This is a genomic window from Actinophytocola sp. (genome assembly GCF_050699915.1).
In the GTDB taxonomy this organism is placed as follows: Bacteria; Actinomycetota; Actinomycetes; order Mycobacteriales; family Pseudonocardiaceae; genus Actinophytocola.
In genome coordinates, this window is the sequence record NZ_JBOHGA010000032.1 from 1 (window position 1) to 41,905 (window position 41,905).

Annotated in this window: 44 protein-coding genes and 1 pseudogene; 16 read left to right on the forward strand and 29 right to left on the reverse strand. The window is 71.3% G+C overall.

Annotated features, from left to right (window positions below; translation table 11 throughout):
- On the reverse strand, positions 1 to 194 hold a 194-nt coding region (locus ACRDSK_RS08790; protein ID WP_431439487.1), incomplete at its 3' end, for a hypothetical protein.
- 32 nt (positions 195 to 226) lie between these two features.
- Positions 227 to 1,381: a hypothetical protein gene (locus ACRDSK_RS08795; protein WP_431439488.1), complete on the reverse strand. Its 1,155-nt coding sequence runs from the start codon at positions 1,379 to 1,381 to the stop codon at positions 227 to 229.
- A gap of 108 nt (positions 1,382 to 1,489) precedes the next feature.
- On the opposite strand from ACRDSK_RS08795, the gene ACRDSK_RS08800 reads away from it, so the two are divergent.
- Both ACRDSK_RS08800 and ACRDSK_RS08805 read left to right on the forward strand, forming a co-directional pair.
- Positions 1,490 to 2,167: a metallophosphoesterase family protein gene (locus tag ACRDSK_RS08800; RefSeq protein ID WP_431439489.1), complete on the forward strand. Its 678-nt coding sequence runs from the start codon at positions 1,490 to 1,492 to the stop codon at positions 2,165 to 2,167.
- Positions 2,157 to 3,014, forward strand: a complete 858-nt coding sequence (locus ACRDSK_RS08805) for a chromosome partitioning protein ParB (RefSeq protein WP_431439490.1) — start codon at positions 2,157 to 2,159, stop codon at positions 3,012 to 3,014. Before ACRDSK_RS08800 ends, ACRDSK_RS08805 begins: the two co-directional genes overlap by 11 nt.
- A gap of 247 nt (positions 3,015 to 3,261) precedes the next feature.
- Here the strand turns inward: ACRDSK_RS08805 and ACRDSK_RS08810 are convergent.
- Positions 3,262 to 3,528, reverse strand: a pseudogene (locus ACRDSK_RS08810) (nitrilase-related carbon-nitrogen hydrolase); the annotation flags it as partial.
- Positions 3,529 to 3,879: 351 nt separating this feature from the next.
- On the opposite strand from ACRDSK_RS08810, the gene ACRDSK_RS08815 reads away from it, so the two are divergent.
- The 3 genes from ACRDSK_RS08815 (at position 3,880) to ACRDSK_RS08825 (ending at position 6,531) form a co-directional block, all read left to right on the forward strand.
- Complete coding sequence (locus tag ACRDSK_RS08815) at positions 3,880 to 4,251, forward strand: peptidase inhibitor family I36 protein (protein WP_431439491.1); 372 nt, start codon at positions 3,880 to 3,882, stop codon at positions 4,249 to 4,251.
- Positions 4,252 to 4,921: 670 nt separating this feature from the next.
- Positions 4,922 to 5,629 carry a DUF998 domain-containing protein gene (locus tag ACRDSK_RS08820; RefSeq protein WP_431439493.1) on the forward strand — a complete coding sequence of 236 codons (708 nt, stop codon included), beginning with the start codon at positions 4,922 to 4,924 and terminating at the stop codon, positions 5,627 to 5,629.
- Positions 5,626 to 6,531, forward strand: coding sequence for a DMT family transporter (locus ACRDSK_RS08825; protein ID WP_431439495.1), 906 nt, complete (start codon positions 5,626 to 5,628; stop codon positions 6,529 to 6,531). Before ACRDSK_RS08820 ends, ACRDSK_RS08825 begins: the two co-directional genes overlap by 4 nt.
- 55 nt (positions 6,532 to 6,586) lie before the next feature.
- Here the strand turns inward: ACRDSK_RS08825 and ACRDSK_RS08830 are convergent, their stop codons facing one another.
- The 11 genes from ACRDSK_RS08830 to ACRDSK_RS08880 all read right to left on the reverse strand — a co-directional run bounded on the left by ACRDSK_RS08830 (position 6,587) and on the right by ACRDSK_RS08880 (position 16,999).
- Entirely contained in the window at positions 6,587 to 7,087 is a 501-nt protein-coding gene (locus ACRDSK_RS08830) for a hypothetical protein (protein WP_431439496.1), read from the reverse strand.
- 259 nt (positions 7,088 to 7,346) lie between these two features.
- The gene (locus tag ACRDSK_RS08835; protein ID WP_431439497.1) at positions 7,347 to 8,528 is read right to left on the reverse strand and encodes an ABC transporter ATP-binding protein; all 1,182 of its coding nucleotides are present in this window, start codon (positions 8,526 to 8,528) and stop codon (positions 7,347 to 7,349) included.
- Between the two features lie 7 nt (positions 8,529 to 8,535).
- Positions 8,536 to 9,378, reverse strand: coding sequence for a carbohydrate ABC transporter permease (locus tag ACRDSK_RS08840; protein ID WP_431439498.1), 843 nt, complete (start codon positions 9,376 to 9,378; stop codon positions 8,536 to 8,538).
- Positions 9,378 to 10,322 carry a carbohydrate ABC transporter permease gene (locus ACRDSK_RS08845; protein ID WP_431439499.1) on the reverse strand — a complete coding sequence of 315 codons (945 nt, stop codon included), beginning with the start codon at positions 10,320 to 10,322 and terminating at the stop codon, positions 9,378 to 9,380. Before ACRDSK_RS08845 ends, ACRDSK_RS08840 begins: the two co-directional genes overlap by 1 nt.
- The gene (locus ACRDSK_RS08850) at positions 10,319 to 11,641 is read right to left on the reverse strand and encodes an ABC transporter substrate-binding protein (RefSeq protein WP_431439500.1); all 1,323 of its coding nucleotides are present in this window, start codon (positions 11,639 to 11,641) and stop codon (positions 10,319 to 10,321) included. Before ACRDSK_RS08850 ends, ACRDSK_RS08845 begins: the two co-directional genes overlap by 4 nt.
- Before the next feature lie 192 nt (positions 11,642 to 11,833).
- On the reverse strand, positions 11,834 to 12,355 hold the full coding sequence (locus tag ACRDSK_RS08855; protein WP_431439501.1) for a general stress protein: 522 nt from the start codon (positions 12,353 to 12,355) through the stop codon (positions 11,834 to 11,836).
- A 193-nt stretch (positions 12,356 to 12,548) separates the two neighbouring features.
- Complete coding sequence (locus ACRDSK_RS08860; protein ID WP_431439502.1) at positions 12,549 to 13,757, reverse strand: acyl-CoA dehydrogenase family protein; 1,209 nt, start codon at positions 13,755 to 13,757, stop codon at positions 12,549 to 12,551.
- Positions 13,758 to 13,924: 167 nt separating this feature from the next.
- Positions 13,925 to 14,104: a hypothetical protein gene (locus tag ACRDSK_RS08865; RefSeq protein WP_431439503.1), complete on the reverse strand. Its 180-nt coding sequence runs from the start codon at positions 14,102 to 14,104 to the stop codon at positions 13,925 to 13,927.
- A 117-nt stretch (positions 14,105 to 14,221) separates the two neighbouring features.
- The gene (locus ACRDSK_RS08870; RefSeq protein WP_431439532.1) at positions 14,222 to 15,034 is read right to left on the reverse strand and encodes a slipin family protein; all 813 of its coding nucleotides are present in this window, start codon (positions 15,032 to 15,034) and stop codon (positions 14,222 to 14,224) included.
- A gap of 46 nt (positions 15,035 to 15,080) precedes the next feature.
- Positions 15,081 to 15,920: an HpcH/HpaI aldolase/citrate lyase family protein gene (locus ACRDSK_RS08875; RefSeq protein WP_431439504.1), complete on the reverse strand. Its 840-nt coding sequence runs from the start codon at positions 15,918 to 15,920 to the stop codon at positions 15,081 to 15,083.
- Positions 15,917 to 16,999, reverse strand: coding sequence for an HpcH/HpaI aldolase/citrate lyase family protein (locus ACRDSK_RS08880; RefSeq protein WP_431439505.1), 1,083 nt, complete (start codon positions 16,997 to 16,999; stop codon positions 15,917 to 15,919). Before ACRDSK_RS08880 ends, ACRDSK_RS08875 begins: the two co-directional genes overlap by 4 nt.
- Before the next feature lie 132 nt (positions 17,000 to 17,131).
- On the opposite strand from ACRDSK_RS08880, the gene ACRDSK_RS08885 reads away from it, so the two are divergent.
- Together ACRDSK_RS08885 and ACRDSK_RS08890 are read left to right on the forward strand one after the other, a co-directional pair.
- Complete coding sequence (locus ACRDSK_RS08885) at positions 17,132 to 18,418, forward strand: magnesium transporter MgtE N-terminal domain-containing protein (RefSeq protein ID WP_431439506.1); 1,287 nt, start codon at positions 17,132 to 17,134, stop codon at positions 18,416 to 18,418.
- Positions 18,411 to 18,932: a DUF1003 domain-containing protein gene (locus ACRDSK_RS08890; protein ID WP_431439507.1), complete on the forward strand. Its 522-nt coding sequence runs from the start codon at positions 18,411 to 18,413 to the stop codon at positions 18,930 to 18,932. Before ACRDSK_RS08885 ends, ACRDSK_RS08890 begins: the two co-directional genes overlap by 8 nt.
- Positions 18,933 to 18,953: 21 nt before the next feature.
- On the opposite strand, the gene ACRDSK_RS08895 is transcribed toward ACRDSK_RS08890, so the two are convergent.
- Positions 18,954 to 19,391, reverse strand: coding sequence for a MarR family winged helix-turn-helix transcriptional regulator (locus tag ACRDSK_RS08895; protein WP_431439508.1), 438 nt, complete (start codon positions 19,389 to 19,391; stop codon positions 18,954 to 18,956).
- 155 nt (positions 19,392 to 19,546) lie between these two features.
- Between ACRDSK_RS08895 and ACRDSK_RS08900 the strand changes: the two genes are divergently transcribed.
- Positions 19,547 to 20,692: an Mrp/NBP35 family ATP-binding protein gene (locus tag ACRDSK_RS08900; RefSeq protein WP_431439509.1), complete on the forward strand. Its 1,146-nt coding sequence runs from the start codon at positions 19,547 to 19,549 to the stop codon at positions 20,690 to 20,692.
- Here the strand turns inward: ACRDSK_RS08900 and tatB are convergent, their stop codons facing one another.
- From tatB to sigE, 4 genes are read right to left on the reverse strand one after another with little or no spacing between them, the layout of a single operon-like run.
- On the reverse strand, positions 20,693 to 21,079 hold the full coding sequence (tatB, locus tag ACRDSK_RS08905) for a Sec-independent protein translocase protein TatB (protein ID WP_431439510.1): 387 nt from the start codon (positions 21,077 to 21,079) through the stop codon (positions 20,693 to 20,695).
- A gap of 47 nt (positions 21,080 to 21,126) precedes the next feature.
- The gene (locus ACRDSK_RS08910; protein WP_431439511.1) at positions 21,127 to 22,656 is read right to left on the reverse strand and encodes a trypsin-like peptidase domain-containing protein; all 1,530 of its coding nucleotides are present in this window, start codon (positions 22,654 to 22,656) and stop codon (positions 21,127 to 21,129) included.
- Positions 22,657 to 22,704: 48 nt separating this feature from the next.
- Complete coding sequence (locus tag ACRDSK_RS08915; RefSeq protein WP_431439512.1) at positions 22,705 to 23,286, reverse strand: zf-HC2 domain-containing protein; 582 nt, start codon at positions 23,284 to 23,286, stop codon at positions 22,705 to 22,707.
- Positions 23,283 to 23,870, reverse strand: a complete 588-nt coding sequence (gene sigE, locus ACRDSK_RS08920; RefSeq protein WP_431439513.1) for an RNA polymerase sigma factor SigE — start codon at positions 23,868 to 23,870, stop codon at positions 23,283 to 23,285. The genes ACRDSK_RS08915 and sigE overlap by 4 nt, the downstream gene beginning before the upstream one ends.
- A 258-nt stretch (positions 23,871 to 24,128) precedes the next feature.
- On the opposite strand from sigE, the gene ACRDSK_RS08925 reads away from it, so the two are divergent.
- Positions 24,129 to 24,779 carry an O-methyltransferase gene (locus ACRDSK_RS08925; RefSeq protein WP_431439514.1) on the forward strand — a complete coding sequence of 217 codons (651 nt, stop codon included), beginning with the start codon at positions 24,129 to 24,131 and terminating at the stop codon, positions 24,777 to 24,779.
- A 5-nt stretch (positions 24,780 to 24,784) separates the two neighbouring features.
- On the opposite strand, the gene ACRDSK_RS08930 is transcribed toward ACRDSK_RS08925, so the two are convergent.
- A complete protein-coding gene (locus ACRDSK_RS08930; protein ID WP_431439515.1) occupies positions 24,785 to 25,066 on the reverse strand; it encodes a hypothetical protein in 282 nt (93 codons plus the stop codon).
- 44 nt (positions 25,067 to 25,110) lie between these two features.
- Positions 25,111 to 26,328, reverse strand: coding sequence for a glucose-1-phosphate adenylyltransferase (gene glgC, locus ACRDSK_RS08935; RefSeq protein WP_431439516.1), 1,218 nt, complete (start codon positions 26,326 to 26,328; stop codon positions 25,111 to 25,113).
- A gap of 46 nt (positions 26,329 to 26,374) precedes the next feature.
- On the opposite strand from glgC, the gene glgA reads away from it, so the two are divergent.
- Complete coding sequence (gene glgA / locus ACRDSK_RS08940; RefSeq protein ID WP_431439518.1) at positions 26,375 to 27,535, forward strand: glycogen synthase; 1,161 nt, start codon at positions 26,375 to 26,377, stop codon at positions 27,533 to 27,535.
- Positions 27,536 to 27,615: 80 nt separating this feature from the next.
- Entirely contained in the window at positions 27,616 to 28,185 is a 570-nt protein-coding gene (locus ACRDSK_RS08945; RefSeq protein WP_431439519.1) for a GtrA family protein, read from the forward strand.
- Here the strand turns inward: ACRDSK_RS08945 and ACRDSK_RS08950 are convergent.
- Both ACRDSK_RS08950 and ACRDSK_RS08955 read right to left on the reverse strand, forming a co-directional pair.
- Complete coding sequence (locus tag ACRDSK_RS08950) at positions 28,092 to 29,603, reverse strand: leucyl aminopeptidase family protein (RefSeq protein WP_431439520.1); 1,512 nt, start codon at positions 29,601 to 29,603, stop codon at positions 28,092 to 28,094. The two genes, ACRDSK_RS08945 and ACRDSK_RS08950, sit on opposite strands and share 94 nt — an antisense overlap.
- A 59-nt stretch (positions 29,604 to 29,662) precedes the next feature.
- Entirely contained in the window at positions 29,663 to 29,830 is a 168-nt protein-coding gene (locus tag ACRDSK_RS08955; protein WP_075136168.1) for a DUF3117 domain-containing protein, read from the reverse strand.
- 183 nt (positions 29,831 to 30,013) lie between these two features.
- On the opposite strand from ACRDSK_RS08955, the gene ACRDSK_RS08960 reads away from it, so the two are divergent.
- Together ACRDSK_RS08960 and ACRDSK_RS08965 are read left to right on the forward strand one after the other, a co-directional pair.
- Complete coding sequence (locus ACRDSK_RS08960; RefSeq protein WP_431439521.1) at positions 30,014 to 30,814, forward strand: PaaX family transcriptional regulator; 801 nt, start codon at positions 30,014 to 30,016, stop codon at positions 30,812 to 30,814.
- A 21-nt stretch (positions 30,815 to 30,835) separates the two neighbouring features.
- Positions 30,836 to 31,621 (forward strand): enoyl-CoA hydratase-related protein, encoded by a 786-nt coding sequence (locus ACRDSK_RS08965; protein WP_431439522.1) that lies wholly within the window; start codon positions 30,836 to 30,838, stop codon positions 31,619 to 31,621.
- A gap of 186 nt (positions 31,622 to 31,807) precedes the next feature.
- Here the strand turns inward: ACRDSK_RS08965 and ACRDSK_RS08970 are convergent, their stop codons facing one another.
- The 4 genes from ACRDSK_RS08970 to ACRDSK_RS08985 are packed head-to-tail and all read right to left on the reverse strand — an operon-like array spanning position 31,808 to position 34,304.
- The gene (locus ACRDSK_RS08970; RefSeq protein WP_431439523.1) at positions 31,808 to 32,017 is read right to left on the reverse strand and encodes an exodeoxyribonuclease VII small subunit; all 210 of its coding nucleotides are present in this window, start codon (positions 32,015 to 32,017) and stop codon (positions 31,808 to 31,810) included.
- The gene (locus ACRDSK_RS08975; protein ID WP_431439524.1) at positions 32,014 to 32,451 is read right to left on the reverse strand and encodes a sugar ABC transporter substrate-binding protein; all 438 of its coding nucleotides are present in this window, start codon (positions 32,449 to 32,451) and stop codon (positions 32,014 to 32,016) included. The genes ACRDSK_RS08970 and ACRDSK_RS08975 overlap by 4 nt, the downstream gene beginning before the upstream one ends.
- On the reverse strand, positions 32,432 to 33,691 hold the full coding sequence (xseA, locus tag ACRDSK_RS08980; protein ID WP_431439525.1) for an exodeoxyribonuclease VII large subunit: 1,260 nt from the start codon (positions 33,689 to 33,691) through the stop codon (positions 32,432 to 32,434). The genes ACRDSK_RS08975 and xseA overlap by 20 nt, the downstream gene beginning before the upstream one ends.
- Positions 33,684 to 34,304 (reverse strand): lipid droplet-associated protein, encoded by a 621-nt coding sequence (locus tag ACRDSK_RS08985; RefSeq protein ID WP_431439526.1) that lies wholly within the window; start codon positions 34,302 to 34,304, stop codon positions 33,684 to 33,686. The genes xseA and ACRDSK_RS08985 overlap by 8 nt, the downstream gene beginning before the upstream one ends.
- Positions 34,305 to 34,370: 66 nt before the next feature.
- Between ACRDSK_RS08985 and ACRDSK_RS08990 the strand changes: the two genes are divergently transcribed.
- Entirely contained in the window at positions 34,371 to 35,324 is a 954-nt protein-coding gene (locus ACRDSK_RS08990) for a 4-hydroxy-3-methylbut-2-enyl diphosphate reductase (RefSeq protein ID WP_431439527.1), read from the forward strand.
- Between the two features lie 465 nt (positions 35,325 to 35,789).
- Here the strand turns inward: ACRDSK_RS08990 and ACRDSK_RS08995 are convergent, their stop codons facing one another.
- Positions 35,790 to 36,800: a DUF6542 domain-containing protein gene (locus ACRDSK_RS08995; protein ID WP_431439528.1), complete on the reverse strand. Its 1,011-nt coding sequence runs from the start codon at positions 36,798 to 36,800 to the stop codon at positions 35,790 to 35,792.
- Between the two features lie 369 nt (positions 36,801 to 37,169).
- Entirely contained in the window at positions 37,170 to 38,153 is a 984-nt protein-coding gene (gene rmuC, locus ACRDSK_RS09000) for a DNA recombination protein RmuC (RefSeq protein ID WP_431439529.1), read from the reverse strand.
- Between the two features lie 142 nt (positions 38,154 to 38,295).
- Here rmuC and ACRDSK_RS09005 point away from each other — a divergent pair, with 142 nt between their 5' ends.
- Positions 38,296 to 39,474: an exonuclease SbcCD subunit D gene (locus ACRDSK_RS09005; RefSeq protein WP_431439530.1), complete on the forward strand. Its 1,179-nt coding sequence runs from the start codon at positions 38,296 to 38,298 to the stop codon at positions 39,472 to 39,474.
- Between the two features lie 121 nt (positions 39,475 to 39,595).
- On the forward strand, positions 39,596 to 41,905 hold a 2,310-nt coding region (locus tag ACRDSK_RS09010), incomplete at its 3' end, for an AAA family ATPase (RefSeq protein WP_431439531.1).

A 41,905-nucleotide genomic window follows, 5' to 3' on the forward strand; every position in this document is an offset into this window, starting at 1 on the left:
GGCACGGACACGGGCATCGCGGGCGGCGGAGCCGGCGTCGGAGCCGCGAGGTCGCCGGTCAGCACGGCAGGCTGACCGGCGAAGAACGCCTGGTCGGCGGCGGCCTGGTCGGCGAACACGGCCTGGTCGGCCGCGGCCGCCTGGTCCACCGGAACTGGCTGCGGCTGCGCCGCGAAGAAGTTGTCTGCTGCCATGGCGCTGATCCCCTAGCTGGGCGTGCTGCGGCTCAGAGGCCGATGACCGGTGGCGAGGCCTTCTGACCCGTGTCGAACGGGTCGTCGGCGTCGTACGGAACCCTTCGGCGGTGCGCCTGCGCGGCCGCGCTCATGCCGCCCATGCCGGCACCCATCGGCGCCGCACCCATCGCGCCACCGTGCGCGGCGTTCGCCCCGCCGATGACCGCACCCGCCGGCGACGTCGGCACGCCACCACGCGCCGGCACGGCGCCGCCGACCGAGTCGGGGCTGGCGCCGCCGATGCCGCCGAGGGACGACGAACCGCCGGAGATCGGACCCAGGTTCATCCCGCCGGAACCGCCGCCGATGCCGCCGACGCCGGTGAAGCTGCCGCTGATCAGGCCCATGTTGCTGCCGGCGAGGTCACCGGCCGCGCGAGCGGCGGACGTGGCGTCGAGGGGCAGCCTGGTGAGCAGGTCCCAACGCATGTCGACGCCGGTGACCGTGGTGACTTCCTTGACCCACTCGCCGGACTCCGGGTCGAGGATCAGGCCGTCCTCGCGCGGCACCAGCTCGTCGTTCTGCCCGAGGAACACCGGGGTGGACCGGTCGATGCCGATCGTGGCGCGCTCGAACCGCTGCATGGTCTCCACCGCGACCCGCTTGGACTCGGCCTGCTCGGCCTGCGCCGCGAACGCGCTGCGCGATCCGGCCGCGGTGGCGCCCAGCGCGGCGCCCATCGGGCTGCCGGTGAGTGCGGCGGCCTGCTCCGCGTTGATCGGCGCCGAGCCCGGCTGGGCGACCGCCGCGGTCGACGGGAGCATGGGCATGGCCTCCTGTGCGGCCTTGAGCGCGCCCGCCGCCTCGTCGATCGGGGCGCCCATGTTCCGGGCGGTGCTACCCAGGTCCGACACCCACTGCGCGTTGAGGGCCACGGTCGTCCTGGCCTTCTCCGCGGACGCGCCCGACCAGTAGTTCATCAGGTCGTCGAGCGCGTCGGCGAGGTAGTCGGCGGTGTCCGCGATGCCGTCGCCGGCGTCGCGCCAGTCCAGCGCCAGGCGCTCCAGCTGCGGCACGCTCGCCTGCTGGGCGACCATGGCCACGAGCTCTTCCAGAGTGAACCCCGGCCAGTTCACCCCACCACTGACGTAGAAGTCAGATGAGCCGGCGTTCGCACCGGTCCCCGCGTTCGGCTGGTCCACCATCCGTGTCAGCTCCCTGCAAGTTCCCCGACATTCGTGTCTGAGGGTAATGGGTTGCACGCAGTGACGGCACTAGCCTGACCGGACGCGTGCGTCCGTACGCTCGGTGGCGTGCCGAAAGTACTGTGCGTCTCCGACGAGGTCGTCGAGCCGCTCTGGACCGACTGGGTCCGCAAGCGTGCCGGAGACGTCGCGCTGGTGATCGGCGCTGGTGACCTGCCGTTCGACTATCTCGAGTACCTGTCGAACGAGCTGGACAGGCCCTGTGTGTACGTGCCCGGCAACCACGACGCGGACCTGTCCGGCCACGAGCGCCGCGGGCTGTGGATCCGCGACGGGCTCCCCGTGGAGTGGCCAGGGCCGACCGGCGGGGTGAACGCGGACGCGCAGGTCGTCGACGTCGCCGGCCTGCGGATCGCCGGGCTCGGCGGGTCGATCCGCTACAACAACGGTCCCAACCAGTGGACCGAGCGCCAGCAGGCGCGCCGGGCGGCGAAGGTGGTGCGGACGGCGGCTCGCCTGGAGCGCCGGGACGGGCGCCCGGTGGACGTGCTGCTCACCCATTCCCCGCCCAAGGACTGCGGTGACCGGGACGACCCGCCGCACCGCGGTTTCGCCTGCCTGCACACGGTCGTCGAGCGCCTGCGACCCAACCTCATGCTGCACGGACACATTCACCCGCACGGGCAGCCGGTGCCGGACCGGGAGATAGGAAAAACACGTATCGTCAACACGGTCGGCTACCGCATCCTGGACGTACCCGATGCGGGGGGTAGTGATGAATCGTGACACGGGCTTCCCGGCGGCGGACGCCGAGAACGACTTTCTCCGGGTGCGCCGGCGACAGGTGATGTCGCGGCTGGCCCAGTGGCTGCGCCGCTCGCCGGACGACGTGAACATCATGCTGCCGTTCGACGAGGTCGTGGCCGCGCTCGGCCGCACCGGCGAGCGGCGGCTGGGCCTGCAGGTGATCACGCTGGACTCGATCGTGGGCACCGTCGACCGGTCCCGCGAGTTCGACCGCCGGTTCCGCCCGACGAGCGGGCAGGTGCGGGAGCGCTGGCAGCGGCTGGCGCTGGCGCAGCGGCGAGGCGAGTCGGTGCCGCCGATCGAGGTGTACCGGGTCGGCGACATGCACTTCGTGGAGGACGGCCACCATCGCGTGTCGGTGGCGCACGCGCTCGGCCTGAAGACAATCGACGCGTATGTCACCGAGGTGACGACGCGGCTCTCGCCGGAGGGTGTGCGGTACCGCGGCGACCTGCTGGTGAAGGACTACCGGCGGATCTTCCTGGACCGGGTGCCGCTGACCGGCGAGGCACGCGGGGCGATCGAGCTGGTCGATCCGTGGGACTACGCGGAGCTGGCCGAGGCCATCGAGGCGTGGGGCTTCCGGCTGATGCAGGACGAGGGCCGGTTCCTCGACCGTTCGGATGTCGCCCGACGCTGGCACGACGACGAGTTCGTGCCGGTGGTGCGCATGCTGCGGCAGGCGGGGATGATCGAGACGCAGACCGAGGCCGAGGCGTACATGTGGGTCGCGTGCGAGCGGTACAAGCTGATGCGCACGCACCGCTGGGACGACGACGTGATCGAAGCGGTCCGCGACAACCGGCGCGGCGCCGCCAGAGCGTGACCTTCGCGACGGCGATTCCGAGGTCTGCTCGGGTGCCGGCGAGGAGTGTCCCGTCCGGGTGTCTGACCGGGCTATGGCCGCTGCCTTCGTTTGGCCCGGTAGGGCCCGCAGTGGTCGGCGAGGGCGACGTACATGCCGTTGTCCCGCGCCCTGTGGGGGGAGATGTCGTCGGGGTCTTCGTCGCGGTCGTAGAAACCGCGGCGCGTTCCTTCTCGGTGACGTGCTGATTGTCGTACCGGGCGGTGGCCGGCCGTCCCCGGCCGAGGACGAGGGCGGAGATGCGGACGTCGTCACCGTGCCGAGTGGGCGCCCCGGCGACGACGGCGGTGCGAGTGTCGGCGCAGGCCCGAGCGAGCATCTCGAGCCGAGGGTCGCCGAATTCGACGGCGTTCTGCCCGACATCTCCGACGATTTCGGAAAGCTCGTAACCCGTTAGAAACAATTCCGGCAGCACAACGACATCAGCCCCGTGACCGGCCGCGGTCCGCACGTTGGCGGAGACATCCAACGGCACACGCGGTCTGCCCGACCGCCACGGTGATCGTCCCAACCGGACCGTCCGCTACACCCAGCTCCGCCCCACAAAAGAACTTCCGCCCGCACCCAACCACACCACGCCACGCCCCGCGCGCCCCGCCCGTCCACGCATGCACGCACGCACATGCGGCCGACAGCCCCCACCCTCTCCGGGGGCACCCCGTGACTCCATTCTATCGGGTGGGGGTGACGGAAATGGGGTGTGCGACGTCGGCTGTGGATAACTCGGTGCCTGTGGATAGCCGTTTTGCCATTCGTTCCTTCCCGGGCATTCTCGACTCATCGCGGTCAGTTCGGCCGCGGCGGGATCGCAGGGAAAGGAATGACGATGAGGAACACGATCGGACGCGTCATCACCGTCGTGGCGGCAGCGGGTGCCGCGGTGGCTACAGGCGCCGGCGTCGCCGGCGCCACCGAGCCGACCGTGTGTGAGCGGGGCGAGTTCTGCATCTGGCCGAACGAGGACTACGGAGGCGCGATCGTCCGGGTGGCGCTCGAGAACACCAACCCCGGCGAGTGCGTACCGCTGCCCGAGGGCGCGGACGGGCGCTCGTTCGCCAACCGCACCACGCGGCCGGTCACCGTCTACCAGGGGCGCGAGTGCGATACCGAAGGCGAGTTCGACACCTACCCGGGCGGCGGCACGTACGTGCCGGAGGCGCCATACCTGGTCCGCGGGGTGCAGATCTGGGACAGCTGACACACGCCGCCGGCAGGCCGGGACCGTCACCCGACCGGGTACATGATCAGCTGAGCTGAGGGCGCTCTCAGTTCACATACGGGAATCTTGAGGGGGAACCATGCGTTGATCACAAGTGAACACAGATGGCGTGGGGAGAGCCATGGACGTGTCCTCCAGATCAGCGGGGAGAACCGACAACTCCACGGGACTAACCGACGGCACACGGGCGACGACCGGGGGATCGCGGGGGCGAGCCAACGGATCGGCGAAGCGAGCCAACCGACCCGCGGCGCGAGCCAACGAACCTGCGGAGCGAGCCGGCGGGCCAGCGGAGCGAGCCGACGGAACGCCGGGCCGGGCCAACGGGCTCTCGGAGCGGGCCAACGAACCTCCGGCACGAGCCGACTTGCCAGTGGAGCCAGTGGACGGACCGCCGGCACGAGCCGACGGGCCCGCTCGAACCAATGGACCGGTGGTGCGAGCCGGCGGACTCTCGAAGCGAGCCAACCGAGCTGCGGCACCAGTCGACGGCCCAGCGGAGCGAATCGACGGGCCGGAGGAGCTAGCCGACGGGCCAACGGAGCGAACCGGCGGAACGCTGGACCGAGCCGACGGACTCTCGATGCGAGCCGGCGGGCTGGAGCGAGCTGGCGGGGCGGTGGAGCGAGGGGCGAGGCGGGGGCCGTGGTTGAGCGGGTTCCTGTTCCTGTCCGCCTGCTTGTCGCTGCTCTCGCTCATCGCGCTGGTGCGGTCGCTGGCGATGATGACCTACCTCAACATCCACTTCGCCCACGAGGTCGATCCGTTCTCCCGGGCGGTCAGCTACTACGTCTTCTACGGCGACGGCCGTGAGGAGTTCGCCACCTCGGCGACGGTGCTGGCCCTCGGCACGGTGCTGATGCTCACCGGCATGTGGGTGCAGGGCATCCGGCTGGGCGGCGCGTCGACGGCGTTCTTCGGGATCTGGTGCGCCAGCCTCACCCTGTGCGCGATCTTCCCGACGGACAACAGCAAGTCGATCGTGAGCACGTCCGGGCTGATCCACCAGGTCGCCGGCGCGTCTCTGTTCGTCAGCCTCCCGCTGGCCGGGCTGAGCCTCGCGCGGCGGCTGGCCACCGACGATCGGTGGGCGCGCACGGCACGGGTGGTGCGGCGGATGGCGATGGTCGCGATGGGCCTCGCGGCCGCTTACCTCGCGACACGCCTGCCGGACATCTTCCCCAGCCTGGCGATTCCTGGTGTGCTGGACGGACGAGGTTTCTCCGGTCTCGTACAGCGAGCGCTGTTCGGGCTTGAGATGCTGATGTTGATGGCACTCGCGGTGCGCCTGTTGCGTGTCGTTGTCAGTTCCGCCCGCGAGCGCAGGGAGCCAGCGAGAGTCGAGGTCGCCGGATGATTCCGCTCGCCATAGCGTTCGCCGTGCTCGGCGCGCTGTGCAGCGCGATCGGTGCCCAGCTGCAGCACCGAGGCGTCCGCAACGAGACCCAGGACAAGGGCCTCGGCCTGCGGGGGATCGCCCGGCTCGTGCACAACCGCTCGTGGCTGCTCGGCGTCGCGGTGCTGACCGCGTGCGCGATGCTGCAGATCCTGGCCCTGGCGCTCGCGCCGGTCACGATCGTCGCGCCGATCGTGGTGCTCGCGTTGCCCGCGGTCGCGGTCCTCAACGCCCGCGCGTCCGGCGAGCGGCTCGACGCGACGGCGATCGTGGCGGTCATCGCGAGCACGCTCGGCGTCGCGGTCTTCGTCGCGCTGGCGTCCGGGCACGCGAGCCCGGTGGTGTTCCCCGAGCCGGCGGTGCTGATGGCGTGCCAGATCATCGCGGGCGTGGTGCTGCTGTTCGGCGGGATCGGCGCGCTGCGCGACGGCATCGTGCGGTGCGTGCTGCTCGCGACGGGCGCCGGCGCGGCGTACGGGCTGGTGTCGGTGCTGGTGCGGGACGTGACGTACACGTTCCAGACGAACGGGTTCGCCGGTGTGTCGCCGCTGTCGGCCACGGCGCTGGTGGCCTCGTTCGCGATCGGCTCCTGGTTCATCCAGCTCGCCTACGCCAGCGGGCCGCCGGACGTCGTCGTCGGCTGCCAGACGGTGCTGAGCCCGCTCGTCGCCGCGGCGATCGCGATGGGGCTGCTCGACGAGACCGCCGACGCGGGCGGGGTCACCGGCCTGGGGATGGCGGCCGGGGCACTGATCGCCATGTTCGGCGTCGTGCTGCTGGCCCGCCACCACCCGGAGGCGACCTCGCGGGCCACTCCCCACTCGGCCGAGCACCGCCTCTTCCGCGCGCTCACCCGGCGCTGATGCGCCGCAGCCGGCCCGATCCACGTTCGAGGCCGGCCGCGGCGGGAAGGACGGGTCAGCTCTCGCAGCCGACACCGTCGTTGTCGTTGCCGTCGAAGCCGTGCGGGTCCGGTGCACGCACCGGGAACCTCTTGTGCGGGATGTCGCCGCAGTCGAGGTCCGGCGGGGCCGACGGGATGCAGACGGTCGGGTAGGACGGGTCGCAGTCGCGCGGTGCGGGCTCCGGCGCGGGCGGCTTGGGCGCCGGCTTCGGCTTCGGGTTGGGTTCGGGAGCCGGCTTCGGTTTGGGTGCCGGCGGCGGGGCGGGGACCGACGTCTCGACCGGGACGGTGGTCGTCGTGGTCGGTGGAGTGGTCGGCAGAGTGGTCGGCGGAGTGGTCGGCGGGGTGGTGGCCGTCGAGTCGGGGACCGCGGTCTCGACGTTCACCGGCTCCTGGGGCGAGGTGTCCGGCGGGCTGCCACAGCCGGCCGCGACCAAGGTCATCACCGCGGCGAGCGCCAGCGTCGAACGGCGTACCGGCCCCACCACGCGCGCGAACAAGAATTCCGCTCGCATTCCGACCTCGGCTCTTTCCGGCATGTTTCCTCGCAATCCAGAAGCCCGAATAGTTTAAAGACGAACTCCACATCGCGACCGCCTGACAAGGCGTTACATCGCGGGAATTCTGGAAGACGGAAACCGGAAACGATCAATGCCGGTTAGCTACCGACGCGCGACATTCGCCGGCGACGTCCGCAGGAGATTTCGGGAGCTGAAATGAAACGGCGCAGCTGCCCGATGGCCGGACAGCTGCGCCGCTTTGGTCTTGCCGGACTTACTCCGAATACGTCAGGTTCTTGCCCGACGACGGGTCGAAAAGCTGGATCTGGTCGTTGTCGAACCAGACGTCGACCTTCTCGCCCTCCTTGGCCACCGACGTCGCCGACAGCCGGGTGACCAGCTGCTGGCCGCTGGCCGGCACGTCGGCCGCGCCGGCGTCCCGGGCCAGCTCCTCGAGCTCCGCGGAGGTAGCCGCCTCACCCTCCACGGTGAAGTAGGCGTACTTGTCCGAGCCCATGGACTCCAGCACGTCGACGGTGCCCTCGAACGTGGTGCCCGCCGACTTCGCGGTGGCGTCCAGCAGGCGCGCGTCCTCGAAGTGCTCCGGCCGGATGCCGGCGATCAAGTCCCGAGGCGCGTCCGCCGCCTCCGCCAGCCGCCGGATCCGGTCGGACAGCGCCACCGAGCCCAGGCCGGTGGAGAGCTGGCCGTTCTCCAGCGTGCCGGGCATGAAGTTCATCGCCGGGGAGCCGATGAACCCGGCGACGAACAGGTTCGCTGGGTTCTCGTAGAGGAACTGCGGCGAGCCGACCTGCTGCACCAGACCGCTGCGCAGCACCACGACGCGGTCCCCGAGGGTCATCGCCTCGGTCTGGTCGTGGGTGACGTACACCGTGGTCGTCGCGAGCTGCTTCTGCAGCTTGGACACCGAGGTGCGCATCTGCACGCGCAGCTTGGCGTCCAGGTTGGACAGCGGCTCGTCCATCAGGAACGCCTTGGGGCTACGCACGATCGCCCGCCCCATCGCGACCCGCTGGCGCTGTCCGCCGGACAGGTTCGCCGGCTTGCGCTCCAGGTGCTGGGTCAGGTCGAGGATCTTCGCCGCCTCGTCCACCTTCGCGTTCACCGTCGCGTCGTCCACCTTCGCCAGCCGCAGGGGGAAGGCCATGTTCTCCCGCACGCTCATGTGCGGGTAGAGCGCGTAGGACTGGAACACCATCGCGATGTCCCGGTCCTTCGGCGCCTTCTCGTTGACCCGCTGCCCGTCGATGCGCAGCTCGCCGGAGCTGATGTCCTCCAGCCCGGCGATCATGTTCAGCATCGTCGACTTCCCACACCCGGAGGGGCCGACCAGGATGATGAACTCGCCGTCGGCGATCTCGATGTCCACCTCGGACACCGCAAGCGCCCCGTCCGGGTAACGCTTGGTCAGCTTGTCCAGCACGATCTCAGCCATAGTTGCCTCAGCCCTTCACGGCACCCGACGTCAGCCCCGCGACGATGCGGCGCTGGAAGAACAACACGAAAAAGATGATCGGGATGGTGATCACCACGGCGGCCGCGGAGATCGTCCCGGTTGGCGCTTCGAACTGCGAGGCGCCGGTGAAGAACGACAACGCCGCCGGCACCGTCCGCGACGACTCCGTCGAGGTCAGCGAGATGGCGAACAGGAAGTCGTTCCAGCAGAAGATGAACACGAGGATCGCGGTGGTGAACACCCCGGGCGCCGCCAGCGGAGCGATCACTCGCCGGAACGCCTGCGCCGGGGTCGCCCCGTCCATCTTCGCCGCCTTCTCCAGCTCCCACGGGATCTCCCGGAAGAACGCGGAGAGGGTGTAGATCGCGAGCGGCAGCGCGAAGGTGATGTAGGGCAGGATCAGCCCGCCCCAGGTGTCGAACAGCCCGAGCTGACGCTCCATCTCGAACAGCGGCGACACCAGCGACACCTGCGGGAACATCGCGATCAACAGCGACACGCCCACCAACGCCTGCTTGCCAGGGAAGTCCAGCCGGGCGATCGCGTACGCGGCCATGGTGCCCAGCACCACCGCGATCAGCGTCGCGATCAGCGCGATGCCGATCGAGTTGACCAACGCGCGGACGAACTCGTTGGTGGTGAAGATGTCCCGGTAGTTCTGGAACGTCCACTCGGACGGGAAGAACTTCTTGTCGGTCTGCGTCTCCACGGTCTTGAACGACAGCGAGAGCGTCCACAGCACCGGGATGAGCGCGTAGACGACGACCACGATGTCCACGATGGCCCATTTGGTCTTGCGGCCGGCGGTGCTTCCTCCGATGACGGCCATCAGCGCTTCCCTCCCGGGTCGTTTCCGGGCGCCGAGGCGCCGAACAGCTTGATGAAGATGAACGCGATGATCGCCACCGCGATGAAGATCAGCACCGACATCGTCGAGCCGATCCCGAGGTTCAGACCCTTGATCAGGTTGTTGTAGGTCTGCATGGACACCGACGAAGTGTCGTTGGCGCCCTTGGTGAGCACGAAGATGTTGTCGAAGATCCGGAACGCGTCCAGCGTGCGGAACAGCAACGCCACCAGGATCGCCGGCTTCATCACCGGCACGATCACCTTGGTGAACCGCTGCCACGCCGACGCACCGTCCATCGACGCCGCCTTCAACAGGTCGTCGGGCACCAGCGCGAGGCCGGCCATCAGCAGCAACGCCATGAACGGCGTGGTCTTCCACACCTCGGCGAGGATGACGATCAGCAGCGACGGGATCTGTTGCGTCAACGGCGCTTCCGCACCGAGCATGTTCGACAGGTACCCCGTGTCGGTGTTCCACGCGTAGAACCACGAGAACGCCGCCACGACGGTCACGATCCCGTACGGGATGAGGGAAACCGTGCGGACGAGCCCGCGGCCCACCAGCGTCCGGTGCATCACCAGCGCCAGCACCATGCCCAACACCAGCTCGATCACCACCGACACCACGGTGAGCAGCGTCGTGATCCCGAACGCCGTCCACCAGTAGCCGTCGGAGAGCACCGCGATGTAGTTGTCCAGCCCCACGAACTCCCGCTGGTCCGGGAACCGCAGGTCGTAGCGCTGCAGCGACAGCCACACCGAGTAGATGATCGGCCAACCGGTCACCGCGACCATCACGAGCGCCGCCGGCGCGCAGAGGAGCCAGCCGAGGCGTCGCTCCGCCCGCTTACCCTCACTCAGCGCCGGCTTCTTCCCCTTCGCCGGCTCTGCCTGCGCTGGCGCCGTGTCGACGGTCTGGCTCATGGCAGAACTCCCTTCGACTCCAACGCCTTCTGCAAGCCGTCACGCAGCTCGGCCGCTGTCGCTTGTGGATCGATGTCCGCCGGTGGCGAGAGCACCTTCGACGTGATCGTGGACAGGTTCTGGTAGACCACGGTCAGCGGCCGGACCGACGGGTCCTGGAGCTCCTCCAGGATCGTGTCCCGCATCGGGTACGCGGTCACCATGCTCGGGTTGTTCGCCGCGTCCTCCGGACTGCCCGGGTCGAGCGGCCGCTCGTCGGTGTAGACCGACTCGATGGTCGGCGGCACGCCGTCCTTGATGGCCGAGAACTTCTGGCTGCTCGGGCTGCGCAGGCACAGCGCCGCCTCGAACGCCTCCGGCTTGTGTTGCGAGTACGAGCTGACCGCGAGGTTGTACCCGCCGACGGTGACCTTGCTCGGCCCGTCGACGCCCGGGTACCGGGCCCACTCGAGGTTCTTCGCGCGGTCCGGGTTCGTCTCCTGGATGGCCGCGTAGACATACGGCCAGTTCAGCTCGAACGCCGAGTTGCTGTCCGGCGCCTCGAACGCCTGCTGGACCTGCTGCTCCTGGGCGTTGGTCAGCGACGGGTCAGTGATGCCGGCGCTCGCGACCTCCTTGAGGATCTCGAGTGCCTCGATCGCGCCCTCGTCCATGACGACCTTCGTGCCGTCCTCGTTGAGGATCTGCCCGCCGGCCGAGGCGACCAGCGTGTTGTACGTGACCACGAGGCCCTCGTACTGCGCACCGGTGAACAGGACCTCGTAGGGCTCACCCTTGGCCTTGAGGTCCTTGGCCATGTCGATCATCTCTTGCCACGTCTCCGGCGGCTGCGGGGTGACCCGCTTGTCGTACCAGAGCAGCTGCACGTTGGTGTTCTTCGTGGCGGCGTAGAGCCTGTCCTTCCACATGGCGGTCGTGAGCGGACCTTCCAGCACGCCCGCCTCGGCGTCCGCCTTGTTCTCGCCGGTCCACTCCTCGAGCCACTGCGCCTCGGCGAACTCCGGGACCCAGGTGACGTCCAGACCCAGGATGTCCAGGTCGGTGTCACCGGCCGCCAGCCGCCGCACCATCTGCTCGCGTTGGCCGTCCGCGTCGCGCGGCAGCTTGCGGTAGACGAGCTCGTAGCGACCGTTTGCCTGCTCGTTGCACGTGTCTATGACGCTCTGGAAGTTCTCCTCCGGCGCGTAGTAGACGTTGATCTGTGTGCCGCCTTCGGACCCGCAGGCCGCGATCGTCGGCGCTGCGACGAGCGCGGCGCAGGCCGCGGCGACGGTACGCGCCCGGGCCACACCCCGGCCGCCCGTCCGGGTACTGCCCATCAAAAACCCTGCCTTCCCTTCCCCGGCACGGGAGGTCCCGGCGGCGAACGAGCCGGCAGCAGCACCTCGACGTGCCTTGAAACGCGTTGTCAGGCCACACCTGATGCGTTGGTGCACTGAACCTAGGCCCGATGATCACGGGCCGCAAGCTACTTGAACAACGATTCCGACAAGGCGTGTAACGCGGTCCGGTCAGTCCGTTCGGGGTCGCATCGCGAGCTTGGCCAACAAGTCGCGGCCCTTCTCGGCGTTGCGCGGCTGGGCGAGCACGTCGTACCGGCCGGCCACGAGCTGGCTGGCGGAGGCGATCTCGCGACCGCTGCTTCGGGTCGTCGCGTAGCCGACGGCGGCGAAGACCAGTCCGAACACGACACCGGCGGACAGTCCCACCAGGATCGGTGCGAAGGACATCGTCTGCGAGCTGAACAGTCCGAGCAGCAGGCCGACGAACAGGCCGAACCAGGCGCCGGACAGGGCACCAGTGCCGAGCACCTTGGGCCAGCTGAGCCGGCCGATGACCCGCTCGACCAACATCAGGTCGACCCCGACGATCGTGACCTCCTGGACCGGGAACTCGTTGCCGGCCAGGTACTCGACCGCCTGATGGGCCTCCTTGTAGGTGTCATAGGACCCGATCGGCCAGCCCGACGGGGGCGTCGGGACCTTGGGAAGACCCTGATTCCCTCGTCCCGAGCCGGAGAACGCACCGGTCACCGTTGCTCACCTCGTTCAGCTGTTGAACACCATCCTGCCAACAAGGGGCATTTGGTGCTAACCCCGCGGGTGCTTCGTGGTGCAAACAGCAGTGCAAATGGCAGCGAAGCGCGCCCGTGTCCACAGGCCGACAGCGTGACCAGCCGGTTTCGTCGGTACCGCTCGCTACGCTGGATTTCGGGGGCCGGAGGCGTCAGCCCCGGCTGCGGTACTCGCGCAGCAGGCCGCGGCTGATGATCGTCTTCTGGATCTCGCTCGTGCCCTCGCCGATCAACAGGAACGGCGCCTCCCGCATCAGGCGCTCGATCTCGTACTCCTTCGAGTACCCGTAGCCGCCATGGATGCGGAAGCTCTCCTGGGTCACCTCGGCGCAGTACTCCGACGCCAGCAGCTTCGCCATCCCCGCCTCGACGTCGTTGCGCTCGCCCGAGTCCTTCAGCCGTGCCGCGTTCACCATCATCAGATGCGCGGCCTCGACCTTCGTGGCCATCTCCGCCAGCTTGAACGCGATCGCCTGGTGCTCGGCGATCGGCTTGCCGAACGTCTGGCGCTGCTGCGCGTAGTCCACGGCCAGCTCGAACGCCCGGATCGCGATGCCGCACGCCCGGGCGGCCACGTTGACCCGGCCCACCTCGACGCCGTCCATCATCTGCGCGAAGCCCCGACCCGGAGCCTCGCCGAGGATCGCCGACGCGGGGATCCGGTAGCCGGAGAACACGGCCTCGGTCGTGTCGACGCCCTTGTAGCCCATCTTGTCGATCTTGCCGGGGATGGTCAGGCCCGGAGCCACCTCACCGAAGCCGGTCGGCTTCTCCACCAGGAACGCGGTCAGGTTCTGGTGCGCCTTCGCGGCACCCTCGTCGGTCTTCACCAGCAGCGCGATCAGGTTCGAGCTGCCGCCGTTGGTGAGCCACATCTTCGCGCCGTCGATGACGTAGTCGGCGCCGTCACCGGAGCCGTCGCGCTTCGCCCGGGTCTTGATCGCCGCCACGTCGGAGCCGAGGTCCGGCTCGGACATCGAGAAGCTGCCGCGCACCTCGCCGGCCGCCATCCGCGGCAGCAGGCTCCGCTTCTGCTCCTCGGTGCCGTGGTGGCGGACCATGTGCGCCACGATGAAGTGAGTGTTGATCACGCCCGACACGCTCATCCAGCCGCGGGCGATCTGCTCCACCACCAGCGCGTAGGTGAGCAGCGACTCGCCGAGTCCGCCGTACTCCTCGGGGATGGTGAGGCCGAACAGCCCCATCTCCTTCATCCCGTCGACGATGTCCTGCGGGTAGGCGTCGTCGTGCTCGAGCTGCTGCGCGTTCGGGATGATCTCCTTGTCCACGAAGTCCCGGACCGTCGCCAGGATCTCCTGCTGCACGTCGGTGAGTCCGGCGGTCTGGGCAAGGCGGGCCATGACGGGCTCCCTCCGGGCGACACTGGGAATTACCGGTCAGTATCGCCCGGTTAACGCTCGTATGCGTCCCGAAGGTGCGCAGGGCCACTCGAACACAGATCAAACTGGTCCGCGGCGTGCCTCTGGCTGCTGAGCAGGAGTGTTTTGATCTGTGTTCGCCTCACGGATCAGAACAGGCGACCGGCGAACTCCAGGCTGGCGCCACAGTCGCGGCAGTCGTCGGCGAGCACGTAGACGTCCTGGCCACAGCGGCGGCAGGAGCGGAAGCTCCGCTCGAACAGGTCGTCGCGGGCGCGGCCCCCGAAGAGCCGACTTCGCCCCTCCTTGCTGACACGGTGCTTTCCCATGGGCACACCCTCACCCGTTGGGGTGGGGTGCGGGCAAGACCTGACCGTGATCTGTGCGTTATCTCACCGCAACCTTCGACGATCCGTCACGGCCGAATTGCCCGCTGTACTGGGACGTTACTTCTCGTCACCGTTATCTTTCGGAGAGTCAACGGCTGGCGGCTTCACCGATTCAGGTGTCCCACGGGCGTGCTCGAGGAAGCGGAGCAGCTCCACCGGGAACGGCAGCACGAGCGTCGAGTTCTTCTCGGCGGCGACCGCGACGACGGTCTCCAGCAGGCGCAGCTGCAGGGCGGCCGGGGTGTCGGCCATGACCCGCGCGGCGTCGGACAGCTTCTGGGAGGCCTGGAACTCGCCGTCGGCGGAGATGATCCGCGCGCGGCGGTCCCGCTCCGCCTCGGCCTGCCGCGACATCGAGCGTTTCATCGCCTCCGGCAGCGCCACGTCCTTGATCTCCACCCGGTCGATGCTGATGCCCCAGTCCAGTGCGGGAGTGTCGATCATCAGCTCGAGGCCCTGGTTGAGCCGCTCGCGGTTGGACAGCAGGTCGTCGAGGTCGCTCTTGCCGATGATCGAACGCAGCGAGGACTGCGCGACCTGGCCGATCGCGAACCGGTAGTCCTCGACGTTGACGATGGCCAGCGTCGGGTCGATGACCTTGAAGTAGACGACCGCGTCGACGCGCACCGTCACGTTGTCCCGGGTGATGCCGTCCTGTGCCGGCACCGGCATCGTGACGACCTGCATGTTGACCTTCTGCAGCTTGTCCGCGAACGGCGCGATCACCGTCAGCCCGGGCCCGCGGATGGCGGGTTGCACGCGCCCCCAACGGAAGACGAGCCCGCGCTCGAACTGCTTGATCACGCGAAGGGAGCTGCTCGCGAAGATCGCGCCGACCAGGAGGACCAGGACGAGGATGTAGAGAACCACGACCATGACGAGCCTCCGATCCCTCGATTCCGATGCTACGCCGGGCTCACTCCCTTACGGCGTCGGCGAGATCGAGGATTCGGCGGGCGTTGTCCACGTGCAGGTTCTCGATCATCCGGCCGTCGACGGTGACCACGCCGCGGCCCTCGCGGCGCGCGGTCTCGAAGGCGTCGATGATCCGGCGCGACAGCTCGACGTCGTCCGCCGACGGGGCGAAGACCCGGTTGCACGGCTCGAGCTGGCTCGGGTGGATCAGCGTCTTGCCGTCGAAGCCGAACTCGCGCCCCTGCCGGCATTCCACCTCGAAGCCCTCGGCGTCGCGAACGTCGTTGTAGACGCCGTCGAGCACGACCTTGCCCGCGGCGCGCGCGGCGAGCACGCACGTCGACAGCGCGGCGAGCAGCGGGCCGCGGCCGGGCACCTGCTCGGCGTGCAGCTCCTTGGCGAGGTCGTTGGTGCCGAGCACGAGGGCGGTGAGCCGGTCGCTCGCGGCGGCGATCTCAGCGCAGCGCAGCACCGCGACCGGTGTCTCGATCATCGCCCAGAGCTCGACCGGTTCGGGCAGCGCCGCGGCGATCGCGCGGACCTGTTCGGCCGAGTCGACCTTGGGCACGACGACGGCGACCGGCCCGGCCTTGCCGGCGGCCGCCAGGTCCTCGGCGTGCCAAGGCGTGTCGACGGCGTTGACCCGGATCGTCACCTCGCGCCGGCCGTACGCGCCGGACGCGGCCGCGGCGCACACCCGCTCGCGGGCGGCGACCTTCGCGTCCGGCGCCACGGCGTCCTCGAGGTCGAGGATCAGCGCGTCGGCCGGCAGGGACTTGGCCTTCTCCAGCGCACGCTCGTTGGCGCCGGGCATGTAGAGGACGGACCGGCGGGGCCTCACGCGAGCGCCTCCTTCGTGGCCTGCTCGTAGGAGGCGGCGAGCTCCGGGTCGCGCCCGGCGAGCTCGTCGGCGAGATCCGCGACCACCTGGCACTGCTTGACCGTCGCGTCGTCCTGCATCTTCCCGTCGAGCATGACCGCACCGGTGCCTGCGTCGCCTGCACTGCCCATCGCCGCGATGACCCGGCGAGCCCAGGCGACCTCGGCGGGCTCGGGCGAGAACACCTTCTTGGCGATCGCGATCTGCGCCGGGTGCAGGCTCCACGCGCCGACGCAGCCGAGCAGGTACGCGTTGCGGAACTGGTCCTCGCAGGCGACCGTGTCGCGGATGTCGCCGAAGGGCCCGTAGTAGGGCAGGATCCCGGCGGCCACGCAGGCGTCGACCATGCGCGCCACCGTGTAGTGCCACAGGTCCTGCTGGTAGGTCGCGCGCCCCTGCACGAGGTCGTCCCCCGTCGGGTCGCTGCGCACGAGGTAGCCGGGGTGTCCGCCGCCGACGCGGGTCGTCTTCATCCGCCGGCTCGCCGCGAGGTCGGCCGGCCCGAGCGAGATGCCCTGCATGCGTGGGCTGGCGGCGGCGATCTCCTCGACGCGGGCGACGCCGCTCGCGGTCTCGAGGATCGCGTGCACGAGCAGCGGCCGGTCGAGCCCGGCGCGGGCCTCGAGCTGGGCGAGGAGTCGGTCGACGTAGTGGATGTCCTCGGGGCCCTCGACCTTCGGGATCATGATCACGTCGAGCCTGTCGCCGATCTCGGTGACCAGGGTGAGCAGGTCGTCCAGCACCCACGGCGAGTCGAGGCTGTTGACCCGCGTCCAGAGCTGCGTGTCGGCGAAGTCGGTCTCCTTCGCGATGCGCACCAGTCCGGCGCGCGCGATCTCCTTGCGGTCCGCGGCGACGGCGTCCTCGAGGTTGCCGAGCAGCACGTCGGTCCTGGGCACCATGTCGGGGACCTTGGCGACCATCTTCTCGTTGCCCGGGTCGAAGAAGTGGATCATCCGCGAGGGACGGAACGGGATCTGCCGCACCGGTTCCGGCGCGCCGACCGCGAGGGGGCGGAAGAAGTCCTTCGGTGAGCGCATTCGTTGCCTCCAGCCCTGTGCACTGCGGCTGACCCTAGGGCGCGACCAGAGCCGGCGCCGCGCACATGTCGCGGACGCCACGGCGGGCGAACCGTCAGGTGGTTCCCGTGCCCAGCGGCTAGCCTGATCACCGTGGGCTCCGTGAGCAGGGTGTTCGTCGCGCAGCTCGCCGGCCTGCCGGTGTTCGGGCCCGACGGCGAGTCCATCGGCAAGATCCGGGACGTGGTGGCCGCTCTGCGGACCGACCACCAGCCGCCGCGCGTGCTCGGCACGGTGGTCGAGCTGGCGACCCGGCGCCGCATCTTCGTGCCGATGCTGCGGGTGACCTCGATCGACGCCAACGCGGTCACGCTCGCCACCGGCTCGGTCAACCTGCGCCGCTTCCACCAGCGTCCCAACGAGGTCCTCGTCGTCGGCCAGCTGCTCGACGCGCGCGTGCTGATCGCCGATACCGAGGCCGTCGCGGTCGTGGTCGACGCCGCGATGGAGCCGACCCGGACCCGCGACTGGGTGCTCGGCCGGGTCGCGATCCAGCAGCGCACCAGCCGGCTCCGCCGCCGCGGGCCGGTCCAGGTGCTGCGCTGGGAGGAGGTCCGCGGGCCGGGCGTCACCGAGCTTTCGTCGATCCCGCAGGGCACCGACAAGCTGCTCGCCGTCTTCGACACGATGCGCGCCGCCGACGTCGCCGCCGCGCTGCACGACCTGCCGGCCAAGCGCCGCTACGAGGTGGCCGACGGGCTGGACGACGAACGGCTCGCGGACGTCTTCGAGGAGCTGTCCGAGAACGACCAGAAGGACCTGCTCGCCCACCTCGACGAGGAGCGCGCGGCCGACATCCTCGAGGTGATGGACCCCGACGACGCCGCCGACCTGCTCGCCGAGCTGCCCGCGACCGACCAGAACCGGCTGCTCGAGCTGATGGAGTCCGAGGAGTCCGACCCCGTCCGCCGACTGCTCGCCTACTCCGCCGACACCGCGGGCGGACTGATGACGCCGGAGCCGATCGTGCTCAGCCCGGACGCCACGATCGCCGAGGCACTCGCCCTGGTGCGCAACCCCGACATCACTCCGGCCTTGGCCAGCATGGTGTTCGTGTGCCGGCCGCCGTCGGCCACGCCCACCGGCCGCTACCTCGGCTGCGTGCACATGCAGCGGCTGCTCCGCGAACCGCCGTACGAGCTGGTCGCCGGCGCCCTGGACACCGAGCTGGCCCGGCTGCCGCCGGACGCCACGCTCACCGACGTCACCCGGTACTTCGCCGCGTACGACCTGGTGTGCGGCCCGGTCGTCGACGACACCGACCACCTCGTCGGCGCGGTAACCGTCGACGACGTGCTGGACCACCTGCTGCCGGAGGACTGGCGCGAGGGCGGCCCGTGGGCACCGGTGGAGTCGGAAGGGGAGACAGCCGATGCCTGAACGGATCGCCCGCCGCCGGCTCGACCAGCCCCGCTCCCGGCGGCGGCTGCGGTTCTCGTTCGACCCGGAGGCGTTCGGCCGGCTCTCCGAGCGGCTCGCCCGGTTCCTCGGCACGGGCAAGTTCCTGTTCTGGCAGACGATGCTCGTGATCACCTGGATCACGCTGAACCTGGTGGCGGTGAGCCTGCGCTGGGACCCGTACCCGTTCATCCTGCTCAACCTGGCCTTCTCGACCCAGGCCGCCTACGCCGCGCCGCTGATCCTGCTCGCCCAGAACCGGCAGGACGACCGGGACCGCATCTCGCTGGAGGAGGACCGGACGCGCGCCGCGCAGACCAAGGAGGACACCGAGTACCTGGCCCGCGAGCTGGCCGCCCTGCGGCTCGCGGTCGGCGAGGTGGCGACCCGCGACTACCTGCGCGGCGAGCTGGAGCGGCTGCGCAAGGACCTCCAGCCGCGCCGGCGCCCGACCGCCGACTCGGTCCGCGAGGACGCCCGCTGGGCCGACGGCTGAGCTACTCGGCGCTACTCGGCGCTACTCGGCCAGCCGGGCGCACATGGCGCCGAACCCGGGCAGCTCCTCGGGGTCGAACTGCTCGACGAAGTGCCGCATCACGCCGGCCAGGTGCGTCCGGGCCGCCTCCCGCAGCGTGTCGAGGCCCTTGGTGGTCAGCACCGCGACGACACCGCGGCCGTCGCTCGCGAAGCGCTCGCGGGTGACCATGCCGGCCACCTCCAGCCGGTCGACCAGCCGGGTCACGCCCGACCGGGACAGCAGCACGGCGTCGGCGAGCTCGGCCATCCGCAGCCGCCGGTCCGGCGCCTCGGCCAGCTGGACCAAGACGTCGTAGCCGCCGAGGGAGACGGGGTGCTTGGCGACCAGCTCGGCCTCCAGCACGCGCACCAACCGCGCGTGGGCTCGCAGAAACGAGCGCCACGCGTCGAGCTCATTGCCCGTCAAACGCCGGGTCACGGCCGCCTCCGCCACGGTCGCGATGTTACGTAACGCGCGCACGCAAGCGCATGCCGGCGGACGCGGAGGTCGTGGCGGAGGTCGTGGCAGAGGTCGTGGCGGAGGTCTCGGCGGCGGCCCGATCGGCGAGGTGAGTGTGCCCGTAGCATGGCTGTGTGACGACCAGCGAGCCAACTCAGGTTCCCGACGTCGAGGCCGTGCGTGCGGCGCTGTCCCGCGTCGAGGACCCGGAGATCCACAAGCCGATCACCGACCTCGGCATGGTCAAGGACGTGACCATCGGTGAGGCCGGCACCGTCCACGTGGAGATCTATCTGACGGTCTCCGGCTGTCCGCTGCGCGACAAGATCACCCGCGACGTGACCGCGGCCGTGTCCGAGGTCGACGGGGTCCGCCACGTCACGGTCGAGCTGGACGTGATGAGCGACCAGCAGCGCACCGACCTGCGCCGCAAGCTCCGCGGCGACGCAGAGGAGCCGCGCATCCCGTTCGCCGAGCCGGGTTCGCTGACCAGGGTGTACTGCGTCGCGTCCGGCAAGGGCGGGGTGGGCAAGTCGAGCCTCACGGTCAACCTCGCGGTCGCGATGGCCGAGCGCGGGCTGTCGGTGGGCGTCGTGGACGCCGACATCTACGGCCACTCCGTGCCGCGCATGCTCGGCGCCGACGGCCGCCCGACCCGGGTGGAGAAGATGATCCTCCCGCCCGAGGCGAACGGCGTGAAGGTCATCTCGATCGCCATGTTCACGCAGGGCAACACGCCGGTCGTGTGGCGCGGCCCGATGCTGCACCGGGCGCTGCAGCAGTTCCTGGCCGACGTGTTCTGGGGCGACCTCGACGTGCTGCTGCTCGACCTCCCGCCGGGCACCGGCGACATCGCGATCTCGGTGGCGCAGCTGATCCCGAACGCGGAGATCCTCGTGGTCACCACCCCGCAGCAGGCCGCGGCCGAGGTGGCCGAGCGCGCCGGCGCGATCGCCATGCAGACCCGTCAGCGGCTGGCCGGCGTGATCGAGAACATGTCGTGGCTGGAGCTGCCCGACGGGTCCCGGATGGAGCTCTTCGGCTCCGGCGGCGGCGCGGTCGTGGCCGAGTCGCTGTCGAAGATGACCGGCTCTGAGGTGCCGCTGCTCGGCAAGGTGCCGCTGGACCCCCGCCTGCGCGAGGCGGGCGACAACGGCAACCCGATGGTCACGTCCGCGCCGGACGCCGAGGCGTCGAAGGTGCTGACGGACATCGCGACCCGGCTGTCGACCCGCGCCCGCGGCCTGTCCGGCCGGATGCTGTCGGTCTCGCCGGCCTGATCAGGTCGCGTCGGGGTCGAACGGGGCCTTCTCACCCGGCGGCGGGGCGGGCTCGCTCTTCGCCGAGGCCGGAGCCGGCGGCGTGTGACCGTTGGCCTTCGTGTGGCCGTTGGGCGTGTCGACGTCGTCGAACAGGTGCTTCGTCACGGCCCGGCGGGGGTCGAAGTTGCGCAGCTGCTGGAGGTCCTCCAGCGGCTTGCGGAGGTCCTCGAAGTCGTCGCCCATCTCCGTGCGCAGCTGCTCACGAGCTCCCGTCGCGTAGTCGCGGACCTTGCGTACGCTGCGCCCGAGCCACGCCGCCGCCTCGGGCAGCCGCTCCGGCCCGAGGATGAACAGCCCCGCGACGACGATGACGAGGATCTCGGCCCAGCCGATGCTGTCGAACACTTGGCCTACCTCCGCCGCGCGAACATCTCTGTTTCCAGAGTAGCCAATCAGTCGGACTGCAGGGTGGCCCGAACCGTCAGCTCACGCCCGTCCCGCGCCAGCACCACCGACACCTGCTCGCCGACCGAGTGCGTACGCACGGCGACGAACAGCTCCGCGACGTCGCCGATGGTCTTGTCGTCGACCTTGGTGATCACGTCGCCCTGCCGGATGCCCGCCTTCTCGGCGGCGCTGCCGTCCTTCACGTTCTGCACCCGGGCGCCGTCGGAGGTCTCCGCGGAGACCGACGCGGCGTTCACCCCGAGGTCGGCGTGGCGCACCTGGCCGTTGCGGATCAGCGTCTCGATGATCGGGCGCGCGTAGTCGATGGAGATCGCGTAGCCGAGGCCGATGTTGCCGGTGCCGCCGTCCGCGCCCTGGAGGTTCGTGTTGATGCCGACCAGCGCGCCGGTGGAGTCGACCAGCGGGCCACCCGAGTTGCCGCGGTTGATCGCCGCATCGGTCTGGATGCCGTCGTAGATCGCGGGTTCGCCGTCGCCGCCGGGCGAGACCACGGCCCGGTGCAGGGCGCTGACGATGCCCTGGGTGACCGTGTCGGCGAAGCCGAGCGGGGAGCCGATCGCGATCACGGTGTCGCCGACGGCCAGATCCTCGGACCGGCCGAGCTGCAGCACCGTCGGGTTGGGCACGTCGATCTTGAGCACGGCCAGGTCGGTCTTCGGGTCGCGGCCGACGATCGCCGCCTTCACGCGGGTGCCGTCGTTGAACACCACGGCGATGTCCTGGCCCTCCTCGACCGAGCCGCCGAGCGTGACGACGTGGTTGTTGGTGAGGATGTAGCCGCCGCTGTCGATCACCGCGCCGGAGCCGGAGCCGCCCGAGTCGCCGACCTTGACCTCGATCGAGACGACCCCGGGGCGCACCCGGTCGGAGATGTCGGCGACCGAGCCGGCCACACGCTCCTTGCCCGGGCTGACGTCCGCCAGCGTGACGTCGCTGTGCAGCGAGTCGCCGCTGCGCGCGAGGTACCAGCCGGCCACCCCGCCGGCGCCGCCGATGAGCAGGGCGACCAGTGCGAGCGTGAGCAGGGCGGTGACCTTCACCCGCCGGCCGAAGATCAGCTCGGGGAGGCTCAGCAGCTGGCCGGCGGGCCGGGACTTGGCCTTCTTGCCGTCGTCGCGCTTGGCGTCCTCCGCGCCGAGCGCGGGCGGGCCGATGACGGCCCCCGCGGCGGGGTCGCGCCACGGATCGCGCGCGGCCTCGTCGTCCCACGGGTCGACGCCGCCGGGCGCGTCCTCGGTGGGCGGGCGCTGCAGCAGCTCGGTCGTGCCGGCCGGGCGGCCGAACGCGGTGGCCAGCGACTCGGGTGGAGGCGGGGCGACCTTCAGCTCGCCGAACGCGGACCGGGCCCCCGCGGGCCCGCCGGGCTGGGGCGAGAACGCACCGTCCACGCCGGCCGGGCGGCCGAACGTCGCCGCGCTGGACGCGTCGACCTCGGGGCGGTGCAACGGTCGTGGCCCGAGGCGGGGACGGTCGGCGCCGTCACCGTTCGGCTCGGGGGTCACCTGGTCGTTCATCGTCGCCAAGCCTGCCCGACCACCGGTGAAGTCGGCGTAGTGGTGGGGTCAGCGGCCGGCGGAGCGCAGCGTCACGAAACCGGCCTGCTGGACGTTGTCCGCGCCGGAGACGGCGGGCCGGTCGGCATCCGGCGCGGTGGTCGGCGGTTCGGGCTCGTCGGGGCTGCTGCCGTATGCGAAGGCGAGCGCGCCGAGCACGAGGCCCGACACGACGACGCCGGCACCCTGCGCGGCCCGGCGGCCGAGGACCGCGCGGCCCTCACCGAGCTTGGCCGACGAACCGAGTGGCGCGCTGGACCCGAAGGGCATCTGGTCCGGCTTCTGCACGACGACCAGCTGGCCGTCGTCGGTCATCGCGAGCCCGTCCGGGGTCGCGGGCATCTCGACCTGCTGGGGAATGGCCCGCAGCGTGGCGAGCAACGCGGCCGGCACGGCGGGGATGTCCGCCTTCTGCACGGCGGACGCGGCCTGCCGCTGCGAGACGACGTCGGCCAGGCACTGCGAGCACCTCGCCATGTGCGACGCGGCCCGGTCGTGAGCGGTCGCGGACAGCTCACCGTCGACGAACGCCACCACGACGTCCGGCAACAGATGCTGTTCGGACAGACCCCAACCGCGCTCGTCGGTCACGACCTACCCTCCGATACCAGTTCGCGGCGCCGCTCCAGCGACGCGCGCAACGCCTGTCGTCCTCGGTGGATCCTGCTTCGCACAGTACCCAACTTGACGCCCAGGGTTGCGCCGATCTCCTCGTACGACAGGCCTTCCACGTCACAGAGCACGACGGCGGCCCGGAACTCGGGCGGCAGCTCGTCCAGCGCCTCCTGCAGGTCGGGGTCCAGGTGCGTCTCGGCGTAGACCTGCTCGGGGCTCGGATCGTCGCCGGCCAGCCGGTCGGTGTCCTCGGGCAGCCCCTCCATGCGCAGCCGCGACCGGCGGCGCGCCATGTCGAGGAACAGGTTCGTGGTGATGCGGTGCAGCCAGCCCTCGAACGTGCCCGGCTTGTAGTTGGCCAGCGAGCGGAACACCCGGATGAACGTCTCCTGGGTGAGGTCCTCCGCGTCGTGCGCGTTGCCCGTGAGTCGGTAGGCGAGCCGGTAGACGCGGTCGGCGTGCTCGCGCACCACCTCGTCCCACGACGGCGGGGTCCAGTTGGACTGCTCGTCCAGCTGCACCGGTTGCGCCTCGGCGATGGAGCCGGTCGACGTGTGCATCGGGCGGGTAGCCACCTCTCCAGGGCCGTCGGCCCCACTGCCCCGGTCAACGTCGACGTCGCTCATCCTGTTCCCGCCCTCGGCATCCCCGTGTCGGCTCACCCTGCGTACCCCCTGTCTCCAACTCTCCACCTGGATAATCGGCGACTCGAATGTGAAGGTAGTGAGAGCTGGCTGAGAGCCTCCTGAGAAATGAACGCGTTGCGCTCTCCGGCGGGTTCACCCGCTGACGGCCGGACAACGCTAACCTCACATTCCGTGGCATCCGATACGCCGACCATCGACTCCGACGCGTTGCACGCGTACGTCGAGGGCTACCTGACCGAGGACGACTCGCTCGCCTCGGCCCGGGCCCGCGGCGTGGAGCTGGGCTGCCCGCCCATCTCCTCCGGTGGCGGCGCGGCCCTGCGGTTCCTGGCCACGGCCCTGCGGGCGAAGGCGGTCGTGGAGATCGGCACCGGCGCCGGCGTGAGCGGGCTCTACCTGCTGCGCGGCATGGCCTCCGACGGCGTGCTGACCTCGATCGACGTGGAGCCCGAGCACCAGAACGCGGCGAAGCGGGCGTTCGCCGACGCCGGCATCGCGCCCGGGCGCAGCCGGTTGATCATGGGCCGGGCGCTGGACGTGCTGCCGCGGCTCACCGACGAGGCCTACGACCTGCTCTACGTCGACGCCGCGAAGGCCGAGTACCCGTCCTACCACGAACAGGGCGTGCGGCTGCTGCGGCCGGGCGGGGTGATCGCGTTCGACAGCGTCCTGTGGTCGGGCCGCGTCGTGAACCCGACCCGCCGCGACGCCGAGACGGTCGCCTTGCGCGAGGTCGCGCGGGCCGTGCGGGAGGACGACCGGCTGGTCCCGGTGCTGCTGCCGCTGGGCGACGGCCTGCTGATCGCCGCCAAGACGCACTGAGAGCGTCAGCTCTCCGACGCCACGAACCCGCCCACCAGCAGTCCGGCGGCGAGGCCGATCAGGACGATCGCCCAGCCGCCGCCGTTGATGTCGGCCTCGCCGGAGAACCAGCCCCACACGGCGGCCGTCGCCACGCCGAACGGCGCGAACGCGACGAACCCGGCGATGATGCCGGCCCCGAGCTTGAGGTTGCCGAACCGCTTGCGCCCGGTCTCCGCGCCGACCTGGCTCATCGGCCGAACCGCCTGGTACGGGTCGTGCTCAGGTGGGGGCTGCGCAGGGTACATACGACGACCGTAAGGGTCCACGCCGCCCACGGACAGAGGGGAAACTACTCGACCCGCTCGCCCTTGCCGAGGACGACGACGCCGCCCGGGCTGATCGTGTACCGCTCCCGGTCGGCGGCGAGGTCGACGCCGATCTGCGCGCCGTCCGCGACCGTGACGTTCTTGTCGAGGATCGCCCGGCGCACGACCGCGCCCTTGCCGATCCGCACGCCCGGCAGCAGCACGCTGCCCTCGACGTTCGCGCCGTCGAAGATCTGCACGTCCGCGCTGATCACCGACTCGCGCACGGCCGCGCCGGAGATGATCGAGCCCGGCCCGACCATCGACTCGACCGCCGAGCCGGAGTTGACGAACTTGGCCGGCGGCAGCGGCGGCGTGGCGGTGCGGATCGGCCAGCGCTGGTTGTACAGGTTGAAGACCGGGTGCACGGACACCAGGTCCTGGTGGGAGTCGTAGTAGGCGTCCAGCGTCCCGACGTCGCGCCAGTAGCCGCGGTCCCGCTCGGTCTCGCCCGGCACCTCGTTGGCGTCGAAGTCGTAGACCATCGCGTCGCCGCTGCCGACGAGCATCGGGATGATGTCGCCGCCCATGTCGTGCATCGACTCGGGGTCGGCCGCGTCCGCGCGCAGCGCCTCGAGCAGCACCTCGGTGCGGAAGACGTAGTTGCCCATCGAGGCGAAGGTCACGTCCGGGTCGTCGGGCACGTGCGGCGGCTCGGCCGGCTTCTCGAGGAACCGGGTGATCCGGCCCTGGGCGTCGGAGTCGATGCAGCCGAACGCCTTGGCCTCGGTGCGCGGCACCCGGATGCCCGCGACGGTCACGCCCGCGCCGGAGTCCACGTGCTGGGCGACCATCTGCGACGGGTCCATCCGGTACACGTGGTCCGCGCCGAACACGACGATCTGGTCGGGCCGCTCGTCGTAGACGAGGTTCAGCGACTGGAAGATCGCGTCCGCGCTGCCGGTGTACCAGCGCGGGCCGAGGCGCTGCTGGGCCGGCACCGGGGTGATGTACTGCCCGAGCACGCTCGAGAGCCGCCAGGTCGTGGAAATGTGCCGGTCCAGCGAGTGCGACTTGTACTGGGTGAGCACGCACAGCTGGTGGAACCCGGCGTTGACCAGGTTGGACAGGACGAAGTCGATCAACCGGTAGTTGCCCCCGAACGGGACCGCGGGCTTGGCGCGGTCCGCGGTCAGCGGCCACAACCGTTTCCCCTCACCACCGGCGAGCACGATCGCGAGAACATGCGGCAGGCCCTTCACGTGCCGACCCTAACCGCGCGGCGAGGTGCGCGGCTACCTTGGCCAGATGCACGTTGGCTTGCTGACCCGTGAATGGCCGCCCGAGGTGTACGGCGGTGCCGGTGTCCACGTGGAGTTCCTGGTCCCCCGGTTGCGCGAGCTCGTCGGCGTCGACGTGCACTGCTTCGGCGCGCCGCGCTCGGTCGAGGGGGTGACCTCGCACAACCCGGCATCGGGCCTGGAACACGCGAACCAGGCGCTGCGGACGCTGTCCGCGGACCTGTCGGTCACCGCCGCGGTCGAGGGCGTGGACCTGGTCCACTCGCACACCTGGTACGCCAACCTCGCCGGCCACCTCGCCAAGGTCCTCTACGGCATCCCGCACGTGATCACCGCGCACTCGCTCGAGCCGCGCCGGCCGTGGAAGGCCGAGCAGCTCGGCGGCGGCTACCGGCTGTCGTCGTGGGTGGAGAAGACCGCGTACGAGGCGGCCGACGCGATCATCGCGGTCAGCTCGGGCATGCGCGACGACGTGCTCGACTGCTACCCGACGCTCGACCCCGCCCGGGTCCGGGTGGTGCGCAACGGCATCGACTCGACCGCCTACCACCCGGTCACCGAGGACGACGCGCTGCGCCGCTACGGCGTGGACCCGGACCGGCCGTCGGTGGTCTTCGTCGGGCGGATCACCCGGCAGAAGGGCGTGGGCCACCTGGTCGCGGCGGCGCACGGGATGGACCCGGAGGCGCAGCTGGTGCTGTGCGCGGGCGCGCCGGACACGCCGGAGATCGCCGAGGAGACCACGGCCGCGGTGGCCGAGCTCGCGGCCGCGCGGCCCGGGGTGATCTGGATCCAGAAGATGCTGCAGCCGGCCGAGGTGCGCCAGCTGCTCAGCCACGCGTCGGTGTTCGTCTGCCCGTCGGTCTACGAGCCGCTCGGGATCGTCAACCTCGAGGCGATGGCGTGCGCCACGGCGGTCGTCGCTTCGGACGTCGGGGGCATCCCCGAGGTGGTCGACGACGGCCGGACCGGCCTGCTGGTGCACTACGACCAGGCGGCCGAGTCGGCCTTCCGGGCGGGGCTCGCGGAGGCGGTCAACGCGCTGCTCGCCGACCCGGAGCGGGCGCGGCGGATGGGTGCGGCCGGCCGAGAGCGGGCCGAGCGGGAGTTCTCGTGGGCGAGCGCGGCGGAGCAGACGGTCGAGGTGTACCGGTCGGTCCAACCCTGAGTCGACGCCAGGGCCAACTCCGGTCGATCTCCGGGGAAATCCTGAGAGCCTGTTCAGCCGGCAGCCGCTAGCTTTGCCGTGTGGCGACAACAACGCTGGTCAGCGGCCCGGTGAGGATCCGGTTGGCACGGTTCACGGTAGCGTCTCTCATCGCGACCGGGATCAGCCAACTGGTCCTGCTGAGCGTCTACTGGGTCGGCTGGTCCGACGCCACCGCGGCCAGCACGCTCGCCTTCCTCGTCGGCTCCGTGCCGCACTTCCTGCTGGTTCGCTACTGGGCCTGGCGCGACACCGACCCGGTGCGCCTGCGCGACCAGCTGAGCACCTACTTCACGGTCACGCTGATCAGCGGCGTCGCCTCGATCGCGCTGACCACGCTCGCCGAGCTCCTACTGGTGCCGCTCGTCTCCGGCCAGGGCTGGCGAGCGGTCGTGCTGACGCTGAGCTACCTCGCCGCGGGCTTGCCGGTGTTCCTGGTCAAGTTCGCGCTGTTCGACCGCGCGTTCGCCAGCCGGACTCAGCGCTCACCGAGGCCGGCTCAACCGAGCGCCGCTGATCACGAGCGTCTTGACTTGGTCTCGTATGCCGACACCAGCTCGATCAGGGTTCGTGCCGCGAACCCGGTCGCGCCGGCGGTCACCTCGTCGTAGGTGCGCTCCGCGCGGGCCGGTCCCGCGATGTCCAGGTGCGCCCAGGGCAGTCCGGCGGTGAACTCCCGCAGGAACAACGCCGCGGCGATCGCGCCCGGGCCGGGCGGATGCTGCCGGACGTCGGCGATGTCGCTGGACACGGCGTCGAGGAACTCGCCGTCGACCGAGCCGGCGTCCGACGTCAGCGGCATGCGCCACCAGCGCTCGCCGGCGCGCTCACCGGCGGCGAGCAGCCGGTCGGCCACGTCGTCGGAGCTGGCGAACAAGCCACCGGTGCGCAGGCCGAGCGAGATCTTCATCGCGCCGGTCAGCGTGGCCACGTCGACGATCAGGTCCGGCGAGAGGTTCGCGACGGCGTAGGCGAGCGCGTCGGCCAGCACCATGCGGCCCTCGGCGTCGGTGTTGGTCACCTCGGTCGTCCGGCCGTCGTAGTGCCGGACGATGTCGCCGGGACGGTAGGCCGACCCGGACATGTGGTTCTCCGCGCAGGGCACCAGTCCGGTCACCCGCACGTCGGGCCCGAGCCGGGCGATCGCCTCGACGGCGGCGATCACGGCGGCGCCGCCGGACATGTCGGTACGCATGAGGTGCATGCCTTCGGCGGGCTTCACCGAGATGCCGCCGGTGTCGAACGTGATGCCCTTGCCGACCAGCACGACATGCGGCGCGCCCCGCCGGCCCCAGCTGAGCTGGATGAACCGGGGCGGCCGGGCCGAGCCGCCGCCGACCGCGAGCACGCCGCCGAAGCCCTGCTCGGCGAGCCAGTGGTGGTCCCGCACGACGGCGTCGACGCCGGGAGCGCGACCCGCGGTGCGGGTGGCCATCCGGGCGAGCCAGGCCGGGTCCTTGATGTTCGACGGGGTGTTGGCGAGGTCGCGGGCAAGCGCGGTGGCCCGCGTCAGCACCGCCGCGCGGGCTGCCGCGGCGGACAGCTCGGCCGAGTCGTCGGCGGTGACGAGCCGGACGGTGCGTGATCGCTGCTGGTCGGGCTCGCCGCTGACGACGAAGGTGTAGCCGCCGAGGCGCAGCCCCCACACCAGCTCGGTGACCTGGTCGCCGGTCGCGTCGGCCGGCAGCTCGAGCTGAAGGTTGCGGTCGGCCGACGGGCCTCCGTCGGCGAGCCGTCCGTTGTGTGCTCTGATCAACGCCGCGCCGGCGGCGCGCCACTGGCCGGGCTCTCCGTCACCGATCCCGGCGACCCATCGCACGGCCGAACCGGCCGGGCCGGGTTGGACCTCGCCGACCTTGCCGGTGAGCGCGACCGCGCCCATCCAGTCGCTGCTGAGCTCGGTGGCCCGCGCGGTCGGCGTCGGCAGCGGGTCCCCGGTGTGGCACAGCACCGCGAGCGGCGCGGCCCGGCGAGGCGCGGTGCCCACCTCGACCTCGGGTAGTGCAGTCGGTATAGCAGGTACCGACATTGCGGGTCCTCCAGACTCGACGATGCGCTACGCCATCTCCTCCACTCTGGACAGCGTGCTCAGCCTGCCGCGACCTTCAGCGCGTCACCGAGGGCGCTGGCCTCCTCCGCCGACATCTCGACGACGAGTCGCCCACCACCCTCTAGTGGGACGCGCATCACGATGCCCCTACCCTCCTTGGTCACCTCGAGGGGACCGTCACCGGTCCGGGGCTTCATGGCCGCCATAGCGTGCTCCCTCCGTCATGCCTGCCCGCTCCGGCCGGGCCGACCGGGCCGAAGTCGGTGACATTCTCCCCTATGGCATCTCGGCGGTGAAATCGAACCGATCAACTGCGTGTCGATGACCGGCCCTTATGCGTTCGGAACCCCCTGGCGCGGGCCCGCTCTCGGCTGGGAGACTCGAAAATCGTGCGAGCCAGGTCCGCGCTGTTCGACGTGTACGGCAGCTACCTCAGAGCCCGAGGTGGCTCTGCCGCCATCGCCGCGTTGGTCCGTCTGCTGGAGCCGCTCGGCTTCGAGGCGCCGGCGATCCGGACCGCGGTGTCCAGAATGGTGCGTCAGGACTGGCTGTGCCCGGTGCGGCTGGCCGACGGCCCCGGCTACGCGCTGACCAGGCGTGCCGAGCGCCGGCTCGACGAGGCCGCCATGCGGATCTACCGCACTCGTCCCTCCACTTGGGATGGTCGGTGGCAGGTGGTCGTGCTGGAGGAGCTGCCCACCCGTAGCGCGCGGGAGCGCCTCGACTCGTCGTTGCGGCTGCTCGGCTACGGCCCGCTGGGGCCGGCGACCTGGGTCACCCCGCGGCCGTCGGCGGAGCTGGCGGAGGTCCTGGCGGCGGAGGGTCTGTCCGGCGAGGTGTTCTACGGCGAGCACGACGGCGACGACGCCGAGCTGGCCGCGCGGGCGTGGGACCTGGAGGCGCTCGGCGCCGACTACGCGAGTTTCGTGACCGAATGGCTACCCACGGTGTCCGCAGTGGACGGATCGGTGCCGGCCGAGGCGTTCGCCGCGTCGCAGCGGCTGCTGCACGCGTGGCGCAAGTTCCTGTTCCGCGATCCCGGCCTACCGGCGACGCTGCTGCCCGAGAACTGGCCGGGGGCGGCGGCGGCGCGGTTCTTCGACCGGGAGACCGCACGGCTCGCGCCGGCCGCGGAGGCTTTCCTGGCCGACTGTCTCAACCGAGGTACGCGCACGAAGTCCAGCGCCTGATCAACTGGAGGTAGAACCGTCTTGGCAGCACTGCTGGTCGACGACCGCGACGGGGTCCGCACGCTGACACTGAACCGGCCGGAGGCGTTCAACTCGCTGACCGTCGAGCTAAAGGAGCTGCTGCTGGCCGCGCTGACCGATGCCGCGGCGTCGCCCGAGGTGCGGGCGGTGGTGCTGACCGGGGCCGGCAAGGCGTTCTGTGCGGGGCAGGATCTCAAGGAGCACGTGGCCGCGCTGCGGGCCGACGACCCGGCGCCGTTCCGGACGGTCGCCGAGCATTACAACCCCATCGTGCGCGCGATCACCGGCATGCCGAAGCCGGTGATCGCCGCCGTGAACGGCATGGCGGCCGGTGCGGGCGCGTCGTTCGCGTTTGCCTGTGACCTGCGCGTCGCCGGCGAGTCGACCAAGTTCCTGATGGCCTTCGCGACCATCGGCCTTACCGCGGACTCCGGCGCGTCGTGGACCCTGCCGAGGCTGATCGGCTACGGCCGCGCGATGGAGATGATGCTCCTGGCGAAGCCGGTGACGGCGGACCGCGCGCTGGACCTGGGCATGGTCACGTCGGTGGTACCGGACGCCGAGGTCCTGACGGCGGCCGTCGAGCTGGCCTCCCGGATGGCGGCCGGCCCCACGACGGGCTACGGCAAGATCAAGGAAGCCCTGCTCACCGCGGCGGGCGCGGACCTGGAGGCAGCGCTTGCCTGCGAAGGCGACGGCCAGACGGTCCTCGGCGCGACGGTCGACCACCGCGAGGCCGTGGACGCCTTCGTGGAGAAGCGAACCCCGACGTTCACTGGCCACTAGCAACTCGCTCCGGCGGCCCGACTCCATCCGCGACACCAGCCCGACCGATGTCGCGCAACGAACCCTCACCCGCCGTGGCCCTCGCCTTCGCCCGCCACCGCTAGGGTGGGGCTTACGTTTCTGGCTTCCTGACCGCGCGGGCGTGCGCGCGGGGGCTTTTGCTTGTGGTGGCACGGGGGCCGGAGGCTACTTTCGGTCCGGGGACTCCACCGCGGCCAGCGCCTTCTCGATGCGTTCGCGGGCGCCGGCCAGGTGTTGGTCGCAAACCTTGGCCAGCGCCTCGCCGCGTTCCCACAGGGCCAGGGAGTCCTCAAGGGACAGTCCGCCGGTCTCCAGCTTCGCGACCACCTCGGCCAGCTGGTCTCGGGCCTGCTCGTAGTCCAGCTCTTCCGTCACTGGGCCGGGGTCTCCAATCGGCTGTGCGAGTTCACCAGTACGGCCGCCACGGCCTGGTCGTAGCCCACGAACGCCTCGGCGAAGTCAGCGCCGTCGCGTTCGTCGATCGCCTCCTCGATGCGGGTCAGCTCGCCGCTCACCCGCTCCCGATGCTGCGCCCCGCGGCCGTACCACCAGCGGGTACCGGCATAGACCGACGTCGCCTCGGTGAGCTCGCGAAGGCGGTGCGGCAGCGCGCGGCGGCCGGGGGCGTCGCAGCCCGCACACAACGCCGCCCAGCACTCGGCGGCCGCGGCGTCGGCCTCGCGCGCGCGGTCACGAACGAGCTCGGCAGACGCGCGTAGCGCCGGGGTGTCGGCCGTCGCCCGCGTGACCGTGTAGGTCGCGTTGACGGTCAGTGGCAGGAAGGTCGGTTCACGCTCCAGTCTCGGCACCGCTACCTCCACTCGCGCTCGTCGGCCCGGACACGGTCGCGTGCACGGCACCGTCCGAGACGCGCACCCGGAGCCGGGTCCCCTCCGGCGCCTCGTCGGTCGAGCGGAGCACCCGCGGGGTTCCGTCCGTGTCCACCCGCTGTACGACCGCATACCCGCGCGCAAGCGTGGCTGCTGGTCCGAGCGTCGTCAAGCGGGCACGGGTGTGGTCGAGGGCGGAACTCTCCGCGGCCACCCGGCCGGAGACCGCCCGGCGAGACCGGTCCACAAGGGCGCTGACCTGCGCGCTCCGCTGCCCGAGCGGTGTCAGCGGGTCGCTCAGGACCGGCCTGGTGCGCAACGCGTCGAGCAAGCGGCGCTCACGATCCACCCAACCGTGCAGCGCGCGTCGTGCCCGATCGCGCAGCTGGTTCACCCGTGCGGACTCCTCGGCGATGTCCGGCACCACCCGCTTGCCCGCGTCGGTCGGCGTCGAGCACCGGACGTCGGCCACGTGGTCGAGCAGTGGAGTGTCCTGCTCGTGCCCGATCGCGGACAGCACCGGCGTGCGGCAGTCGGACACCGCGCGGCACAGCGTCTCGTCGGAGAACGGCAGCAGGTCCTCGACGCTGCCGCCACCCCGGGCGATCACGATCACCTGCACGTTCCGGTCTCTGTCCAAAGCGGACAGTGCGTCGACGATCTGCGGCACCGCGAGCGCGCCTTGGACGGCGACGTTCTCGACCCGGAAGCGGACCGCCGGCCACCGCGCGCGGGCGTTGGTCAGCACGTCCTTCTCCGCGGCCGACGCCCGGCCGGTGATCAGCCCGACCGTGTGCGGCAGGAACGGCGGCCGCCGCTTGCGTCGCGGGTCGAAGATCCCTTCCGCGGCAAGGAGTTTGCGCAGCCGCTCGATGCGGGCCAGCAGCTCGCCCACGCCGACCGCGCGGATCTCGTCGGCGCGCAGGCTCAACGTGCCGCGGCCGAGGAAGAAGGCCGGCCGCGCGTGCAGGATCACCCGGGTGCCATCGGACAGCGGCTGTTCGCGCAACAGCGCGGTGCTGCAGGTGACGGTCATCGAGACGTCGGCGGCCGGGTCGCGCAACGTCAGGAAGGCGGTGCCGGTGCCGGGCCGGTTGGAGATCTGCGTCACCTGGCCCTCGACCCAGATGTCGCCGAGCCGGTTGATCCAGTCCGCGATCTTGCGCGCCACCGTCCGTACTGGCCACGGCCGCTCGGGTGTGGTGCTCGGCTCAGTCACCCTGGTCGCGCACCGTGGCGATCCGGCGGGTCAGCATGCCGACGAACGACGGCCGGTTCGCGTTCGCGCGCTCGTGTTCCAGCAGCTGGGTGAGCTCGGCCACGGAGAAGCGGCGCAGCCGGGCCCGCAGCTGCGGCAGGGACAGCTCCTCGTAGTTCTCGGCCTCCACGACCGACCGCGACACCGGCGGCTCAGGCGGTTCGGGCTCCTCCTGCGCCGCGGACTCCTCGACCAGCGCGCGCTCCTCGGCCACCCACGGGTCGGCCGGCGGGAACCCGTTGCGGCTGCTCAGCTCCGATTCGCTCGTCTCCTCGTCGACCCGGTCGAACGCGGACGGCCGGCTGAAGTCGTAGCGGTCGCCGTCCTGGTCGAGGTCCTCGTCGAAGGTCGCCCACGCCGGGGTCTCCTCGACCGGACGCAGGGTCGAGAGCACCTCGTCGCCGCGGATGGCCAGCTCGGTGACCTGCTGCTGGACGCGCATCGAGACCTGTAAGGCCTGGCTCGCCACGGTGACCGGCAGGCCGGCGATCTTGGCGGGCAGGGTGCGCGCTTGCTCCACTGCGGTGACGGCGAGCCCGGCCGCGACACGCACCGGGAGCGGGAGAGACTTCATGGCGCATAGCCTGCCCCAGACCGGGCGATCTGCCTACCGAGGAGTCCGGTACGTACTGTGGGTGTCATGACCAAGCGAGTTCTGCTGGCCAAACCGCGCGGCTACTGCGCCGGCGTCGACCGGGCGGTCGTGACCGTCGAGAAGGCCCTGGAGACCTACGGCCCACCGGTGTACGTGCGCAAGGAGATCGTGCACAACAAGCACGTCGTCGAGACGCTCACCGAGCGCGGCGCGATCTTCGTCGAGGAGGCCGACGAGGTGCCCGAGGGCGCGCTCGTGGTGTTCTCCGCGCACGGCGTGGCGCCGGCGGTGCACGAACAGGCGGCGGCGCGCGAGCTGCGAACGATCGACGCGACGTGCCCGCTGGTCACCAAGGTGCACCAGGAGGCGAAACGGTTCGCGCGGGACGACTACGACATCCTGCTGATCGGCCACGAGGGACACGAGGAGGTCGAGGGGACCGCCGGTGAGGCGCCCGAGCACATCCAGCTCGTGGACCAGCCGTCCGACGTCGACCAGGTCACCGTGCGCGATCCGTCGAAGGTCGTGTGGCTGTCGCAGACCACGCTTTCCGTGGACGAGACCATGGAGCGCGTCGAGCAACTGCGCTCGCGGTTCCCGGACCTGCAGGACCCGCCGTCGGACGACATCTGTTACGCCACGCAGAACCGGCAGGTCGCGGTGAAGGCGATGGCCGCCGAGTGCGACCTGGTGCTGGTCGTCGGCTCGCGGAACTCGTCGAACTCGAAGCGGCTGGTCGAGGTGGCGCTGCAGGCGGGCGCGTCGGCGTCGTACCTCGTGGACTACGCGCGCGAGGTCGACCCGTCCTGGCTCGACGGCGTGTCGACGGTCGGCGTCACGAGCGGGGCGTCGGTGCCGGACGTGCTGGTGATGGACCTGCTGGCGTGGCTCGCCGACCGCGGCTGGGCGGACGTCCAGGAGGTCACGACCGCCAACGAGAAGGTCGCCTTCGCCCTGCCCCGCGAGCTGCGGAAGGCCCTGAAGGAGAGCGTCCGCTAGCCGACCGACCCCCGCGACCGCGGCACGATCCGCGTCAGCGCACATGTCCTGCGGCGGCAGGACGGATCCCGGGATCGCGGTGCTGGCGCTGCGTCAGCGGCATGGCCCGGCGCCAGCGGGGCGAGTCCGCAACACAGCGCGGGTCGCCACTGGGGCACCGGCCCAGATGCCGGCGCGGGTCTTGGATCGGCAAGACGGTCCCGCGACAGCGGCGCGGCCTGCATCAGCAGCGCGAGACCACCACAGCAGCGCGAGCCCGCGACAGCGGACCGGGCCTGCCAAATGCGGGACGGGTCCGCGAGTAGTGCGGATCCGCGACAGCACGGCGAGTCCGCGACAGTGGGCTGGGCCTGCGTCAACCGTGCGGGTCCGCGAGTAGCGCGAGTCCGCGACAGCACGGCCGGGCCTGCGGCTGCGCGAATCCGAACGAGCCTGCGACGGGCCGCGTCAGTCCTGCGGGTCCGGTCAGCGGTACGGGTCCTGTGGGCGGCGGCGCGGCTGTCGCACCGGGTCGCCGCGGTCTCCCGAGTCCCTGCGGGCCCGGTCCTCCCGGCGTGGGCGGGGCTCCGCCGCCGGATCACGGCGGCGGGGTGGTGGGTCCGCGTCGCGCGTGCGGCCGCGGCCCGCGCGGCCGCCACGTTCCCCGGAGTCCCGGGTGGACTGATCCGGACGGGCGTCCCGGCCCGACCTGCGTCGGAAGCGGCCGGGCTCCGGCGCGTCCTCGTCCGGGTCGGGGCGGCCGCGAGTCGGACGGTCGGGCGTGCCCCGGCCACCCAGATCGGGATCGCCTCGGCGGCTTCCGCGGCGGCCGGCGGCCGGGTCCCGGCGACCGGACTCGCCACGCCGGCCGCGGTCCGAGCCGCGGCGCATCGGGGCGTCGACGTCGTCCGCGCCGTCGAAGTCGAAGGCGTCCGGCTCAGCGCGGCGGCCTCGGGCCGGCGGCACTCGGTCCCGGCTCGGGCGCTCGCGGGGCTCTCGAGGTTCCTTGGGTTCCCGGGCCGGGCGAGGCTCCGCGTCCGGGTCGCGTTCGCGCCACAGGCGGAACGCGCCGATCCCCACGGTGACGCCGGCGGTGAGGGCCATCGTCGGGAAGTTGCTGGTCAGCGGCAGTGCCACGGTGAAGATCAGCGCCTTCAGCCCGCCCGCCCCACCCGTGTCCGGCGCCAGCAGCACGACGGCCGCGACCGCGGTGACCGCGAAGACCAGCGGCGGCTGCACCATCGGGCCGAACAGGCTGCGCCGGCGCACCAGGGCGATTGCGGCAACGCAACCGAGGAAATACGCACCTTGGTAGATGATTCCCAACGTGTCCTGGCGCTGCATGTCGAAGGCTGCGGCGATAGCCGCCAAGCCAAAGGCGAGCAGGACGGCACCCCACCAGGGCAGGCCACGAGACTTGCCAAGGATCGAGCGCTCATCCCACGCCGGCTCGGCGTCTTCGCCAGGATCGCTCCTGCGATCGCGGGTCGCGGTCACGGGTGCACACGTTAGTAGGTCGGAGGACAACGTCGTTCACCGTTCCGTAAACGACGCCCGCGACTACACACCATGATGTGAACCACGCCACAACTCGCCTACTGTCCGCTGCCGGACACCCGAGGTGGCATCGATTGAGTTATCAGTGGTTAGCGGTCGGATGACACCTCCGGTTCGGACAAATCGCCGCACGCCGCCACAGGTGAATGATCACCCCGTGTGTGCGCACGATTAGCAAAATCATTTCGGGTTCGAGGTCCATCGGCTGACGGCGTGGCCGCCGGATCGCCCAACCGACGCGGACCGGTCGGCTCACGACGACCGGCTGACGGGGCACCCCGCCGCCGGGCGGTCGTCGGATCAATCGGCTCAGTACGGCACCTCCGGATCCGACAGCTCCGCCGGCTCGGCCGCCAGCAGGTCGCGCGCCGGCGTCGACCCGTTGAGCACGACCTCGTCGGACCGGCGCACGGCCGCGAGCGCGGTCGGCATGGCCGCCGCCTCGGTGAGCGGCCCCACGGCCGCGGCGAACTGGGTGAGCGCGTCCAGCTCGCGGCGCCTGGCCTGCAGGAACCGCTGCAGGTGAGTGCTCGACACGTTCACCGCGTCGACCGCGCCCTCGGCCGCCCGGTGCGCGGCCGCCGCGTGCCCCCGCAGCGCCGCCACGTCCTCCACCAGCACCCGCTCGCTGGCCGCGAGCAGCGCCGCCGACGCGATCACCGCGAACCCGGTCGGCCCACACACGAACACCCGGCGGTCGAGCAGCCAGCGCAGCAGGTCCGGGTCGGTGTCCAGCGCGGCCACGACCGCGGCGTCGGACGGGACGAACATGACCGTGCCGTAGATCGCGTCCGCCCAGCGCTGGTAGCCCTTGCCCGCCAGCTCCGCCGCCCGCGAGCGGATGTTGCGCACGTGCACGCGCAGCGCGTCCAGCCGCTCGTCCGGGTCCTCGGTCTCCACCGCCTCGATCCAGCAGGCGATCGACATCTTCGCGTCGACCGGCACCCGCCGGCCGTCGCCGACGATCAGCAGCATGTCCGGCCGGACCGAGCCGCCACCGCCGACGTCGGTCTGCACGGTGAAGTGCAGACCGTCGCGCAGGCCCAGCGACCGCGCGGTCTCCACGAGGACCTGCTCACCCAGCTCCCCGCGGCCGTGGATGGACGCGAACGTGACCTCGTAGCGGCGGAGCGCGGCGGCGTGCGCGTCGGTCCGGTCGCGCTCCTGCGCCACGGCTGACGTCGCCGCGTCGAGCCGACGCTGGCTGTCGGCGTAGAGCCGCCGGAACAGCGCCGCCCCGGCGAGGATCAGCAACAGCAGGACGACGGCGACGGTGCCGAACACAGCGGCCACCTTGGTCAACTCCTTGGTTCGAAGATCGGGTCGCGAGCATCATGGGCCAGCCCACCGACAATTCCGGGGAGGACGCTTCCGTTCACCCGCGGTAGTGGCGTGGCTCCCCCAGTTCGGCTGGTGTACGTCCTAACTTGACCGCATGCGGGTGCTGCACACCTCCGACTGGCACGTGGGACGGATGTTCCACGGCCGGGACCTGCTGACCGACCAGGAGGCGGTGCTCGGCGGCCTGGCCGACCTGGTCGTCGACGAGCGGATCGACGTCGTGGTGGTCGCCGGCGACCTCTACGACCGGGCGGTGCCGGCCGGGGAGGCCGTGTCGGCGTGCACTCGCATACTCGACCGGATCAGGGCAGCGGGCGCTCGATTGGTTATCACTCCGGGCAACCACGACTCGGCGCCGCGGCTGGGCGCGTTCGCCGGTTTCGCCGCGGCCGGCGGGCTGCACCTGCGCACACGCGTAGCCGAGCTCGACCGGCCGGTGGTGCTCGCCGACGAGCACGGACCCGTTGCGCTGTACGGGATCCCGTACCTCGAGCCGGAGCCGGCGCGTCAGTCGCTGGGCATCGACGCGGCCGGCCACGCGGGCGTGCTCACCGAGGCGATGCGCCGGGTGCGGGCCGACCTCGCCGGCCGGGACGCGGCGACCAGGTCCGTGGTGCTCGCGCACGCGTTCGTCACCGGCGGCGCGCCGAGCGCGTCGGAGCGGACGATCTCGGTCGGCGGTGTCGAGCAGGTGTCGAGCGCGGTGTTCGAGGGCGTGGACTACGTGGCACTGGGTCACCTGCACGGGCCGCAGCGGCTGGCGGAGCACCTGCGGTACTCGGGCAGCCCGCTCGGGTACTCGTTCTCCGAGGCGCGGCACCGCAAGTCGGTGTGGCTGGTGGACCTGGACGCGCACGGGCTCGCCGGCGTGGAGCGGCGGGAGCTGCCGGTGCCGCGTCCACTCGCGACGGTCAGCGGCACACTTTCCAGCCTGTTGCGCGAACCGGCACACGATGGGCTTGTCGACATGTACCTCTCCGTGGAGCTCACCGACCGGGTCCGGCCGACGGATGCGTTGCGGCGCCTGCAGGAGCGGTTCCCGCACGCGGTGCACCTGGACTGGCGGCCGGCGGGCACGGTGGCGGCGTCGATGCGGTACACGTCGTCGGCGCGAGGGCGGACCGACCACGAGGTGGCGTGCGACTTCGTCGAGGACTGCCGGGGATCGTCGCCGAGCGAGGGCGAGCAGGCGTTGCTGCGTGAGGCTCTGGCCGCGGTGGCCAACGAGGAGAAGGCGGAGCTGGCCCGGCAGCGTGGAAACGCCGCAGCGTGAGCGAGAGCAGAGGTGCGTCCGCCGTCTGGACTGACGAGCGCGCGCAGGCGCGTCAGCGCCGAGCACGCGAGGAGGGAAGACGGCGGGTAGCGCCGCCGCGGAGCGAACGATCGGACACAGCATGAGGTTGCATCGCCTGGAGCTGACGGCGTTCGGGCCGTACCCGGCGCGTGAGGTCGTCGACTTCGACCGGCTCGGCGCGGACGGGTTGTTCCTGCTGCACGGCGACACCGGCGCGGGCAAGACGACGCTGCTGGACGCGGTGGCGTTCGCGCTGTTCGGAGCCGTGCCGGGAGTGCGGGACCAGGCGAAGCGGCTGCGGTGCGACTACGCCGAGCAGGCCGTGGTCACCGAGGTGCGGCTCGAGCTGACCGTGCGCGGACACCGGCTGCGGTTGGTGCGCAGCCCCGAGTACGAGCGGCTCAAGAAGCGTGGCGGCGGGACGACGAAGCAGCCGGCGAAGGCGTCGCTGACCTGGGTGGGCGCGGCGCCGAGCGGGCACGCGCCGGACGGGCTGACGCGGATCGAAGATGTCGCGCGGACCGTGGAACGGCTGCTCGGGATGAGCAAGGAGCAGTTCTTCCAGGTCGTGCTGCTCCCGCAGGGCGAGTTCGCGCGGTTCCTGTGTGCGGACACGGATGAGCGGGAGCGGCTGCTGGAGAAGCTGTTCGGGACGCAGCACTTCGCGTTGGTGGAGGGCTGGTTCCGGGAGCGGCGGGTGACGGCGGGCCGCGTGCTGGAGGAGGCGCGGCGCTCGTCGCGGGAGCTCGTGGCGCGGTTGGCGCAGGTCGTGGGCTCGGAGCCGCCGGACTCCGTCGACTCGGTGTGGCTGTCCGAGCTGACCTCGCGCAGCGATCGGGAGGCGGCGGCGTCGGTGACGCGGGAACTTTCCGCCGCCACGGTGCGGGATCGCTGCGAGCAGGAGTTCTTCAGGGCCAAGGAGTTGGCCGAGCGGGTGCGGCGGGTTCGTTCGGCGCGCTCGGAGCTGGCGTCGTTGTCGGCCCCTTCGGCATCGCGAGCGGAGGTGGCAGCCGCGCGGCGGGCGGCGACGGTGGTTCCGGTCGGCCTGGAGCTGAACCGGGTGGTGAGCCTGGCGCGCCGGGCGGAGGAGCTGGTGACTGCCCGGCTCACGGAGCTGCCGCCCGGGTCCGACCTGGCCGAGACCGACCCCAGCGCGGAGACGGGCTCGACCGCGGGGCGGGCACGGGTCGTGGCGGGGCGGCTGCGCGAGGAGGCCGGGGCGATCTCCGGGCTGCTGGACGAGGCCGCGCAGCAGGAGTCCGACCAGGGCATCCTGCTCGAGCTGGGGAGGCTGCGCGACCGGGCGGAGCGGGAGGTGCGTGCGCTCGACGAGCGGCTTTCCGCGCTGCCGCGAGAGATCGAGGTCGGGCGGGACCGGATCGCCGAGGCGGCCCGAGCCGAGGCCGAGCTTCCCGCGTTGCTGTCCACAAGGGACGAACTCGCGGGACTTGCCCGGCAGGCGGGGCAGCTGCCCGACACCGAGGCGGCATTTCGAGAACTCACCGCGCGACATGTGGAGGCCGTCGACCGGCATCAGCGGACTCGTGAAGACCTGCTCGACGTCCGGCAGCGTCGGCTCGACGGGATGGCCGCCGAGCTGGCCGGCACGCTGACGGACGGCGACCCGTGCCCGGTGTGCGGGTCCGCCGAGCACCCGGCGCCCGCGGCGGACGGCGCGGACCAGGTCGGCGCCGAGGATGAGCAGGCGGCCGTCCAACGAGAGGCGAGGGCCGCCGCTGCGCGAGAGGTCGCCACGACGCGGCTGGGCGAGGCCGACCGACGGCTCGCGGGGCTGCGGGACAGTCTCGGCGACCGCGACGCGGGTGAGCTCGCCGCCGCCCACGCTCGGGCCGAGGCCGGCCATCGCGACGCGGCCGTCCGGGCCGCCGCGCACGGGTCGCTGCTGGCGACCATGCGGGCGCTCGAGGCGGAGGCCGAGCAGCTGCGGGAGAAGCGGCGCGCTATGGAAAAGGAGGCGGGCGGCTACGAGCACGAGCGCGCCACCGTCGCCACCCGGATCGCCGAGCGGGCCGAGCGGCTCGACGAGGCGCGCGGTGACCACGCCGACGTCGGCGCGCGACGTACGCATCTGCTCGACCTCGCCGACCGGCTGGAACGACTCGCCGACGCGGTCACCGAACTCGAGGCCGCCCGTGCGCGGGTCGCCGAGCAGGAGGCCGCGCTCGCCGAGGCGGTGGCCGCGGCCGGCTTCGCCGATGCCCGGGAGGCGACCGACGCCGCGCGCGACTCGCGGACCGTCGAGCGCATGGAACGGCAGCTCGCCGAGGCGCAGGCCCGCGAGGCCGGGCTGCGGCAGGTGCTCGCCGACCCCGAGCTGGCCGGCGTCGATCCCGAGCAGGAGGTCGACGTCGGGGCCGCGGCCGACGCGCTCACCGGCGCCAAGGAGGAG

Excerpts from the sequence above, each read along its gene's own strand:
- ACRDSK_RS08795 (WP_431439488.1), bottom strand. The coding sequence starts at position 1,381 with ATGGTGGACCAGCCGAACGCGGGGACCGGTGCGAACGCCGGCTCATCT.
- ACRDSK_RS08805 (WP_431439490.1), top strand. The coding sequence starts at position 2,157 with ATGAATCGTGACACGGGCTTCCCGGCGGCGGACGCCGAGAACGACTTT.
- ACRDSK_RS08815 (WP_431439491.1), top strand. The coding sequence starts at position 3,880 with ATGAGGAACACGATCGGACGCGTCATCACCGTCGTGGCGGCAGCGGGT.
- ACRDSK_RS08825 (WP_431439495.1), top strand. The coding sequence starts at position 5,626 with ATGATTCCGCTCGCCATAGCGTTCGCCGTGCTCGGCGCGCTGTGCAGC.
- ACRDSK_RS08830 (WP_431439496.1), bottom strand. The coding sequence starts at position 7,087 with ATGCGAGCGGAATTCTTGTTCGCGCGCGTGGTGGGGCCGGTACGCCGT.
- ACRDSK_RS08835 (WP_431439497.1), bottom strand. The coding sequence starts at position 8,528 with ATGGCTGAGATCGTGCTGGACAAGCTGACCAAGCGTTACCCGGACGGG.
- ACRDSK_RS08840 (WP_431439498.1), bottom strand. The coding sequence starts at position 9,378 with ATGGCCGTCATCGGAGGAAGCACCGCCGGCCGCAAGACCAAATGGGCC.
- ACRDSK_RS08845 (WP_431439499.1), bottom strand. The coding sequence starts at position 10,322 with ATGAGCCAGACCGTCGACACGGCGCCAGCGCAGGCAGAGCCGGCGAAG.
- ACRDSK_RS08850 (WP_431439500.1), bottom strand. The coding sequence starts at position 11,641 with ATGGGCAGTACCCGGACGGGCGGCCGGGGTGTGGCCCGGGCGCGTACC.
- ACRDSK_RS08860 (WP_431439502.1), bottom strand. The coding sequence starts at position 13,757 with ATGGCCCGCCTTGCCCAGACCGCCGGACTCACCGACGTGCAGCAGGAG.
- ACRDSK_RS08865 (WP_431439503.1), bottom strand. The coding sequence starts at position 14,104 with ATGGGAAAGCACCGTGTCAGCAAGGAGGGGCGAAGTCGGCTCTTCGGG.
- ACRDSK_RS08880 (WP_431439505.1), bottom strand. The coding sequence starts at position 16,999 with ATGCGCTCACCGAAGGACTTCTTCCGCCCCCTCGCGGTCGGCGCGCCG.
- ACRDSK_RS08890 (WP_431439507.1), top strand. The coding sequence starts at position 18,411 with ATGCCTGAACGGATCGCCCGCCGCCGGCTCGACCAGCCCCGCTCCCGG.
- ACRDSK_RS08910 (WP_431439511.1), bottom strand. The coding sequence starts at position 22,656 with ATGAACGACCAGGTGACCCCCGAGCCGAACGGTGACGGCGCCGACCGT.
- sigE (WP_431439513.1), bottom strand. The coding sequence starts at position 23,870 with ATGCACACGTCGACCGGCTCCATCGCCGAGGCGCAACCGGTGCAGCTG.
- ACRDSK_RS08930 (WP_431439515.1), bottom strand. The coding sequence starts at position 25,066 with ATGTACCCTGCGCAGCCCCCACCTGAGCACGACCCGTACCAGGCGGTT.
- glgA (WP_431439518.1), top strand. The coding sequence starts at position 26,375 with ATGCACGTTGGCTTGCTGACCCGTGAATGGCCGCCCGAGGTGTACGGC.
- ACRDSK_RS08950 (WP_431439520.1), bottom strand. The coding sequence starts at position 29,603 with ATGTCGGTACCTGCTATACCGACTGCACTACCCGAGGTCGAGGTGGGC.
- ACRDSK_RS08955 (WP_075136168.1), bottom strand. The coding sequence starts at position 29,830 with ATGGCGGCCATGAAGCCCCGGACCGGTGACGGTCCCCTCGAGGTGACC.
- ACRDSK_RS08985 (WP_431439526.1), bottom strand. The coding sequence starts at position 34,304 with ATGAAGTCTCTCCCGCTCCCGGTGCGTGTCGCGGCCGGGCTCGCCGTC.
- ACRDSK_RS08990 (WP_431439527.1), top strand. The coding sequence starts at position 34,371 with ATGACCAAGCGAGTTCTGCTGGCCAAACCGCGCGGCTACTGCGCCGGC.
- ACRDSK_RS09005 (WP_431439530.1), top strand. The coding sequence starts at position 38,296 with ATGCGGGTGCTGCACACCTCCGACTGGCACGTGGGACGGATGTTCCAC.